At 63.4% G+C, this 57,671-nt stretch carries 44 protein-coding genes, 1 tRNA gene and 1 pseudogene; 17 read left to right on the top strand and 29 right to left on the bottom strand.

Features of this window, described 5'->3' with window-relative positions:
- Window positions 1–39: 39 nt before the first annotated feature.
- Together GV818_RS04135 and GV818_RS04130 are read left to right on the top strand one after the other, a co-directional pair.
- Window positions 40–341, top strand: a pseudogene (locus GV818_RS04135) (IS5/IS1182 family transposase); the annotation flags it as partial.
- A 408-nt stretch (window positions 342–749) separates the two neighbouring features.
- Window positions 750–2,315: an EAL domain-containing protein gene (locus GV818_RS04130; RefSeq protein WP_161755148.1), complete on the top strand. Its 1,566-nt coding sequence runs from the start codon at window positions 750–752 to the stop codon at window positions 2,313–2,315.
- A 72-nt stretch (window positions 2,316–2,387) separates the two neighbouring features.
- Here the strand turns inward: GV818_RS04130 and bla are convergent, their stop codons facing one another.
- On the bottom strand, window positions 2,388–3,290 hold the full coding sequence (gene bla / locus GV818_RS04125) for a class A beta-lactamase (protein ID WP_161755150.1): 903 nt from the start codon (window positions 3,288–3,290) through the stop codon (window positions 2,388–2,390).
- A 378-nt stretch (window positions 3,291–3,668) separates the two neighbouring features.
- Between bla and GV818_RS04120 the strand changes: the two genes are divergently transcribed.
- Window positions 3,669–3,905 (top strand): hypothetical protein, encoded by a 237-nt coding sequence (locus GV818_RS04120; RefSeq protein ID WP_161775848.1) that lies wholly within the window; start codon window positions 3,669–3,671, stop codon window positions 3,903–3,905.
- Between the two features lie 225 nt (window positions 3,906–4,130).
- Window positions 4,131–6,335 carry an OsmC domain/YcaO domain-containing protein gene (locus GV818_RS04115; protein ID WP_161755154.1) on the top strand — a complete coding sequence of 735 codons (2,205 nt, stop codon included), beginning with the start codon at window positions 4,131–4,133 and terminating at the stop codon, window positions 6,333–6,335.
- A 75-nt stretch (window positions 6,336–6,410) separates the two neighbouring features.
- On the opposite strand, the gene GV818_RS04110 is transcribed toward GV818_RS04115, so the two are convergent.
- Window positions 6,411–7,106, bottom strand: coding sequence for a tRNA (adenine(22)-N(1))-methyltransferase (locus GV818_RS04110; RefSeq protein WP_256679408.1), 696 nt, complete (start codon window positions 7,104–7,106; stop codon window positions 6,411–6,413).
- Between the two features lie 268 nt (window positions 7,107–7,374).
- Here GV818_RS04110 and GV818_RS04105 point away from each other — a divergent pair, with 268 nt between their 5' ends.
- On the top strand, window positions 7,375–7,920 hold the full coding sequence (locus GV818_RS04105; protein WP_161775847.1) for an AAA family ATPase: 546 nt from the start codon (window positions 7,375–7,377) through the stop codon (window positions 7,918–7,920).
- A 76-nt stretch (window positions 7,921–7,996) separates the two neighbouring features.
- Here the strand turns inward: GV818_RS04105 and GV818_RS04100 are convergent, their stop codons facing one another.
- The 6 genes from GV818_RS04100 to GV818_RS04075 form a co-directional block, all read right to left on the bottom strand.
- Window positions 7,997–8,497, bottom strand: coding sequence for a GNAT family N-acetyltransferase (locus GV818_RS04100; protein ID WP_161775846.1), 501 nt, complete (start codon window positions 8,495–8,497; stop codon window positions 7,997–7,999).
- An 86-nt stretch (window positions 8,498–8,583) separates the two neighbouring features.
- Window positions 8,584–9,372 (bottom strand): signal peptidase I, encoded by a 789-nt coding sequence (lepB, locus tag GV818_RS04095; RefSeq protein WP_161775845.1) that lies wholly within the window; start codon window positions 9,370–9,372, stop codon window positions 8,584–8,586.
- Between the two features lie 197 nt (window positions 9,373–9,569).
- Window positions 9,570–10,352 carry a hypothetical protein gene (locus GV818_RS04090; RefSeq protein WP_256679407.1) on the bottom strand — a complete coding sequence of 261 codons (783 nt, stop codon included), beginning with the start codon at window positions 10,350–10,352 and terminating at the stop codon, window positions 9,570–9,572.
- A 112-nt stretch (window positions 10,353–10,464) separates the two neighbouring features.
- On the bottom strand, window positions 10,465–10,911 hold the full coding sequence (locus GV818_RS04085) for an HIT family protein (protein ID WP_161755163.1): 447 nt from the start codon (window positions 10,909–10,911) through the stop codon (window positions 10,465–10,467).
- 9 nt (window positions 10,912–10,920) lie between these two features.
- Entirely contained in the window at window positions 10,921–11,493 is a 573-nt protein-coding gene (locus tag GV818_RS04080) for a nucleotidyltransferase family protein (RefSeq protein ID WP_161755165.1), read from the bottom strand.
- A gap of 122 nt (window positions 11,494–11,615) precedes the next feature.
- Entirely contained in the window at window positions 11,616–11,975 is a 360-nt protein-coding gene (locus tag GV818_RS04075; RefSeq protein ID WP_161755167.1) for a DUF7677 family protein, read from the bottom strand.
- Between the two features lie 202 nt (window positions 11,976–12,177).
- Here GV818_RS04075 and GV818_RS04070 point away from each other — a divergent pair, with 202 nt between their 5' ends.
- The 6 genes from GV818_RS04070 (at window position 12,178) to GV818_RS04045 (ending at window position 17,789) form a co-directional block, all read left to right on the top strand.
- Window positions 12,178–13,029: a suppressor of fused domain protein gene (locus tag GV818_RS04070; protein ID WP_161775844.1), complete on the top strand. Its 852-nt coding sequence runs from the start codon at window positions 12,178–12,180 to the stop codon at window positions 13,027–13,029.
- 68 nt (window positions 13,030–13,097) lie between these two features.
- Window positions 13,098–13,538 (top strand): hypothetical protein, encoded by a 441-nt coding sequence (locus GV818_RS04065; protein WP_161755171.1) that lies wholly within the window; start codon window positions 13,098–13,100, stop codon window positions 13,536–13,538.
- Window positions 13,535–14,413 carry a tetratricopeptide repeat protein gene (locus GV818_RS04060; RefSeq protein ID WP_161775843.1) on the top strand — a complete coding sequence of 293 codons (879 nt, stop codon included), beginning with the start codon at window positions 13,535–13,537 and terminating at the stop codon, window positions 14,411–14,413. The genes GV818_RS04065 and GV818_RS04060 overlap by 4 nt, the downstream gene beginning before the upstream one ends.
- A gap of 349 nt (window positions 14,414–14,762) precedes the next feature.
- A complete protein-coding gene (locus GV818_RS04055; protein WP_161775842.1) occupies window positions 14,763–16,475 on the top strand; it encodes an amidase in 1,713 nt (570 codons plus the stop codon).
- Window positions 16,476–16,619: 144 nt separating this feature from the next.
- Window positions 16,620–17,093: a hypothetical protein gene (locus tag GV818_RS04050; RefSeq protein ID WP_178124717.1), complete on the top strand. Its 474-nt coding sequence runs from the start codon at window positions 16,620–16,622 to the stop codon at window positions 17,091–17,093.
- Window positions 17,094–17,291: 198 nt separating this feature from the next.
- A complete protein-coding gene (locus tag GV818_RS04045) occupies window positions 17,292–17,789 on the top strand; it encodes a hypothetical protein (protein ID WP_161775841.1) in 498 nt (165 codons plus the stop codon).
- A gap of 71 nt (window positions 17,790–17,860) precedes the next feature.
- Here the strand turns inward: GV818_RS04045 and GV818_RS04040 are convergent, their stop codons facing one another.
- The 3 genes from GV818_RS04040 to GV818_RS04030 all read right to left on the bottom strand — a co-directional run bounded on the left by GV818_RS04040 (window position 17,861) and on the right by GV818_RS04030 (window position 21,470).
- Window positions 17,861–18,259: a hypothetical protein gene (locus GV818_RS04040; protein WP_161775840.1), complete on the bottom strand. Its 399-nt coding sequence runs from the start codon at window positions 18,257–18,259 to the stop codon at window positions 17,861–17,863.
- Window positions 18,260–18,267: 8 nt separating this feature from the next.
- Window positions 18,268–18,840, bottom strand: coding sequence for a hypothetical protein (locus GV818_RS04035; RefSeq protein WP_161755181.1), 573 nt, complete (start codon window positions 18,838–18,840; stop codon window positions 18,268–18,270).
- Between the two features lie 503 nt (window positions 18,841–19,343).
- Window positions 19,344–21,470: a TonB-dependent receptor family protein gene (locus GV818_RS04030; protein WP_161775839.1), complete on the bottom strand. Its 2,127-nt coding sequence runs from the start codon at window positions 21,468–21,470 to the stop codon at window positions 19,344–19,346.
- Between the two features lie 424 nt (window positions 21,471–21,894).
- Here GV818_RS04030 and GV818_RS04025 point away from each other — a divergent pair, with 424 nt between their 5' ends.
- On the top strand, window positions 21,895–22,275 hold the full coding sequence (locus GV818_RS04025; protein ID WP_161755185.1) for a hypothetical protein: 381 nt from the start codon (window positions 21,895–21,897) through the stop codon (window positions 22,273–22,275).
- A 223-nt stretch (window positions 22,276–22,498) separates the two neighbouring features.
- Here the strand turns inward: GV818_RS04025 and GV818_RS04020 are convergent, their stop codons facing one another.
- The 6 genes from GV818_RS04020 to GV818_RS03995 form a co-directional block, all read right to left on the bottom strand.
- Window positions 22,499–22,726 (bottom strand): DUF3079 domain-containing protein, encoded by a 228-nt coding sequence (locus GV818_RS04020; protein ID WP_161755187.1) that lies wholly within the window; start codon window positions 22,724–22,726, stop codon window positions 22,499–22,501.
- Between the two features lie 165 nt (window positions 22,727–22,891).
- Window positions 22,892–23,395: a hypothetical protein gene (locus GV818_RS04015; protein WP_256679406.1), complete on the bottom strand. Its 504-nt coding sequence runs from the start codon at window positions 23,393–23,395 to the stop codon at window positions 22,892–22,894.
- Window positions 23,396–23,517: 122 nt separating this feature from the next.
- Window positions 23,518–25,092 carry an FGGY-family carbohydrate kinase gene (locus GV818_RS04010; protein WP_161755191.1) on the bottom strand — a complete coding sequence of 525 codons (1,575 nt, stop codon included), beginning with the start codon at window positions 25,090–25,092 and terminating at the stop codon, window positions 23,518–23,520.
- 20 nt (window positions 25,093–25,112) lie between these two features.
- Entirely contained in the window at window positions 25,113–26,708 is a 1,596-nt protein-coding gene (locus tag GV818_RS04005; protein WP_161775838.1) for a glycerol-3-phosphate dehydrogenase/oxidase, read from the bottom strand.
- 4 nt (window positions 26,709–26,712) lie between these two features.
- Window positions 26,713–28,308 (bottom strand): FAD-binding oxidoreductase, encoded by a 1,596-nt coding sequence (locus tag GV818_RS04000; protein WP_161775837.1) that lies wholly within the window; start codon window positions 28,306–28,308, stop codon window positions 26,713–26,715.
- Window positions 28,309–28,465: 157 nt separating this feature from the next.
- Window positions 28,466–29,065, bottom strand: a complete 600-nt coding sequence (locus GV818_RS03995; protein ID WP_161775836.1) for an FMN-dependent NADH-azoreductase — start codon at window positions 29,063–29,065, stop codon at window positions 28,466–28,468.
- Window positions 29,066–29,173: 108 nt separating this feature from the next.
- Here GV818_RS03995 and GV818_RS03990 point away from each other — a divergent pair, with 108 nt between their 5' ends.
- From GV818_RS03990 to GV818_RS03980, 3 genes are all read left to right on the top strand, one after another.
- Window positions 29,174–30,106, top strand: a complete 933-nt coding sequence (locus GV818_RS03990; RefSeq protein WP_161775835.1) for a LysR family transcriptional regulator — start codon at window positions 29,174–29,176, stop codon at window positions 30,104–30,106.
- A 90-nt stretch (window positions 30,107–30,196) separates the two neighbouring features.
- Window positions 30,197–30,901, top strand: a complete 705-nt coding sequence (locus GV818_RS03985) for a hypothetical protein (protein ID WP_161775834.1) — start codon at window positions 30,197–30,199, stop codon at window positions 30,899–30,901.
- Between the two features lie 168 nt (window positions 30,902–31,069).
- A tRNA-Gln gene (locus GV818_RS03980) sits at window positions 31,070–31,144 on the top strand.
- Window positions 31,145–31,229: 85 nt separating this feature from the next.
- Here the strand turns inward: GV818_RS03980 and GV818_RS03975 are convergent.
- The gene (locus GV818_RS03975) at window positions 31,230–32,156 is read right to left on the bottom strand and encodes a LysR family transcriptional regulator (RefSeq protein ID WP_161775833.1); all 927 of its coding nucleotides are present in this window, start codon (window positions 32,154–32,156) and stop codon (window positions 31,230–31,232) included.
- Window positions 32,157–32,281: 125 nt separating this feature from the next.
- Here GV818_RS03975 and GV818_RS03970 point away from each other — a divergent pair, with 125 nt between their 5' ends.
- Entirely contained in the window at window positions 32,282–33,487 is a 1,206-nt protein-coding gene (locus tag GV818_RS03970; RefSeq protein WP_161775832.1) for an MFS transporter, read from the top strand.
- A 12-nt stretch (window positions 33,488–33,499) separates the two neighbouring features.
- On the opposite strand, the gene GV818_RS03965 is transcribed toward GV818_RS03970, so the two are convergent.
- From GV818_RS03965 to GV818_RS03955, 3 genes are read right to left on the bottom strand one after another with little or no spacing between them, the layout of a single operon-like run.
- On the bottom strand, window positions 33,500–33,796 hold the full coding sequence (locus GV818_RS03965; protein ID WP_161755205.1) for a hypothetical protein: 297 nt from the start codon (window positions 33,794–33,796) through the stop codon (window positions 33,500–33,502).
- A 43-nt stretch (window positions 33,797–33,839) separates the two neighbouring features.
- A complete protein-coding gene (locus tag GV818_RS03960) occupies window positions 33,840–34,259 on the bottom strand; it encodes a hypothetical protein (RefSeq protein WP_161755207.1) in 420 nt (139 codons plus the stop codon).
- 8 nt (window positions 34,260–34,267) lie between these two features.
- Window positions 34,268–34,840 (bottom strand): TetR/AcrR family transcriptional regulator, encoded by a 573-nt coding sequence (locus GV818_RS03955; RefSeq protein ID WP_161755209.1) that lies wholly within the window; start codon window positions 34,838–34,840, stop codon window positions 34,268–34,270.
- Between the two features lie 167 nt (window positions 34,841–35,007).
- Between GV818_RS03955 and GV818_RS03950 the strand changes: the two genes are divergently transcribed.
- Window positions 35,008–35,937: an alpha/beta hydrolase family protein gene (locus tag GV818_RS03950; RefSeq protein ID WP_161775831.1), complete on the top strand. Its 930-nt coding sequence runs from the start codon at window positions 35,008–35,010 to the stop codon at window positions 35,935–35,937.
- A 71-nt stretch (window positions 35,938–36,008) separates the two neighbouring features.
- On the opposite strand, the gene GV818_RS03945 is transcribed toward GV818_RS03950, so the two are convergent.
- The 8 genes from GV818_RS03945 to gspL form a co-directional block, all read right to left on the bottom strand.
- Window positions 36,009–48,380, bottom strand: a complete 12,372-nt coding sequence (locus GV818_RS03945; RefSeq protein ID WP_161775830.1) for a filamentous haemagglutinin family protein — start codon at window positions 48,378–48,380, stop codon at window positions 36,009–36,011.
- A gap of 193 nt (window positions 48,381–48,573) precedes the next feature.
- Window positions 48,574–49,752: a substrate-binding domain-containing protein gene (locus GV818_RS03940; protein ID WP_161755218.1), complete on the bottom strand. Its 1,179-nt coding sequence runs from the start codon at window positions 49,750–49,752 to the stop codon at window positions 48,574–48,576.
- Window positions 49,753–49,911: 159 nt separating this feature from the next.
- On the bottom strand, window positions 49,912–51,075 hold the full coding sequence (locus GV818_RS03935) for a substrate-binding domain-containing protein (protein ID WP_161755220.1): 1,164 nt from the start codon (window positions 51,073–51,075) through the stop codon (window positions 49,912–49,914).
- A gap of 527 nt (window positions 51,076–51,602) precedes the next feature.
- Window positions 51,603–52,814 (bottom strand): type II secretion system inner membrane protein GspF, encoded by a 1,212-nt coding sequence (gene gspF, locus GV818_RS03930; RefSeq protein ID WP_161775829.1) that lies wholly within the window; start codon window positions 52,812–52,814, stop codon window positions 51,603–51,605.
- Entirely contained in the window at window positions 52,814–54,232 is a 1,419-nt protein-coding gene (gene gspE, locus GV818_RS03925) for a type II secretion system ATPase GspE (RefSeq protein ID WP_161775828.1), read from the bottom strand. Before gspE ends, gspF begins: the two co-directional genes overlap by 1 nt.
- The gene (gspD, locus tag GV818_RS03920; protein ID WP_161755226.1) at window positions 54,229–56,631 is read right to left on the bottom strand and encodes a type II secretion system secretin GspD; all 2,403 of its coding nucleotides are present in this window, start codon (window positions 56,629–56,631) and stop codon (window positions 54,229–54,231) included. Before gspD ends, gspE begins: the two co-directional genes overlap by 4 nt.
- Entirely contained in the window at window positions 56,628–57,194 is a 567-nt protein-coding gene (gspM, locus tag GV818_RS03915; RefSeq protein ID WP_161775827.1) for a type II secretion system protein GspM, read from the bottom strand. Before gspM ends, gspD begins: the two co-directional genes overlap by 4 nt.
- A partial coding sequence (gspL, locus tag GV818_RS03910) for a type II secretion system protein GspL (protein WP_256679405.1) occupies window positions 57,187–57,671 on the bottom strand: 485 nt, incomplete at its 5' end. The genes gspL and gspM, both read right to left, overlap by 8 nt.

The following is a 57,671-nucleotide window of genomic DNA, read 5'->3' as shown; positions in this document are numbered from 1 at the left end:
ACCGGACGCCCGCCCCTGATTGGCGCAGAGCGGCAACCAATGCTCGTCAAGCTTGTACAGGCTCATCCTTTCTCCAGCCAAGCCGAATTAGCGGATGCATTCCACGCTGAAACGGGTATCACCGCTCATCACCACACATTTGCAGAAGCCTGAAGCTGGCGGGGATTACACGTATAAAACAACGCGCCACGGGCAGCGTTATGCCCCCCGAACCTCGCAACTCCCATGGCTACAACGCAACCCACCGACGCCAGTTGCCGGAGCAACGATACCCCAGCTGCTTGACTGATACTGAACGGGGGTGCTCATGGCGCATGCTGCCGCTCGAGTTTCCTCATTGGGGCCTGCGCATGGGTGTGGTTGGCCGAGGCACGTACACTCACACGTCGACTGACGGCTTGATTTTGTCTACACCCTCTTAGCGTGACCGTTTTTTTTCAACAGGGTCGGCCAGAAGCAGCCATTGCACTTCTACAAAAGCAGCAGTGATTCATTGACTACTCAGGCCCTATCTGTGAGTGTTTTACCCACCGGTCAGTAACAGGCCCAGCTAGAGGCCATGGAATGTTAGGCAGAAGATTATGAGCAGCTGGACGCCAGTAACAGCAGATATGAAGTGCTTTCCAACAAGCATGTTTCCAGAGGGCTACCTACCATGGCCCTCATGCAAACCGGCCTTTGAACCGCCTTTACAAGCACTGCGATTATTTGACACGCACGTTCGTCGTTGCTTGTAAAAGGTTGCGTCGATGCCACTGAATCTTAACTCCCTGCAAAAACGCCAGCATCGCTATTGGGTCGTGTTAGTTTCCGGTCTTCTACCCATCCTGCTGGGCAGCGTGATTTTGTATATGCAGGCCGAGCTGACGCTTGAGAAAATTACCGACAAGACGACGCAAGAGGCCGTGCGTGAGCTGGACCTCATGCTGGATAACGCCGCCCATGTCGCCCACCAGATCCTGCCGCTGGCAGGTCATGCATGCGATGCCCCCACCCGGCTGATATTGCGCGAACTGGTAACTCGCCAGCCCTTCGTGCGCTCGAGCAATCTGGTATGGCGCAACAGCAACTACTGCAGCTCGCTGTTTGGCAGCGATCGCGTGGTAGAACTCAATCCCTCCAATTACGTTGATGGCCAACTGTGGTTACTCAACAGCAAACAGGCGACAACTGACAGATCGGTGTTGATCTATCGGGTCAGCCTCGGCGAGCAGAGTGCACTGACCAGAGTCAACGGCTACCACCTGACCAATGCGTTGCGCCTGATAAGCCGCGATAGACCCCTGATACTGCAGGTAGGGCGTAACTGGCTGTCGGTAGACGGCCAAGTCCAGCAAACCGCTGTACCGGCGCCGGCCGTCGCCCCCAATCGTCGGGCGTCCACCCGCTACCCCTATAGCATCCAGGCCAGCATGCCCGAGGGCGAAGTATGGCGTTACATGATCTCGCACTACCCCGCTCTGTTCTGCCTGCTGGTATTTTTCGGCTTACTGGCAGCCGGCATCGGGCACCGGTTGCAAAAGCGTTCATCAGCGCCGACTCACGAGTTGCAGCGGGCCCTCGAGGCCAACGAGTTCATCCCTTACTTGCAACCGGTGGTGCGCAGCGACAACGCTGAGTGGGCTGGCGCCGAGGTGCTCATGCGCTGGCAGCATCCAAAGGAAGGCCTGGTGCGCCCGGACTTGTTCATTCCCCTGGCGGAGGACTGTGGGCTGATTGTGCTTATGACCCGCTCGCTACTGCGCCAGACCGCTTCGCTGCTGGCTTCTCACACTCGGTTGCTCAAACCGGGGTTTCATATCGCAGTGAACATCACGGCGCGCCATTGCCAGGACATGGATTTGCTACAGGACTGCCGAGAGTTCCTCGGGGCCTTTCCCCCGGGGCATGTAACGCTGGTGCTGGAGCTGACTGAACGCGAGCTGATCGAGCCCACCGAGGTGACCCACAAGCTGTTCCAGGAACTGCATGAACTGGGTGTGATGATCGCCATTGACGACTTCGGCACCGGTCACTCCAGCCTCAGCTACTTGCGTAACCTCAACGTTGACTACTTGAAGATCGATAAAAGCTTCGTGGCGATGATCGGTGTCGATGCCCTGTCCCGGCACATACTCGACAGCATCATCGAACTATCGGCCAAGCTGGATTTGCGCGTGGTTGCCGAAGGCGTCGAAACCAAACAGCAACGAGACTATTTGGCCGAACATGGCGTGGAGTTTCTTCAGGGCTATTTGTTTGGACGCCCGGTGTCAGGGGATGCTTTCGTTAGCATTTTACGTGGAGATGAGCGTGATAGAGCTGCTTCCAAATAACTGCCATCGGCTTCGGAAAGTCTCGGATTATTCACCGCGATTTAGCCACGTGCTTTCGCAAGCCCCCCGTCCTCAATGCTTGGTCGGGTTACCCGTGAATTCAGCCAAGACCATTTTGCTGACTGAAGCCAGAACATCCCGACGCGCCTGCGCCTTTTGCTCCCGCTGGGTAAAATAAATGGCCAGCACCAGCGGCTGCCCTGTAGGTGGCCAGATTATTGCCAGGTCATTGGTGGTTCCGTATTCACCTGCGCCGGTCTTGTCGCCGACTGGCCACCCCCCTGGAACCCCAGCCCGGATACTTTGTGCGCCGGTCTTGCTGTCTTTCAACCAGCTGACCAACAACTGCTGCTGCTCTTTCGGCAGCCCATCTGCGACGGTCAACTTCAGCAGGTTCCGAGCCATCGAGAGTGGTGTCGATGTATCACGCTCATCACCAGGAATCGCAGAATTCAACTCCGGCTCCCATCGATCAAGGCGTGTTTTGTCGTCGCCCAGCGACATGGCCAGTTGGGTCACGCTCGCGGGGCCACCCAGCTCCTTCAGCAGCAGATTGGCCGCTGAGTTATCACTCCACTCAACCGCTGCCTTGCACAGCTCGCTGACCGTCATGCCCTCCTCCAGGTGCTGTTCGGTAACCGGGGAGTAGACGACTAAAGATGCTTTATCGTAAGTGACTCGCTTGCTCAAGAGACCTGGCTGCCCGACGCTTTTTTGCAACACTGCGCCAGCCAGCAGTGCCTTGAAAGTACTGGCCATGGCGAAGCGCTCATCCCCTCGATAGGTCAGCATTCTTTGGCTGCCCGACTCGATCAGCGCCATGCCAATACGGCCATTGGCACGCTTTTCCAGTGCAGAGAGTTTTTGCTCCAATGACTCGGATCCGGCAAATGCTGAATGGCAGGCAAATAGCGAAGACAGGGGTAAGACAAGGGTCAGGATTAGCTTTCGAGCGGAAAGCGACAAACGCTTCATCAGTGATTTCCAAATGGGTATTGATAGGTCAGCAGTACGTCACTGCAATGAAGAAAAACAGGGTTCAAAACGCGAACTGCAACCGGTGCTCCAGGCCTCAGTACCGGGCCAACTTAAATTAATGGCCTGCAATCAACAAACCACGATTTTTTAGAGCAGCCATTAGAAAAACTTGGATCTGGAGCGCGGCTTGAGTGGGCTTTCCACCCCGCATGCTGAAATTCCCCCAAGTGCCCACCTGCCTCAAGTAACTCGCCCCAAATGAAAAAAGCCCTCCTGGATCTTCTGGCCACTGCAAACCATGGACGAAGTTCACTTCACCGCCGAGCAACTGGCGACTAGAAGCGGTACGACCCAGCGAGACAAACAAGCACGCCAATGGCTTTTGACTTTGGCGAGCATGGAGAAATCAACGGGGCAAACCTGTCGCGACTGGCCGGCATTGCTGGGGTCAGTCTCATGGAGTACGGCTTTGCAGACCAGGATGAGCTTAAGTCGTGCGTTGATGGTGAAGTAGCATTTGGCACCCTGGTGTATTCGGGCTACACCCGCACTTGCTCCAAAGAGAACTCAATGATCATTGCCGGCGAGACCTACCGCTGTAAAAAGCCATAAAGCTCGACAGCACCGAGGGCAACGGAGCAGAAGTCATCCCGGCACGGCTTCGAGCCCCCATCGCCTGAAACCTGCCTGAACACTGGGCTCGCTACAAAAAAGCGACTTCCTGCGTCGCGGCAACCCAGGACCGATCAGCAGCCCTCACCGAAAACCACAACACATCCTGGTCAAAAACCCGGATAATGCCCACCATTTTTTTGCCTCGTCGCACCGGTGCCCCCCATGGAAATCAAGGTCAACTTTCTCGACAACCTTCGACTTGAAGCCAAGTTCGACGACTTCACGGTGGTGGCCGACCAACCCATTCGCTACAAGGGCGACGGCTCGGCTCCCGGTCCGTTCGACTACTTCCTGGCCTCCTCGGCCTTGTGCGCGGCGTACTTCGTCAAGCTGTACTGCCAGACCCGCGATATCCCCACCGACAATATCCGCCTCTCCCAGAACAACATTGTCGATCCGGAAAACCGCTACAACCAAATCTTCAAGATCCAGGTCGAGCTGCCGGCGGATATCTCCGACAAGGATCGCCAGGGCATCCTGCGTTCCATCGACCGTTGCACGGTAAAGAAAGTGGTGCAGGCCGGGCCTGAGTTTGTGATTGAAGAGGTGGAAAACCTCGACGCCGATGCCCAGGCGTTGTTGATGCCTCATTCGACCTCGGCAGCCGGCACCTACATCGCCGGCAAAGACCTGCCGCTGGAGCAGACCATCGCCAATATGTCCGGGATTCTCGCCGGCCTGGGCATGAAGATTGAAATCGCCTCGTGGCGCAATATCGTGCCCAACGTCTGGTCGTTGCATATCCGCGATGCGCATTCGCCGATGTGCTTCACCAACGGCAAGGGCGCGACCAAAGAAGGCGCACTGGCCTCGGCCCTGGGCGAGTTTATCGAGCGCCTCAACTGCAACTTCTTCTACAACGATCAGTTCTGGGGCGAAGAAATCGCCAACGCGGCATTCGTGCACTACCCGGATGAGCGCTGGTTCCAGCCTGGCCGCAAAGATGAGCTGCCGACGGAAATCCTCGACGCCTACTGCCTGAAAATCTACAACCGTGAGGGCGAGCTGCGCGGCTCGCACCTGTTCGACACCAACTCGGGCAATGAAGCGCGCGGTATCGTGTCGCTGCCGTTCGTACGCCAGTCAGACGGCGAGGTGGTGTATTTCCCCTCCAACCTGATCGAAAACCTGTACCTGAGCAACGGCATGAGTGCCGGCAATACCTTGGCCGAAGCCCAGGTGCAGTGCCTGTCGGAGATCTTCGAGCGCGCGGTCAAGCGCGAAATCATCGAAGGCGAATTCGCCCTGCCGGATGTACCGGCCGAAGTGCTGGCCAAGTACCCGGGAATTCTCGCGGGGATTCAGGGCCTGGAGGCCCAGGGCTTCCCGGTGCTGGTCAAGGATGCGTCCCTGGGCGGTGAATTCCCGGTGATGTGCGTGACCTTGATGAACCCACGCACTGGCGGCGTGTTCGCCTCGTTTGGCGCGCACCCAAGCCTGGAAGTGGCGCTGGAACGCAGCCTCACGGAATTGCTCCAAGGCCGCAGTTTCGAAGGCTTGAACGATTTGCCGCAGCCGACTTTTGAAGGCCACGCGGTCACCGAGCCGAACAACTTCGTCGAGCACTTTATCGACTCCAGCGGCGTGGTGTCATGGCGCTTCTTCAGTGCCCAGTCGGACTACGAGTTCGTCGAGTGGGACTTCTCCGGCCAGGGTGAAGACTCCAACGCCCAGGAAGCCGCAACGCTGTTCGGCATTCTCGAAGCCATGGGCAAAGAGTCCTACATGGCAGTGTACGAGCACCTCGGCGCCACCGCCTGCCGCATCCTGGTGCCGGACTACTCGGAAATCTACCCGGTGGACGACCTGATCTGGGACAACACCAACAAGGCGCTGTTTTTCCGAGCCGACATCCTCAACCTGCATCGCCTGGATGAGGCCGAGTTGAAGGCGTTGGTTGAGCGCCTGGTAGAAAGCGAGCTGGATGACTACACCGATATCACCACCCTGATCGGCATCGAATTCGACGACAACACCGCATGGGGCCAGTTGACCATCCTGGAGTTGAAGCTGCTGATCTACCTGGCCCTGCAGCAATACGAAGAAGCCAAGGAACTGGTGGAAATGTTCCTGCAGTACAACGACAACACCGTCGAGCGTGGCTTGTTCTACCAGGCGGTGAACGCGGTGCTGGAGATGGAGCTGGACGAAGATCTGGAGTTGGCGGACTACGAGGCCAACTTCCGGCGGATGTTCGGTAACGAGCGGATGGATGCGGTGATTGGTTCGGTGAACGCCAGCGTGCGCTTCTACGGCCTGACCCCGACCAGCATGCAGCTGGAAGGCCTCGACCGGCACCAGCGGCTGATCGACAGCTACCAGAAGCTGCATGCGGCGCGGGCCAAGGTGGCGGGCTTGTCCAACTAATCGCGCCGACAAAACAGCGCCATCGGTTGATCTTGCTCGGCCAACGAGCAAGCCAGAACTCGCCTCTCGCTGAGGTCAAGCCAGCAGTTCGGTGATCCAGCGAGCCTGCCGGGCGACGTCCTCGACCTTGTCTTCGGGCACTGCCTGCCGCGCCTTGGCGAAGTGGGCCAGGGTCTTGTGCTTCACCCGCAGCAGGCGCTGCCACTTGGCCAGGAACGCCGGGCTGCGGGCCTGCATCTGCAGCGGGCCGAAGTACAGCTCCTCGGCGCTGTAGGTCACCGGGCCGGCGCGCTCGGCGACAATGATTTCATAGTCGAACCGGTTCTCTCGCAGCAGTTCCTCGCAGAGGATGCGGTAGTCATTTTCCATCAGCCATTGGCGCAGCGGCTGCTCGCCACCATTGGGCTGCAGGATCAAGCGCTCCTGGCCGCTCAGGTGGGCCTTGCCACTGTCGAGGATGTCGCGGATGGTCTCGCCGCCCATGCCGCAGATGCTGATGGCGGTGATTCTGTCTGCCGCTTCGATCGCCGCCAGGCCATTGGCCAAGCGCACCGTGATCCGCTGCTCCAGGCTGTTCTCGCGCACCGTGCGCTCGGCTGCGTGGAACGGCGTCAATGCCACCTCCCCCGCCACCGCCGTGGCGATGGCGCCACGACGCATCAACGCCACCGGCAGGTAGCCGTGATCCGAGCCGATATCGGCCAGGCGTGCACCTGCGGGTACGTGCGCTGCCACGCGCTCCAGGCGCATGGACAATGTCTGTTGGTTCAACTGCTGCCCCTTTTCACCACGAACGCCCGGCACCTTTGGCCGGAACGGGGGCGATTCTGTCGATCAACGCGGTGCATTTCAACTTTATGCGACCGGGGTCATGGCTCGCTCCTTAGCTATTCCTTGTCACCTGCTCATTTTGCCTGCGTGGGATTGCGGCAGAGCATGGGCGAAAAGAGTCGCTGGCCAAGGTATTCAAGTCTCTTGGGTGAACACCAAGACAACCATGCGGATGATAAACTTGGCCGTTTACAGCAGGGATTTGCTCATGCAGCGCATCGTGATATTAGGCAACGCGGGAAGTGGTAAATCGACGCTGGCACGTGAAATAGGCAGCCGCCTCGGCTTACCGGTGGTGCACCTCGACAGGCTGTTCTGGGAGCCCGGCTGGATCGAAGCCGACAACCCAGTTTTCCGCTCCCGGGTCCTGCATGCCATCGGCGGGGATGAATGGATCTGTGAGGGTAACTATGCTCGGCGAACCTTCGATCTGCGCCTGCCCCGCGCAGACCTGGTCATCTGGCTCGACACGCCCCGTGCCACATGCTTGAGGCGAGTGATGCTGCGCAGCGCACTGAAACGACCACGCGCTGATCTTCCGGCAGGTTGCGCAGAGAAGCTGAATAAGGAGTTCTTGAAGTTCTTGCACTTCATCTGGAATTTTGACCGAGTGAACCGTCCCGGTATCGAGGCCGTTCGCTCGGCCATCGGGCCGCTGGTTCCGGTGATCCATCTGCGAAGTGCGCGGCAGATCTCCGAGTTTTTGGATGGCCTGCACGCGCAGACTCAGGCCTGTCTCAATCTGCAAGGCTGATGCGTGGCAAAGAGCCTCCAAGACCGCCCCTCAAGCCTTTGTCCAGGGGCGGTGGTACATCCCTGGCGGGCGACCGCTAGAGCGCAAGAACGAAACGGCACTCCCCTCCTACTGCTGCGTTTTCAGCGGGTTGTTCAAGCACGAACCCGCAGCGCCCCAGCACCTTCCGAGAGCCCATGTTTTCCTTGAAGACATAGGCGACCAGTTGCCTCAGTTGCCAACGCGCCTGTGCCTGTTGAATCAGATGCCTCAGCGCCAGTGTCGCCAACCCTTGCCCGCAAAGGTGCTGATCAATCCGATAGCCGACTTGCGCCTCGCCCTCCGGCGCATGGATGCTTTTCAGATTTGCTCGCCCGACGATGCGCTCAGTGGCGTCCTCGATAACCAACGGGTGCCAGGTGCCATCCGCAAAGTCGGACAAGTAGCCATCAATGTGCTCGGTAACACCCTGCACTGAGTAGAAAGCCGGATCGCGCGCATCAATATGGGACTCGAACCATTCACGGTTGTGGATTTCGAATGCCAGCAGCGCATCGATGTCGGTGTGTCTCAGCTCGCGAACCTTGAATGCTTCCATCAATTCCCTCCTATGCACCTCTGCGAAAACCGGAACTCATGATGGGCCACAGTCGGAAGTAACCCGCGCGTCATCGATGGTGGCGCTCACTCAAAAGTGCTCCCGATCCTTGCCGCGTCCTTGGAGAGCCATATCCCGGTCACCTTGCCCGTAATGTCGCCGCGTGCGACCTGGCCCATGAAACGGCTGTCGTTACTGACGTCGCGGTTGTCGCCTAACAGGTACACATGATCCGCTTCGACCTTGAGCGGCGCCAGGTTCAGCGAATACGCCTGTTTAACCTGGGTTGCGGGTGCAAAGAACAGCCCGAGATTCTGCCCATTGACGATCAGGTCACCGTTGACGATTTGCAGAGTGTCGCCACCTACTGCAGCAACACGCTTGGTAGCCTCCGAACCGTTGAACCGGTACACCACGATATCTCCGACCTTCGGCTTGCTGTAGCGGGTGTCTGTGACGATGTAATCGTCGATTGCCAAGGTCGGCACCATAGAGCCGCTAGGGACGTGATAAAGCTGATAACCGAACACTGTCGATCTGAGCGGATAGAGCAATACCAGGGTAACGACGATGAGAGCGGCGACATAAAAGCAATGGAACCGGACACTGGGCAGCGTCATTGCATCATCATGTCGGCAACTGAGTACTGCGGCGGCGATGGCCGAGACCAGCTTGACCAGCATAACGAATATGAAGAATGCATAGATGCCCTTGGGGCTGGCAATCCAGCCCAGGGCGCCAGCCAACACCAACCCGCCATACGACAGCCCTGCGACACGCAGCGCCCATTTGACACGACCGACATACACCAGGCCCCAACCGGCTATCAGGCAGGACATGACAAAGGCAATTAACGGTGATCTACGAGAGGACATGCACCTTCACTTTATTTGATGGATGTTTAACCACGGATGCGCTGGCAAGAGAGCCTGATGTTTCGGTTCGGGCGGGCTTGGCTCGCCGCACCTGGTCGTCACCCACTGCTGCTTGCCACAGCTAGCAACCGCCCCACAGCAGGCGTCGAGGGTCGTAGTCATTTACCGCTCCCCTCGGCACCGCCTTTCCCTGAGCCTCACTCCACGTAGCGCAGCCACAGATGTGTCCGAGCGGCAATAGCCTTTGTAACGACTGAAACCAATGTTTCCCGGTGCTCTTCAAGGGTGTTGTAGAGCGCACAGAAGTCTGTCGCCACCGCGTTGGCTACGGATAGGCCAGGAGGTTCTGCACGTAGAAAACCGAGATAGGACGCGCCTACCCCCATCAACTCATAGCCATGGCTGAGAGCAAAATGGCGCGCAACCGCAAAGTTTTGTGCCGGGCCGAGGTCGCTGGTGAAATAGCCGTTGGGAAAAGCCGCGAGTGCCTCACAGCTATGCTCGACCGGAACCAGCAGCGCCGAGAGCGGCTGATCGAGCAGCGAAACGGGATTGTCCTGGTAATCAATCCACTCTTGCAGGGCATGTTCATCGAGCGTCAGGCCATGAGCGCAAGCGTCGGCGAACGAGGTGGCTGCCGCCTGCTCGACGAAGTTGCGATAAAGGATCGCGAACTCGGCTTTCGTGGTTGGATAGCCCAGGTACTCGCCGTCCTCGAAACATTCTGCCGGTAACCCGGCGATCTCCTGCTCCGAGGCATCGTCCAGCCCCAGGTTATTGCGTGCATGCCCCGAGGTGTAGCGGGCCTGCGGCAGATCATCGAGCGACAGCAGCGGCCTGAAACCAGGGTGGTTGGCGGCGATCGTGCGGTAGGCTTCAAGCAGATCCTCCAGGCTGGAGATGGCGCTCACGCGGTACTCGTCACAGGTGCCTACCGCTGGGTTATCAAGCATTGCGTTACCGCGAAATTGGATGTCCATCGAATACTGCCTACTCCATGTTGATGTTGAGACGAATGAGTGAATCTCAGGGCTACGGGACCATTCATGAACAGGCCCGCTGCGCTCAATAGCAAGCGCTAGCCCGCGGCATTCAAGGGTTGGGGTTCGCTGCTTGCAGTAGTTGGGCAATGCGCTTGCGCAATTGCCCATGGGTTTCCTCGGCATAGGCAATCGCGGTTTTCCAGTCATAGAACCATGCGGGCATCTTGCGCTTTTGCTCTGGCTCGCTGGCGTAGCGAGGAAAGATGTGGCAATGCAGTTCAGGCTCTGTATTGCCGAGGATTTCATAGTTCATGCGCAGGGCCCCGGTGGCCTGCAGAACCGCGTCCCCGATGCGGGCCATGTCCAGTAGATAAACGGCTCTGGCCTGGCTATCGAGATCATTCAGGCTCGCAACCACAGGGTCGGGCAGCAACAGGCAATACCCCTCGAGAAACTGTACGTCGCCCATGACTGCCCAACCGGAGGCCATCCGGCAAATGACTTTATCGTTGGCGCCGTTGCGGGCCTGCGCTACTCGTTGCGCAATCAGTGACATGCATTGTCCTTAATCATCAATGTTGGCTTCCACGATCCTCAGCCAAGGCCAGCGAGCTTGATAACTTTTTGCCTTCTGAGCAAACAAATCCGGCTGGGGATTTTCTGGATTGATCCGAAGCACGCCTAGCTCTAGGTCGGCCAAGCCATACGGCGCATACACCTCACCCGTTTGCACATCCAGTCCAATGCAGGTCGCCGCTATCAGGTAACGGTCAATGCCTTCTTTCGCCGACTGTAGCCGAGGACAAGGTCGGCCAAACCGCTGGCTGTACCAGAGATGGACGCGAGCCTGATTCTTGAGTTCAACGTTAACCTCAAGGTCCTGGAAAAGTCCCTGGGCCGAATGGATGACCTCATCTTCGGCCTCCCAGGACAGATCATTGTCGAAGTAAAAGACATCGTAATCCTTTACTCCCCAAGCGGCGGGCAAGTTCGATTGATCATTCCACACGGCTTGGAACAGGCAGCCGGCCGTGAGCAGGCATTGATCCAATCCGAGTGCAGGCAAGCGTGAAGTGATCTCGGCGTTTATTGGATTGGCCATCGCGATGGCGACCAATCGTTCGACAGTCAATGTCATGTTCATTCCTTGGATGATCGATCCGTGCCTGGCGTAGCGCGCCACGCAGCGTCGCGTTGAGGACAGCGCCCGCTTAGCGGTTCAGCGCCCAACGCCGACGCCTGCCAAGCACCTTCCGCAACCTAGACCACAGCCAGCGGCCATGGCTTGGAATCATCCCTGTCCGGTGGCTCGTGCAACGCCTGCTCCCACGCCTCAAACCCCGGCACCGCGCTGTACCCCGGGTCACAATACTGGCGAATGTATTGCGCCGCCCGGTGCTCTGCGTACTTGGCGTTCACCGGTACACCCTGCTCATCCAGTTCCAGCACATTGGCAAAGATTGCATAGGCCATCTCCAGCATGCTCGGCTCCTGGCCCAGGCAGGCTCGATAGTCGACACCTTCCAGCAATGGATAACCAAGGGTGCCGTTGGCGACCCAGAAACTGAAGGTTCTCAGTGCCCCGGAAAACTCCGAGCTCAGTTTTTTCGGGTAGAGCATGTTGAGTGTCTTTCCTTGATATTCGGTGGGTGCGAATTCTCCGGTGTCTGGCGCTGGAAAGGCAAGGCACCCGTCCTTCGATTCGCCCTTCCCTCGAGTAAAAACAACCTTGCGGTTTCCGCTTCCTTGCCAACCCGGCACAATGCTTGCCCTGTCACTCGCCGTACCCCAGCACAACACCGCCCCACTGCAAGGACCGCCCATGGACTTCTTCAAAAAGCTGCTCAACGCCGTCAAAAAGCCCGAGCCCCAAAGCGCCGAGTCAATCCTCTGCGCCACTCCCGCGAGCGAAGCCATTGATCAATCCACCGATCCTTTGCACTTGAGCAAGGCCGAACAGGCCAACCTCGCCGCCCGCGAAGCTTCCGCCGCCTGCCTCGACCGTCACTGGCAAAGCCTCGGCACCTGCGAGTCCGACGTGCTTGGCTACATGATCAGCCCCAGTCTGATGGGCGGCCCCGATTGGCCTTCGACCCGCCAGGCGTTTCGCATCGTGCGCCGGCCCAATACCCTGCTGCTCACCACTGAAGGCCTTAGCGACCCGTTCGATGGCGTCGAAGGCGACGACCTGGGCAACGGCTTTGAAATGGAACTGTTCATCGAAACCGCGGACATTCCCGCCCACGCCCAAGGTCCCTTGGGCGACGTCTCGCCGTTCGCCAAGAGCTGGGCCTTCGAACTACTGCGCCATGTGGCCAATACCGTGGCCGAGGCCGGCGGCATCACCCACCAGTTGCAACAGCACGGTGTGCTGTCCCTGGAGCTGCCCGGTTTCAGCGAGTCGCATTTCATCAGCGACCAGTTGCCTGCGCACTTCGCCACTGAAGACGATTGCGTCGGCGTGCTGATCGGCGGCCCCGCCCCCGACTTCCCGACCCGCCTGGAAGACATGCCCCTGTCCCCGGTCAGCCTGGTGCCGGTGGTGCTGATCAGCGCCGCCGAGCTGGAATATGTACGCAACGGTGGCCGGGCTGCCCGTGAAGACCTGGTAACTCGCCTGAACAACGCCGGACTCGGCCATGTCGTCCGCCTGGAGCGCACCAGCCTGGTATGAACCGAGTTCCACCGGGCAACCCCTCTAGTGCTGGAGCACATTCAGGATCAAACGGGACCAATCACTCAATGCCAGAGCACAACACCTACTACGCCTTCCACCTGTTCGCAGGCAGATTTGCCGACAACACCGAGGCCGAACGCTTCGCCTTCGAACAGTGGGAAGCAGAACCTGCGCCCGACAGCGGTGCCGCCGACTACCAGGCCTGGGAAGACCGCAACCCCAGTTGGCGCCTGAAGCAGGAGCTGGGCTTCTACATGGACTCCGACTTCGTCGAGCTGGTTTCGAGCCAGGAATGCCCGCAGTACCTGGAGTCACTGATCCACAGCGACGCTGAGCAACAGCAGCTTCGCTGCCGGGCGCAGACGGGTTACAGCCATTTCATCCTCGTCGCCAGCGAGTCAATCTATGGCGACCAGCGATCGGACTCTTCAGGCCCGAATCAGCGCAAACCTTCCAGCACTCCCTCACTCGACTACCTGGGCGAATTCAACGGATGCCCCGCATGAACAAGGTTGTGGTTTTACTGCTGCTCAGTACTTTCATGGCCGGCTGCCACAGCACCGGCGTCGATCAGGAGCAGCAAGACACCTTCGCCAGCTTGCGCTGCTGGCAATTTCGCGATCAGAGCTCCATCACCCGGGAGCAGGTCAACTACATCCGTAACCGCAGCGACAACGGCGACCTGCAGTGCAAGACCCTGCTCGGCGACCTGTATGAACGTGGCCACGGTGTGGCGCAAGACGTACCTAAGGCCAAAGCCCTCTATCAGTCTGTAGCCGAGGTGAACGCCTCGGCCTACTACCAGCTCGGGCGCATGGAGGAAGAAGGTATTGGCGGCCCACCCGACTACGTCAAGGCCAGAGCGTTTTATCAGCGTGCCACTGCCAAGCCCGGGAATTCGGAGAGTACGACCCGTCTGGCCAGGCTGATGGAGGAAGGCAAAGGCGGCCCTGAGGATCTTCAGGGCGCGCTGCAGCTTTACCTCAGCGCTCTTGCCAGCAGTGTTGGCGATGCGTGGAAGGGCATAGACAGGTTGCGTGGAAAAGGGCTGGTGCTGAGCGCCGAACAGGAACAGCGCTACAACAAGGTCTGGGTCGACACCACGACGTACAGGCTGCGCAGCAAGATGCGCAGCCTGCAGATGAGCGTGTCGAGCAAGCTCGAACCCGGGTCTGTGGGCAAGCCGCTCAAACTCCAGCTTGAATGTATCCCAGGCTCCAATGTGCCCTCGATCTCGCTGCTGGAGGGGTCGGGCGACAGCGCTATCGACCAGGCCGTGCTGCAAGCCATGAGCACCTACCGCTTCTCCGGTGAGCCGATCTTCCCCAAGGGGCAGGCGAGTTGGAAAGTGATTGCCAGCTTCTACCCCGGCTCGAAGTGATTCGCACCTTGGGGATGGCTCGCCGTGGTCCTGCTAATCACGCCATCGTTATTGCGATCAATCCCCAGGAAACCACTGTTCTTACCGGCCCAGCCCGTAGCCAGCGGATCCTGGTCGCCGTCATAGCCAAAGGAAATGCCGGGGCTTTTTAGCCGCAGCCAACGTGCACAAACGCCAGCAACGATTCCTCTGCCTCGCGCTAAATGCTAAAAAGGCCCACCTGTTTCCCATGCACCCCTTGTCGTACCCAGCCGTACCACGAGAAACCCAATGCACACCCTCGACAACAACAGCAGTGCCCTGGGCGCCCTCTGCACCCAGTCACTCACCAGCCAGCGGCGATAGCAGCATGATCGAAGTCACCGAAGTCTCCATTGCGCAATTGCGCGCGGCCCTCGAATCCGGCCAGACCACCTCGGTGGAGCTGGTCCAGGCCTACCTGGCGCGAATCGACGCCTATGACCGCCCGGGCACTGCCACGGCCCTCAACGCGGTGGTGGTGCCCAACCCCGAGGCGCTCAAGGAAGCCCAGGCCGCAGATGCCCGTCGCGCCAAGGGCCAGGCCCTAGGGCCGCTGGACGGTATCCCCTACACCGCCAAGGACAGTTACCTGGTCAAGGGCCTGAGCGCCGCTTCCGGCAGCCCGGCCTTCGCCGAGCTGGTGGCCTACCGTGACGCCTTCACCATTGAGCGCCTGCGCGGCGCCGGGGCTATCTGCCTGGGCAAGACCAATATGCCGCCCATGGCCAACGGCGGCATGCAGCGCGGGGTCTATGGCCGCGCCGAAAGCCCTTACAACGCCGACTACCTGACTGCGCCCTTCGCCTCGGGCTCGTCCAACGGTGCCGGCACGGCCACCGCCGCCAGCTTCGCCGCCTTCGGCCTGGCCGAGGAAACCTGGTCCAGCGGCCGTGGCCCGGCCTCCAACAATGGCCTGTGCGCCTACACCCCGTCGCGCGGAGTGATCTCGGTGCGCGGCAACTGGCCGCTGACCCCGACCATGGACGTGGTCGTGCCTTTCGCCCGGACCATGGCCGACCTGCTGGAAGTGCTCGACGTGGTGGTAGCCGAAGACCCGGACACCCGCGGCGACCTGTGGCGCCTGCAGCCCTGGGTGCCAATCCCCAGCGTGGCCTCGGTGCGCCCGGCGTCCTACCCGCAATTGGCAGCAACCCCGGCCGCCCTGGCCGGCAAGCGCTTGGGGGTGCCGCGCATGTACATCAACGCCGACCCCGAAGCCGGCACCAGCGAGAACCCGGGCATCGGCGGCCCCACTGGCCAGCGGATCAACACCCGGCCTTCGGTGATCGCTCTCTGGGAACAGGCGCGCAAAGCCCTGGAAGCGGCCGGCGCAGAAGTACTGGAAGTGGATTTCCCCCTGGTATCGAACTGCGAGGGCGATCGTCCCGGCGCGCCGACCGTGTACAGCCGCGGCCTGGTCAGCAAGGAGTTCCTCCATGACGAGCTGTGGGAGCTGTCGGGCTGGGCCTTCGACGACTTCCTGCGGGCCAACGACGATCCCAAGCTCAACCGCCTGGCCGATGTCGACGGACCGCAGATCTTCCCCCACGACCCGGGCACCCTGCCCAACCGCGAAGATGACCTGGCCGCCGGCATGGATGAATACGTGAACATGGCCAAGCGCGGGCTCAAGACCTGGGACCAGATCACCACCCTGCCCGACGGCCTGCGCGGGCTCGAGCAGACCCGGCGCATCGACCTCGAAGAGTGGATGGATCGACTGGGGCTGGACGCGGTGCTGTTTCCTACCGTGGCCGATGTCGGCCCGGCGAATGCCGATGTCGATCCGGCGTCGGCGGACATTGCCTGGAGCAACGGCGTGTGGGTGGCCAATGGCAACCTGGCGATCCGCCATTTGGGCGTACCGACGGTGACCGTGCCCATGGGCGTGATGGCGGACATCGGCATGCCGGTGGGCCTGACCTTTGCCGGCCGTGCCTATGACGATTCGCGCCTGCTGCGGTTGGCTTCGGCGTTCGAGTCGACCGGGAGCAAACGCCTGATTCCACCGCGTACGCCGGCGTTGCTGAGCGGTCAGTGACAGGTGTGGGATGGGGCCGTAACGGCCCCGTTCTTCAACACCTGGAGCAAAGCTACAAGGCCAAGAGACGCCTGGCGCTGCACCACTGAATCCCGCACTGCTCGCCGTGTGTAAGCCGCCCACCCAGCTTTTAACGTGAGCCACATGAACTCGATCAACGCCGTCATGCATCAATCGAAGTACAGCAAGGCCCCCCACCCGGTTTTCACCATCGACGGTGTAGCCCTCGACCAGTGGATCAAGGGCGTGATCTACACCCAATCAGGTGAAGACGATACCGAGGGGCTGGTGCCGGCCCAAGGCTGGCTCATCGATGACGAGCAGCAAAAACATGCCTGGCAGTTACTGGCGCCGCTGTCCGAGGACTGCTCGACCGTTGTCCCTCTGCTGATCTGCCCCGACGACATGGACCTGAGCTGCACGGTTGCCGTAGTCGAGCAAGTAGTGCGGGGAGAGAAGCTGATCTGGGAGAGATTTGGCCGGGCCGTCGACCTGATCAATGGCGTTGTCACTGCGGTCGCCTGGAACCTCCATGTTCAACGCGCCGAGTTCTCAAGGCTGCAGTTTGAAGAAGCCTGCGCCGAGTTCAAAAGGCTGACCGAGCATGAATGGGCTTGATGCCAAACCCGCGAACGCAATCGGCCCCTGACAAGCAGCAGGCTTATAACAAGACTGAGGATGTTTGCGACCCATCCATCAAGGTTGCAGCCACGAAAAAACCGCCGCGCACGAAATCCTCTTGCTGGCCAACACTGCTACTCAACGGATTGGCAGTACCCTGGCACGATTTCCAATACACCACGATCAGGACTGCTGATGAGTAGCCACCACATCTCCCTCGCCAACGGCTGGACCGCCGAATTCACCAACCAGGGCGAATTCCGCATGGGCGCCGAAGCTTGGAACCTGCTCTTGCTGGGGCCGGAGCAGCAGTCGATCCAGTACTTCACCCAGCAGATTGTCCTGGTCAACGATGACGATGGCAGCCAGGCCCGGTCCTGCATCAGCCTCTCCGAAGACGGCGCCTACGGTTACTTGAGCGCAGGAGTGGAGCACGGCTGGGTGCTCGATTTTGTCCACTGCAGGATTGCCCCGCACCGCGTGCGGATTTCCCATCACCATGAGGGTTATGACGAAAGCGTCTCGCTGTTCGAACAGCCAGCCTTCAAGCGGGTGCGCGAGTACATCAGGGTGACTGGCAGGTTTATCTACCTGACCTTCCCGCTCACCCCAGATGAGGATTTTCCCGGAGTCTGGGAGGAGTACCAGCAGATTCGCCGGCGGCAGCTGGATGAGTTGTACTTCAGCAACTGAAGCGCTGATACCCGCGCGCACAATCACCAGGGCCTGTCAGTTGCGCAGTGCTTGCTTCGATCAAGCCCTCATCACGACGGCCCTAATTCCACTGAGTAACAACGCCCGCGGACACCAAAGTCGACCACTCGCTTGGCCTTGTCGACGGTGATCGACACCACGCAAGAACCCGGATGCTCCACGTCATCCATGTAGTTGGTATGGACCATGACATTGCCCTGCATCTGCGAGCCCTGGGCCACCACTTCCTGGCGCACATAGGTGGTGTCGTGGTACCAGCTCATCACCACTTGCTGGCCGTCGGCAGTGGGCACCATCCGCCCCGGCGGCCCGAAGAAGTCCAGCGCATCCTGGGCGCTGCGCTGCTGCCACTGGCTGCGGGCGCGCAGCTCCGGCAGCGAAGGCACGTGCATGCAGCCAGCGAACAGCGTCACCAGCAACAGCATCGCCAAGCTGCGGCTGCTCTGCATGGCCGGCCTCATTGGGCCTTGGGCCGATTGCCCAGCATTACGTCCAGGTCATCCATGACTTCGCCCTTCTCCTGGATCCCCATCAGTTCCTGGAACATCGCCTGGGTGGTGCTGATCATCTGTATCGCCGGCATCTGGCCCAGGTGCAGCATCTGGTTGTTCTCGCGGTTGCCTGGTGCACAGACAAAGGCAAAGCTGCGCTGTACCCAGTAATCCTTCAGGTCCTGCCACTCGTGGGACACCTTGAGTTCCTTGACTGCATTGTCCGGCCGGCGCATGGCCTTGGCGTCGGCAAAGCGCACCTTGCGCGCGCCACACTGGAACTCCAGGGTGTACGCCACCAGCACCGGCATGCTGCGCTCCTCGAACACCTGGAACAGCAGCAGCGACTGGGCCCCCTTGGGCTTGGCCAGCGGCGCAATGGATTGGGCATCGGCAACGAACATCTGGTTCTTGTAGCGCTCACCCCGGCCATAAACCGCCCAGAAGTCACCGGCGGCTTCTTGCGCCCAGGTGGCCCCGGCGCCGGTAAGCGTGGCAAGAAGGACCAGGGATAGGGTGAACCTGAAGGACAAGCGCATGGTGTTCCTTTCCTTGGACAGCCGGTGAAACCGTGACGCCGGCTAGGGCCTGATGCTGATACGTCGGGGAATATATCGCCGTGATACAGCAGCGTCGATTAGCTCAAATGTGCTAATGGCGCGGTGCTCTGAGCCATCGCCAAGATCACCCGGGTCATTGGCAATCGCTCAAGCTTGCACTTGTCCGGCCATCTGCGATCATCCGCGGCGCCAATGGAATTTCTCTGATCCGGCAGGAACCGCACACCCTGCTTAGCGCAAGAACACACTGGCTGGCCCTGACGCTGATGCCCGGCGTGGCCCTGCACTCGGCCACGCTGCACGGCGGCGCAGCCAACCGCAGCGAACAACCGCGGGATGTGCTTGTCATGCAGTTTGGCTTGCGCTCATCGACACTTCGTTGCCAAGCGCAGGAGACCTTGGCGCTCGCCACTCGAGAGCAACTCCTGGCCTGCTATCGGAGCACGCTGGACAGCTCGCGCCAGCCACCTAACCAACCCGCCTCAGAGCAGGCTCCACGACACCCCGAGATACACCCCCAGCCCTTCTCCCGGCGTCGACCGTGCCAAGTCCACTCCCTTGTCGTCATAGCCCGGAGTGACGGTGGCGGCGTAGCGCTTGTCGGTCAGGTTGCGCAGGTCAATCCAGGTCTGCCAGTCGTGCTTCGGCGCGTTGTAGCCCAGGGTCGCGCCGAACAGTGCGTAAGGATCGGCGTAGAAGCTGTTGGCGTAATCCACCGCGACCTTGGACACCAGTTGCGTGTTGACTGCGGCGAAGAAACCCTGGGGCCAGTCATAGCGCAGTTCGCCCTGGTAGTAATGCATCGGCAGGCCCGGCAGGCGGTTGTCAGCGAAGCGCGGGTCGTCGCGGTAGTGGAAGTCGCTGAAGGTGTAGGCCTGGCGCAAGCTCAGTTGGCCACCGCCCTCCGGCGACCACAGGTTGCTCTGCAGGCTGGCTTCCACGCCCTGGTGCACAGTGGGGCTGGCGTTGAGTTCATAGTGCATGGTGGCGTTGGCGTCCGGCAGCACCGAAAGCAACTCGTGGCGCACCTGGGCGTAGTACCAGGCCAGGCTCCATTGCCCAAGGGCGCTGTCACCGCGACCGCCAAGTTCCAGGGTGGTCGCGGTCTGGTTGCGCAACTTGATCGGGGCGCGCTGGGCACCCGTGGCGACACCGCTGCCGGTCGGGAAGCGCTGGTTGGCGCTGTAGATCAGCGACCAGGGATGGGGCGCTTCCACCGAGCGACTGAGGTTGCCGAACAGCTGCACATCCGGCGTCAGCTGGTAGCGCAGGCCCAGGCGTGGCGCGTAGTCCCAGTCACCGAGGCTGGTCTTGCCGCCGCCTGCGGGGTAGGTTACGGCGCTCTCGCGGCGGGTGTAGATGGCCGCCAGGCCGGTGGTCAGCCACAGGTCGTCGGCGATCTCCAGGTCATTGCCCACGTGCAGGACCGTGTCCGAACCCTGGTAGGTGAAGTTGCGGATTCGCGTACCCGGCGCGTAGCCAGCGGTGTTGTCGGTAGGGATACGCACAAACTCGCTGGCGCCGTCATTGGGCAGGTGTTTAGTCACCCGTAGTCCCACGGTGCTATGGCTTTCCAGGCCCCAGAGGGTGTCGCGACGCTTGTAGTCGAAGGTGCCGCTGACATCGCTGTAGGCCACCTTCAGGCGGTTCGGGCCCTCGCGCAGGTCCATCGGGTAGTCGTGGTAGACCAGGCCGGTCTGGATGCTTGAGTCGTCATCGATGTAGTAGGTGGTCTTGTTGCCGACAAAGGTACTGCCCGGCTGCTTGCGGCGATCGTCCCGGGACAGGTAGGCGGGGTTGGCCGCCCGTGGGCTGTGCTCGATGGAGTGCTTGGTCACTCGCCCGGCGAGGTCGTTGTCGGTCTCGCGGTAGCGCAGATAGAAACGTGTTTCCAGGTTCGGATTGAAGCGATAACCGAAATTGCCAATCACCCCCTGGCTGTCGCTGGCGGTGTGGTCCTGGTAACCGTCGGCGCGGGCGTCGGTCAGGGCCACGTAGTAGTCGAAATTGCCCAGCACCTGCCCGGAGCTGACCTGACGCTGGCGATAGCCATGGCTGCCGGTGGCGTAGCGCACCTGCAGCAGCGGCGAGTCGTAGCCGGTATGGCTGACGTAGTCGATGGCGCCGCCCAGGGCCAGGGCGCCGCGATCGAAACCGTTGGCGCCGCGCAGCACTTCAACGTGGTCGAGCCACAGCGGCTCCAACAGTTCATAAGGGGTGCCGCCGGGGCCGGTCAGCGGCAGGCCATCGAGTTGGCTGTACAGCCCCGAGGCATGGGCGCCCGGGGCGCGGTTGATGCCCGAACCGCGGATCGAGAGCTTGACCCCTTCATTGCCCGAAGACTGGGCATAGACCCCGGGCTGATAGGCCAGGACGTCCTGGTTGCTGGCCACACGGCCCTGCAACGGGCCGCGCATGTCCACCCCATTAGTGCCGCCCGGCACCTGGGCCAATCGGGCCGCGGCCTCTTCCATCCGCTGCCCTTCGCCAACCGGCCCCTGCCCCTGGATCAGCGCCGGGGCCAGCTCCACGCCCTGAGTCTCGGCCAGCGCCGGACAGGCAAAGGCCAGGCCCAACAGGGCTGTGGGCAAGGATTTGGGCAAGGGCATCTGAAAAACTCCAACGCAGAGAAACGGGCAGTGCAAGCTGCGACGTATCAAGGAACGAAGGAAACACATGGCAATTTGGCTTTTTTCTCAAGGGGACAGCTGTCGATGCACATACGCCGGCTTGCGCAGAGCAGAACCGCAACAAGCAGCCCGTCAGACTCGTACAGGAAAGCCAGCGCCACTCGGTTGCCCAAGGTAATGAGTAGCCACCAGACTTGCGCTATCACGCACTGCATCCAGCCAGGTCTGCATCACCGCCATGACCTCTGGATCGATTGTTGTGCAATAGCTGGCGACGACCATCAGCCTTCGCCGCAGTGCTTGAAAAACCGTGGACAGGATAATGGCCAACCAGTAGTTTGCCCCCCGGCCAGCACGCTACACATGTGCCGTGCCGTTACGTTCACCAGGGATAGATGAAACCATGGAAAGACCTGTAGAAGTTTCAAAAGCGATTTACTGTGTTTTAGCGAGTTTTGCACTGGGTGTGGTGAAAACCCTGTTGAACCTCTCGTATATCAAGGAGCAAGGGATTCCCGTATTGACGGCCATTGTTGTGATTGTGCTGATCACCGCCTTCGCCAGCTTTCTGCTTTACAAGATCCACACAGGAAAAAATTGGGCACGAATTGTTTTCATGGTGATGGTGGTGGTTGGATTCCTGCCATTTTTCCCAGAGATCATGGCGGAGTTCGGGCGCTCTCCTCTCATCGGTTCGCTCAGCGTGATTCAAGCACTGCTGCAAGTGATTGCGGTGTGGTTGCTGTTTTTCACGCCAGGAAAAACCTGGTTCAAGCCGGCCTAGATCTCATCCATTAGCCGCTGCCCGCAGACCGTTCAGGGCAGCGGTTCTCCAGGCGCTTACTCTTCTGCAAGCAGCAAACAGTCGCTTCACACAAGCAAAGGGCCGGGCCTGTTGTTGCAGCCTTCTCGTTGCAATGACAAACGCTACTTCAGGCTGAATGCCCGGCATCTCCCGAATGCCTGTTACAGCGGCTTGGGTGAGTCATGAATCGACACTGCGGCGCTCAAGGCGTATCCGCTCCAACCCGCGCAGCCGTGACGCCGTCCTGCTCCTGGGGGGATTCGAGCCCCCAGTCGCGCTGTTGATTCCAGTCCTCGCCAAACATCTCCGCGGGGTGCATGGTGCGGTCCGCACCATTGCCACAGGCCAGGGCGCTTGCCGCGCAGTAGCGGTCGCAGCCCCAGCAGATCCGCTCGGGGTGCTTGGGGTTGGCGGGAAATGGCTTGGCCATGGAGGCTCCGGGGTTAGCACTGGCGAGGCAGGTAAGCTACCGCGTCGTCGCCAGGGCGCGGTTGATCCCGATCAAGCGCCATGGGCAACCACTAGCGCCCTGCCCGCCTTGCCGACGGCACAGCCCCTCTGGCCTCCTGGAAGTTCTCAAGCGGTCGCCCGAGGTTCACTCCCCGGCCTTTTTCCCGCCCTTGATGTTGTCGATGAGATCGACCACATAGTTCTGGTTGAAACCCGCCACGAACGACCAGAACAGCAGCTTGGCGTAGGAGGCATAACCTGCGGCATGCTGACAGAAAATCTTATAGAAGTTGTTCTCGGTGAAGCGGCAGTTCTCATCACTGACGATCAGCGGAAAAAGCTCCCCCTGCACCACCCCGGAGAGAAACAGGATGTACAGCAGGCCCGCGAGAATTCCGCCGATGAACGAAGGCAGCAACACGCCGAACCAGGAGCTGCACAGGCCTACCAGTTCATCGTCACTGAGGCTCGACAGTTGCCGGTGAAACCCCACATAACCGCCAATATTGCCGGCGATGAACACGATCGAAGGGATGGTGTAGCCCTCCGCTTTGGAGACCGCCAACAGGGACAACAGCAACAGCAGCACAAAGATGATGAACAGTCGCTTCCATAGGGTGTTCAGCGCGTCCTGACGATTCATGTTCATCTCGCCGCTTCAGGTGGTTGGAGAGGTCGGCCTGCCTTTATCAAGATAGATGAGCCTTGGCGCCCGAGATGTTTTTTTCCGCCGGAAAAACCCACGCCTTCAGGCAAGCAGGCAGCGCCCTCTCATGCCGGATACCCGGTGATCTCGCGAATGCTCTGGTACAGCGGCTTGAGCTGGCGATACATGCGCAGGTACACCTCGCTGTACAGCCGCTGGTACATCTGCTGCGCCTCGGGCTGTGGCTCGAACACCGCGCCCACCCGAGTCATCGCGCTGATTGCCGTGGGGAAATCCGGGTACAGCCCCAGCCCCACGGCACAGGCAATCACCGCTCCCAGGCCCGATGCTTCATACACATGGGGCCGCTCGACCCGCAGGCCGAAGATGTCCGCCGTGAGTTGCATCGCCGCATCACTCTGGGAACCGCCACCGGCCACCCGCAAGCGGGTGATCTTCAGCTTCGAGCGTTGCTCGATGCGCTCCATGCCCTGGCGCAGGGCATAGGCCAGGCCCTCGAGAATCGCCCGGTAGATATGCGCCCGGGTGTGCACGTCGCCAAAACCGATCATCGCGCCCTTGGCTTCCATCCCCGGCTCGCGGATGCCCGGCGACCAGTACGGCTGCAGGGTCAAACCCATGGACCCGGGCGGCACGGCCTGGACCAGGGCGTCGAACAATTGCTCCGGCTCCAGCCCCTGCTCTGCCGCCTGCTGCACTTCCCGCAGGCCGAACTGCTGCTTGAACCAGCTGACCATCCAGTAGCCACGAAAGATCATCACCTCGCAGTTGTAGTGATCCGGCACCGCCGCCGGGTACGGCGGAATCAGCGGCACCACTTCCAGGTAGCGCGAGCGGGTGGTGGTGATGGTCGCCGTGGTGCCGTAGGACAGGCAGGCCGTGGTGGCGTCCTGGACCCCGGAACCGAGCACTTCACAGGCTTTATCGGCACCCGCGGCGATCAGCGGCAGGCCCTCGGGAATGCCGGTGTGGCGGCTGGCCTCGGCGCTGATCCGGCCCAAGGTCTCGCCGGGCTTGAGCAGGGTCGGCAATTGCTCCTGGCGCACTGCCAGCGCCTGCCATTTCCAGTCGCTGGGAGCGGCCCAGCGCAGGCGCTTGTAGTCGAACGGCAGGTAGGCCACGCAGCAGCCCACCGAGTCGACGAAGTTACCGGTCAGGCGATGGGTGAGAAACCCCGACAACAGCAGGAACTTGTCGGTGGCGGCCCAGACCTCCGGCTGCTCCTGGGCCACCCAGTTGGCCTCGGCCTGGGCACGGAAGTAATCCACCGTGGCCTCGGCGCCGATCAGCTTGAACAACCAGCCCCAAGGGCCCTTGATGCGGCCTTCGATTTCACTCTGGCGCTGGTCGAGCCAGAGGATCGCCGGGCGCAGGGCCTGACCCTGGGCGTCGACATTGATCAGGGTGCCGCGCTGGGTGGTCAGCGACACGCCGCGGATCTGCGAGCGGTCGATGCCGGTCTGCTGCCACAGGAGCTGACAGGCTTCGCCGAGCTTGGCCCAGTAGTAGTCCGGATCCTGCTCGGCCCAGCCGGGCTGGGTCGAGTAGTAGGCTTGCAGCTCGACCTTGCCTTTGCCCAGCAGGTTGCCCTGCAGGTCGAACAACAGTGCACGTACGCTCTGGGTACCGTTGTCGATGGCCAGCAGGTAGGCCTGCTTATTGTTGTTGTGGTTATCCATGAGGCTCTCTGGGTTGGGCATCAATGCAAGGCTGAGGGCAGGCTGTGATGGCGTTGCCACAAGGTCAGGTAGCGCTGTTCTTCGGCTTGCCAGCGGCTGTCGTCCCAGCCCAGCCGCGGCTGGCACAGGCGGCGGATGGCCGGCAGGTAATCCGCCGCGCCCCTGGCCAGCAGCAGGCCGAGACGAGTGCGGCGCAACAGCAGGTCGTCCAGGTGCAGGACCATTTCCGCCTCGGCGGCAAAGGCCAGCTCCGCCCACAGGGTGTCACTGGCGCCGACGCAGTCAGCGCCCAAGGCTGCGACCAATTGCGCCAGGCGCGGCAAATCGCGGCCGTGGCGCCCGGCCAGGCGCCGCAGCTGGGCGCCGCTGAGCCCGGGAATGTCCAGCGGCGCTACCGGCGCGAACACCGCCGAACCGTCATCGCTGACGCTACGGCCAAGCATCGCGGCGCAGGCTTGCAGCACTTCGATAGCCTGAGGCCGGAAGGTGGTGAGCTTGCCGCCGGCCAAGGTCACGCAGCCGGGCTCCTGCCACAGCACGTGCTCGCGGGTTGCATTGGAAGGTTTGCCCTGCTGCTCGGCCCCCGCGGCGGCCACCACTGGGCGCACACCGGCCCAGGTCGAGAGCACGTCGCCAGCCTCGACCCGGGCCTGGGGAAACTGCTGGGCGCAGGCGGCCAGCAGGTAGTCAAGTTCTTCCTGGCTGATACTGGCGCTCTGGTCCAGGTCCTCGCGGTGGTCGAGATCGGTGGTGCCGACCACCGTGGCGCCTTCCCAAGGGAAGACAAACACCGGCCGACCGTCCTCGGCGTGCATGAAGCTGAAGGCCTGGGCCACCGGCAAGCGCCAGCCCGGCAGCAACAGATGGCTGCCTCGCAGCGGTCGCAACTGCCGGCCATTGTCCGTCGCACGCAGGCGTTCGGCCCAGGCACCGGTGGCCACTGCCAGGGCCTGGCAACGCAACTGTTGCGGCGCGCCACCCTCGCTGTCCTCGATCTCGACGCCACACACTCGCCCGTCCTCGCGCAGCAACTGCGTGACCCGCAAGCCATTGAGGGCCAGTGCGCCGTCGGCCCGGGCCTCGGCCAGCACCCGCATCACCAGTCGTGCATCGTCGGTCAGGGCATCGAGAAAGCTGGTACCGCCCAGCAGTCCCGGCGCCTTCACCCCCGGCGCCAGGTAGCGCAGTTGCTGGGCATCGTGGAAGCGATGAGTGCGCCGCCCGGCCAGGGCGTCATAGACACTCAACAGACCGCCAAACACCTTGGGCCCGGGAAACTTGCCGCGGTAATGCGGCATCAGGAAACTCATCGGTTCCACCAATCCGGGCGCCTCCTGCAACAGCCGCTGGCGCTCGCGCACCGAGTCCCGGGTCAGGCGCCACTGGCCCTTGGCGATGTAGCGCAAGCCGCCATGGACCATCTTCGACGAGCGGCTGGAAGTGCCCCAGGCAAAGTCCCGTTGCTCCAGCAGCAGGCAGCGCCAGCCACGCCGGGCCGCTTCCCGCAGGATGCCGGCACCGCTGATGCCGCCGCCGATCACGATCAGGTCCCAGGTCTGTGCCGCCAACCCGGGCAGCGCCTGTTGCCGCCATCGGTCGTTCCACTCCTGGCTCATGGCGTCACTGCTCCAGCAAGGTGCCGGGGTTGAGGCGCCCGGCAGGATCGAAATGGCGGCTCAGGGCCTGCAAGGTGTCGATCGCCAATGCGCCCTTTTCTCGCAGCAGGTAAGGCGCGTGGTCCTTGCCCACGCCATGCTGGTGGCTGATGGTGCCGTGGTGGTTGACGATGGTCTGGCTGGCCGCATGCTTGAGCGCCTGCCAGCGCGCCAGGGTCGCCGGGTAGCCGGCCGCCGGGCGGAACACGTAGGTGGTGTAGATGCTCGAACCTTCGCCGTAGACGTGGGACAGGTGAGTGAACACGTGCACCTGCTCGCCCTCGGTAGCCAGGCCGTCGCGCAGGCTGCCTTCAATGCGCTGCAGCAGGCCGTCGACATGGCGCCAGTCGGTGGCCGTCTCCAGGGTGTCCACCAGGTAGCCGGCGTTCCACAGGCTTTCCCGCAGGTAGGGAAAACGAAAGCGGTTCTGCGCCCATTTCTTGCCGAGCAAGGTCCCGGTGAACACCCCGCCAAAGGCCTTGAGGTGCTTTCGCGCCTGGCGCAGGGACAAGGCATTCTGCTGCCGATTGCCGGTCACGCCGAAGGTCAGCAGGCACTTGCCCGGCCCCGCGCCGCGCAGCGCCAGGTACTTTTCCAGCCAGGCGATCTGGGTCGGGTGGCCTGCCAGGGCCAGTTGGGTTTCGGTCTCCAGGGCATTCGACAGGCGCAACATCGACAGCGGCACCCGGGCCTGGGCCAGGGCACGCACGGCCTGCAGCGCCTGCGTCCAGTCCGGCAAGAACACCCCGTAGAAACCCTCGGCGGCGGGCAAGCGGCTGACCCGCACCTTGACCTCGGAAATGATCCCGAAGCGCCCTTCGCTGCCCAGCACCACTTCGCGCAGGTCCGGCCCGGCGGCGGAGGCTGGAAAAGTGGCGATCGGCATCGGTCCGGCAAAAGTCTCCAGGGTGCCGCCGGCGAACAATTGCTCGATGCGCCCGTAGCGCAACGACTGCTGGCCACTGGAGCGACTGGCCACCCATCCACCGAGGGTCGACAGTTCCCAGGACTGCGGAAAGTGCCCCAGGGTGTAACCCCGGGCCCGCAGTTGGCTTTCCACTTGCGGGCCGCTGGCACCCGGGCCGAAGGTCGCCAGCAGGCTGTCTTCGTCCAGCTCCAGCAAGCGGTTCATGCGCGCCAGGGACAGCGTCAGCACCGGGCGTTCGGAGCGCGCCGGGTTGATGTGCCCGGCCACCGAGGTGCCGCCGCCATAGGCAATCAGGCACAGGTCGCGGTCCTCCACCAGGGCCAGCAACTGGCGGATCTGCTCGGCGGTTTCCGGGAACGCCACCGCGTCCGGATAAACCCCCAGCTCGCCTTCGCGCAGCGCCAGCCAGTCGGGCAGGCTCTGGCCACGGGCATGCAGCAGGCGCTCATGAGGGTCGATGCTGTACAGCGAGTGGGCTTGCAGGCGTGACGCCGGCACCCTGGACAGCGCCTGCTCCAGGGTCGCCTCCGGCAACCGCTGTCCCGGCCCCAGCCGCTCGGCGAGAAACCCCGCGCCCTGGGCCGGCAATTCGACCACCGTGGTTGCTTCCCCCCAGCCATTCCAGCGTCGCATGCGTGTGTCCTTGTGCTGTTGTTATAGGTCTTGCTTCAGGTTCCCTATAGTAGTTCGAGGCTGGTTGCTGTCACGGTCACACTGCGCCAGTTGGTGTAGCCAATTGAGTCAACGCGGTGCCTTGCCGGTGCCACTGCGCGACTTGTCAGCGGCCGCCTCAGTCCACCAGCGCGACAATCTGCTCTCGCGCCTGTTTCAATCCATGCGCCAACCCCAGGGGCCGCACATCCAGGCCTTCGGCATAGACGAACTGCACTTCACCAATCCCGATCAAACCCAGTACCGAGCGCAGATAAGGCGTCAGTGCATCTGTTTCCTGTCCCAGATGTACGCCCCCGCGAGAACTGACCACCACCGCCCTCACCCCTTCCACCAGCCCCTGCGGGTAACTCTCGGTGTATTTAAAGGTGACCTGTGCCCGGACCACCAGGTCGAACCAGTTCTTCAACGCCGTGGGCACGTTGTGGTTGTACATTGGCGCACCGATCAACAACACATCACAGGCCTGCAACTCGGCGATCAACTGGTCGGACAAGGCCACCGCACGCTGGGCACGCTGACTAGGGTTGTGCCCCCCGCGCAACGCCTGGAACAGTTCCAGATCCAGCACCGGCAGCTCCAGGGCGGCCAGATCGCGCACCACCACGTGGTCCTCGCAGCCTTTGGCCTGACGCTCGGCGAGCAGGTTGTCGAGCAGTGCACTGGTGGTGGACTGGTTGCCCATGATGCTGGACTTGAGGACGAGGACACGCGACATGAAAGGAACTCCGAAACCCTGGATGAATGAGCGAAATCCTAACATCGCCTTTTTGTCCTCAGTGGCGATAAGATCTCCCGGTATTGGCGACTTTTTGGCAACAACATCATGACCGACAAACTCAATGGCCTCGACATCTTCGTCTGCGTGGTCGAAGCCGGCAGCTTTGCCCAGGCGGCGGACAAACTGCACCTCACCCGCTCCGCCGTGGGCAAACGCATCGCCCGGCTGGAACAACGCCTGGGCGTGCAGCTGTTCCACCGCACCACCCGCAGCCAGAGCCTGACCCTGGAAGGCGGCCTGTTCCATGCACACTGCCTGCGGGCCCTGGAAGAAGTCCGCGCCGGCGAAGCGCTGCTGGAGAGCGGCAAATGGCAGGTCAGCGGACGCCTGCGAGTGTCGATGCCGGTACTCTTCGGCCACCTGTGCATCGCGCCGATCCTCATCGACATGGCTCGTCAGCACCCCGAGCTGATCCTGGAAATGTCCTTCAGCGACCGCAAGGTAGACCTGATGGAAGAAGGCTTCGACCTGGCCATCCGCAACGGCGCGTTGCCGGACAGCAGCCAACTGGTTGCGCGTCGCTTGGGCGAACACCAAATGGCCTTGTGCGCCTCCCCGGCCTACCTGCAACGCTGCGGCGTTCCTCGCACCCTCGAAGCCCTGCAACAACACGAGGCCGTGGCCTACATGCGCTTTGGCCAGGTGCTGCCCTGGCAATTGCAGGTCGATGGCCAGGCCGTGGCCGTCAAACCCAGGGCCCGCTTGCTGATGGACGACCTGCGTGCAGTGGCCGACGCAACCCTTGCTCATCAGGGCATCGCCTGGCTGCCGTACTGGCTGGCCCGAGACTACTTGCAACGAGGTCAATTGCAGGAAGTGCTGCCGGAACACTCAGGCATCCGCTTCGAGATCAATGCGCTGCGTCCCCATGCACCACACCTGCCGTTGAAAACCCGGGTGGCGGTGGATGCTTTGCTGGAGAAACTGCCGGAGCGCTTGGCGCTGGTCGAGGCACGGCCTGAACCAGGCAAGGCATGAGTGCCTGATCCCCTGTTCACCCGCAAAGAGCGTGACAAATCACACCTGCTGCCGAAGAATCCACTGCTCCCATGCCAGGGTCACTCCCCCATGCCTGCAACGCTGAAAACCTGCGCCCCGCTGTTCTGGTCCACGGACCTGGGCATCGACTACGGCGCACCGACCTTGCACCTGCGCGACTTGCTGCCGGTGGTGGGCGAGGAAAGCTCGGCCTTCTTCCAGCACCAGGACGGCATCGCAATTGGCGAAACCCTGCAACTGATCTGGTGCCCGCCGGTCTCCGACCTCAATGGCTGGAGTGAACAGCCTTCGGAGATTGCCCTGAGCCAGCTGTTGCGCGTCAAGATCAGCGGCCCGGCCCAGGCACCGGCAGCACCGCTGCATGCCATCCACCATGGCATGCAGCGGTACGCATTCGACGTCCTGTCCTGCAAGCCGTTGCTAGCCGCCCTGCAAGCACAACCGCTCGACCCCGCCGCGTGGCAACTGGCAAAAATCGGCAGCGCAGCAGGCACCTGCCTGAGCTGGGATGAACTGACCTGGTGTGGGCGCGCCGAGGCCGCAGGGCTGACCTACCTGGTAGCCACTCGCCCTTGCGAAACCTATCTGGAGATGATCGTTGAGGTGAACGAGCAGCAGATTGTCGGGTTGTTGTCGGTCTACCTGAGCCCGGGCGGCGACGATTATGACTTTGGCCGACGGGTGCTTTCAGGGGATGAATTGCGCGCCATCAAACGCGTACTGCAGGTCGCCCAGCCACTGCAGGATTGCCAGGAGGCGTACCTGGCAATCTGAGCTGGCAAGGGGGAAAAATATCCCTGATCAGTACTAACCAGCTGTTTTCACACTTATTTTTTTATTCAGGGGCTTCCCAGAGCGCGCAAAAATTGTTAAATTTGCGCCCGTTCTTGCAGCGGTCCTCCCAAGACCGGTTATCAGCGCAAGTAACGTCGCAATAGCTACAGGGGCGTCGCCAAGCGGTAAGGCAGCAGGTTTTGATCCTGCCATGCGTTGGTTCGAATCCAGCCGCCCCTGCCATTTTCCTTATGTTGGTAAACACACAACTCAGCCGATTGTCATGGCCCGAGTGCCGAACCGTCGCCCTGTTTCAGCCCCACCTTGCTCATGCATTGCTCGATTGAGCCGGCGTCAGGCTGTCTGCAAGCACCTCCAGCAATGCAGCGACCTTGGGCAGGCCTTGTCGGCTTTTCAGCCAGAGCAGGTTGATCACCTGCCCGCGGGTTGCCAGTTGCGGCAGTACTTCAACCAGGGTCCCCTCTGCAAGCTGACGCTTGACCAGCCATGAAGGCATTTGCGCGATGCCATACCCCGCCAACACCGCCATCAACAAACCCTCACCGTCGCCGATGATGCAACTGGCAGGCATTACCCGGCGCTCGATCTCGCCCGGACGGCCAGTGGCGAAGCTCCAGGGGCTGACCCGGCCATCCACCCAGCCGTAGGTGATGCACTGATGCTGCTGCAAGTCGCCAGCTGTCAATGGCGTGCCATGCCTGCGCAAATAATCGGCGGAGGCACAGAACAGATGCCACTCACTGCCCAGCTGGCGCTGCCCCAGTGCCTGCGGCCAAAAGTCCGGGCCGCCGAGCCGCACGGCAATATCGACACCGGCCGCTAGCGGCTCGACCCAATGATCGGAGAACGTCACCTGCGGCTGCAGCAGTGGGTGCGCCTGGGCAAAGCGCAGAATCACCGCCAGCGCCTGGGAACGACCAAAAGCCCCCGGAAGGTCGATGCACACCTTGCCCCGCAGCTCGGTGCTCTGCGCCTGCAACCCCCACTCGGCCTCCTCCAGGTCCGCCAGCACGCCCGTGCAGGTGCGATGGAACGCAGCCCCCGCATCCGTCAGCGACAGGCGCCGGGTCGTACGGTGGAACAGCCGGACCTGCAGCCGGCTTTCCAGTCGGGCAATGGCTTTGCTGATCGCCGACGCCGTCAGGTTCAGCCGTTCGGCAGCACCCTTGAAGCTGCCGGAGTCAGCGACACAGACAAATACATCGATGCCCTTCAAGCGCTCCGAGGAAAACATGGCGGCTCCTTATTCATGAATTCAGTTCCATCCATTCGATAGAAATCATCATAAAACAGAACAGGATTCCCCAGTAAGCTGGATCGCAGCCCGCCGCTCAATCGGCAGAATTTACAGAGGCACGGATGCTGCGCACCCTGAAAAACTACCCGACCACGATCAATCTGTTGCTCTCAGGCGCCCTGATCCTGACCCTGGCGCGGGCGATCACCCTGCCCTATCTGGTCATCTACCTGGCCAGCCGCTTCCACCTGGACGTGGCCGATATCGGCCTGGTGATTGGCAGCAGCCTGATCCTCGGCTCGGTGCTGAGTCTCTACGGCGGTTTCCTGGTCGACCGAATCGCCATCTACCGGCTGATCCTGGGTTGCTGCGCAGTATTCAGCCTGGGTTTTATCGGCACCTTTGCCGCCCGCGAGCTGTGGCTGTTCTACCTGTGCCTGGTGTTGATCAACCTGGCTTACGCAGTGCTGGATATCGCGGTCAAGGCCGGGTTTGCCCGGCAGTTGCCGGTGGCTGAACGCAGCGAAGCGTTCTCGATCAAATACACCTTGAGCAATATCGGCTATGCCGTCGGCCCCTTTCTCGGGGCCGGGCTGGCCACGCTGGACATCAGCCTGCCGTTCCTGTTGTCCAGCGGGCTGGGCGCGGGGTTCTTCTGCCTCTACCTGGCGCTGGGCGACAGGCACCTGAACAGCCGCGATGCGACGCACCCGCCTATGGCCTTCCTGGCGCTGGGAAAACAGCTGCTGCGCGATTACCGCCTCGTCTGCTTCACCCTGGGCGGCTTGCTCAGCGCCGTGGTCTTTGGCCAGTTTTCGGCTTATCTCTCGCAGTACCTGATGGTCACCACCTCACCCGAAGCCACCTACAGAATCATCAGCAACCTGGTAGCGACCAACGCACTGCTGGTGATAACCCTGCAATACAGCATTGGCCGAAGGATTTCCCAGCGGCACCTGGGGCGCTGGCTGGCGGCCGGCTTGAGCCTGTTCATGCTGGGGGTCGGCGGCTTCGCCCTGGCTACCAGCCTGCCGCTGTGGATGCTGTCCATGGCCCTGTTCACCCTCGGCGAAATCATCGTGTTTCCGGCCGAATACATGTTCATCGACAGCATTGCTCCCGAGCCTCTGCGGGGGCTGTATTACGCCGCGCAAAATCTCTCGAGCCTCGGCGGGGCCCTGGGCCCGATCCTCTGCGGCATGCTCCTGGCGACCCAGCCACCCCACGCGATCTTCTACATGCTAGCGCTGTTTATCATCGCCGGTGGACTGTTCTACTGCCTGGGGGCCGCCAACCCGGGCCAGGCCGGGGCCAGGGCCGCGGGTTGACGCTCGCCAGCGTCAGGCAAGCGCCCTGCCCAGGTGCCTGGCAATGCGCGCCAGGACGTTCATGCAGTGTGCCGAAACCACCAGGGGCGGCTCGTTGATCATGTACAGCAGGTGGTCGAACGCGATGCCGGCCTCGTTATGCTCGAGGTAGTCCAGGACGATAGCGTGCCCCTGCTCCAGCCCCGCCTGAGCCAGCACATGCTCTTGCGGCACCGGGCCGAGTTGCTCGTAGGCACGCCGCATCAGACTGGATACTTCAGCCAGTGCCTCGATGAAATCGGCGCGCAAGTCGTCTGTTGATGCAGGCACGTGCAGATACTCCTTATTGGCCTGGAGACCCTCCAGCCGTCGATCAGTTGTCATCGGCCAGTCCAAGCAGCTCGCGCCGGACTTGCCGGGCAATCGCCGCAAAACCCCGGCCCGTACCGCGGTTGCGCGTCGAGTGGTTGAGGCTGCTGGTGACGTCCTGCCAACACTCCACCGTTTCAACCTGCTGGTGTGCAGCATCGGTATCCATTTCAAAATCGATGAAGCGCTCGTCCTGAGTCAGCAACCGGCCAAACAGACTGCACATCCCGGGAAAGTCGATATCCAGCGCGAGGACCACGGTTGCCGCCCAGTCCACCCCCTGGGCCTCGGCGTAACGGCGTAACGCCATGGGAACCCCTTCATCCCGCCAGGCCCGGGCCGTGCACTCAAGCGCATGGGCGCTGAGGGCATTCTGTTGCTGGACATTAAGCTGACGCTTTTTCAGCAAGCGTTGAATATCCATATCGATCCTTATTGCTCCAACTCCTGATCCAGGGCCTTCAGGGCCCGTTGCGTGACCTGCTCGATATAGCCCGGGTCAGCATAAATACGCGCGAGCAGGATCGCGCCTTCGTAATCCGCCACCGCTTGACGTCCCATGGCCAGGGCCTGGGCCGGGTCGAAACGGCTCTGGTACAGGTGCGCGAGAGTCCTCGCCCACTCATCGAGAAAGTTGCGAATGGGCACCATGAGTTCGGCCTTGCCATAGGTTGCGTCGACCGCGATCACGCCCATCAGGCAGCCCGTGGCCTCCCCCTGAAACAGGCGCAGGGCCTTGCGCCCCATCTTTTCCAGGCGCTGCGCCGGGCTCAGCGTTGCGTCGAACGCCACGGCGAACAAGGTCTGGCTGATGGCCTGATGGGTCCACTCCAGTACATCCCGGAGCAACGATTCCTTGTTCGGGTAGTGATGATAGAAAGACGCCTTGGTCAAGCCACAGGCGCTGGCCAGGGTGTCCATGGTGGTGCCGTGATACCCCAGGCGCCTGAAGGCAGTGGCACATCGCTGGAGCAATTCATCACGAGAGATTTTGGGCGGTCGCACGGGGGGTTCCTGCTGTCGATCACGGCCAGTGATTCTAGGCCATAAGCCAGCCCGCCTCAATTTGACGGTTACCGAATGTTTGTTTAGTTTACTCAAAGCAAACACTTGGTCAGTAACTTCCGGGCATTGCAGCGGCTTTCCAGAGCGGCCATTGAGGAGCACAACCATTGAAAACCACAACCGGCACTCCGCCCCCGTCGATCCCTTGCGAAAGCCTGGTCCTCGTTGCCCGTGACGGCTACCGCCTGGCTGCCCTGCGCTACCTCGCCGCAGGCCAGGTCAAGGGCAACCTGCTGGTGGCCAGCGCCACCGGCGTACCACAGCGCTTCTACCGACGCTTCGCCGAGCACGCGGCGCGCCAGGGCTTCAATGTCCTGACCCTGGACTACCGCGGGATTGCCCAGTCCAAGCCAGACAGCCTCAAGGGGTTTGCCATGGCCTACCTGGACTGGGCCCACCTTGACCTGGCAGCGGCCGTCGACCTGCTAAGCCAGGAGGCGCTGCCGCTGTATTGGGTCGGTCACTCTTTTGGCGGCCACGCCATTGGCCTGCTGCCCAACCATCAGGCACTCACCGCCTGCTACAACCTGGGCACCGGTGCCGGGTGGAGCGGCTGGATGCCGAGGACCGAAGCCCTCAAGGTGCGCCTGTTCTGGAACCTGATCATGCCGCCGATCGTTGCCTGGAAAGGCTACATGGCCTGGAGCCTGCTGGGCATGGGCGTTGATCTGCCGCTGGGGGTCTACCGGGACTGGAAGCACTGGTGCACCTACCCGAACTACTTCTTCGACGACCCCGCGATGCCTCATCTGCCAGCGCTTTACGCCAGCGTCCGCACGCCCTGCGTGTTTGCCAGCGCCGTGGACGACCTGTGGGCTCCGCCCCGTTCCCGCGACGCCTTCGTCAAGCACTACCGCAACGCACCGCAAATCCACCTCGACCTGCAACCACGGGCCGGGGCCAGGCCTATCGGCCACATGGGCTACTTTCGCGACGACTCGATGCCGCTCTGGGATGAAATCCTCGACTGGCTGCAGGGCCACCGCACCCTCCCCTCCGAGGCCCGCGCGGATGCCACGGCTCCCGCCTGCTCCTGAGATCGCCACGCAAGAATAAAAAAAGGGGGCGATCAGTGATCGCCCCCCAAGCCTTGCAACCACGAGAGAACCTATAGCGTCAGTTGCCCGCGCTCCTCATCGGTCAGGCGCGCCCGCGCCTGCTCGCTCAAGGGCCCAGCGCCCAGCACCTGCACCGGGCTGTCCGGGTTGTAGCCCGGGGCACGGCTGGCTTCCTCACGGTTGCGCTGCACCGGCTCGCTGCCAAAGCCCAGCACTTCTACGGTGACGATCGACGCCCGGCCCTGCTTGGCCGCGGCCTGCTGGTTGCGTGCCGCGTCTTCCGCCGCCTGGGACGCCGCCGAGCCCGCGGCACTGGCCGAGGTCATGGCGCCGGTATTGATCGCCGCGCTGATCGGCACCCCGGAGGACTTGCCCTGGGTCTGGATGTTCGCCGCGTTGACCACCCGCAAAGCGGCGATGTTGATGTTGCCCGAAACCCGGATGCCCGCCTCACCGGCATCGATGGTGCCCAGAGGCGCGATCAGGTCGATGTCCCCGGCCGGCACTTCGGGGATCGGGTTGAGGGTGGCGATCCCGGCCCCGGTGCTCGGCACCGACGGCGACAGGCTGACGTTGCCCCAGTTGTCGTAGACCCGCTTGGGCGGGGTGTAGACCACGGTGGTCTTGGAACCGCGACCGGCGTTGATGTCGCCCTGGGCCGACCAGCCCATGATCGAACCGCCGAACGTAGTCATGATCCGGCTCTGGCCCAGCAGGATGCTGCCCAGGGAGAACAACTGGATGTCGCCGGAACCCTGGGTGATGATCCCCGCCGTTGCCGGTGGCGCCGTGCCTTCAATGCCGAAGGTCTGGTTGCCGCCGGGGGTCAGCATCTGGATATTGCCACCGAAATCGGTGTGCACCCCGGCGCCCCCGAACAGGGTGATGTCACCCTTGTAGGTGATCGGGTTGCCGGCCACATCGGTGCTCGGGAACAGCCCGGCGATCGCCGCACGGCCCCGGGCATAGCTGCTCTGGCGCACGCCTCCCTCCTCGTTGTACTCACGGCCGGCGGCCTTGAGCTCGGCAAAATACACATTGCGCGCAAACACTCGCTGCTGCTCGGCCGGCAAGGCCATGTAGTAAGCCTGGGCCTGGGTGCTGTCACCGACAAAACCGAAGCGCTCAGCCAGCCAGGCCAGCAGTTCGTTGTCGTAGATCTTCGCCACCTTGCTGCCTGACAGGGTCTCGCCAGGCTGGGCGAGGTTGAGCGGATTGAGGTAAGCCGCGACGAAGCGCCGGTAGTCCGGGCCGTGGGCGCCGAACCCGGCCTGCATCACGATGTTCGCCCCGGGGCGGCTGTCCCCCGGTGCCACGGCGCCGATGCTGGTGACGCTGACCCGGTCCTCCATGAGGATGCTGCGCCCCGCCGTCAGCTCCAGGGTGCCGGGGCCGGCGACGTTGAAGCTGCTGTAGAGGATGTCGCGGCCGGCGCTGACAACGGAGATATCGTTGGGGTTGTTGTGCACGAACAAGTTGCCGGCAAAGCTGTAGCCGCCGAACTCCTTCTCGCCGCCCGTGGCACCGCCCAGAGGCGTGCCGCTGCTGACGATATCGCGCCCGGCCAGCATCCACACCGGCCCTGCGCCGGCATGGTAGGTCTGGCCATAACGCGGATCATCCGAGGTGGTGATGGTCAACCTGCGCCCACTGTTGACCCCCAGCAGGTCCCCGCTCAATGCGTAGAAGCGTGCCGGATCCTGGGTATTGCTCCACAGCAGGCTGGCGCTGTCGGGGCCGAAGGCAAACAACGGCGAAACCCCAATCTTGGCCCGGTTGCCATCGCTGGACAGGTTGCCACTACCCAGTACCTGGGCACCGTTGAGGAAGCCCACGAACGCCGGATTCCAGATCGTCGCCAGGCTGTCTGGCGCCGCGCTGGAACGGCTGATGCTCAGGTCACCGCCATAGATCGAATCCCCCGCCAGCAGTTGCAACTGCCCCTGGTTCGAGGGCGCCAGCACCAGGGCCCGGAGCGGCCCCAGGTTGCCCACGTCCATGACCGACGCTCGACCGTAATACAGGCTGCCGCTGGCGGCGACGGCACGCAGTGTCGCGGGATAGACCGCCGCCATATCGGTTTCCATGGTCTGGGTCAGTGGTGTGAGGTTGCCCCCGGCGGAGAACAGGTCCACCGCCGTGCGTTCGCTCCACAGGCTGAACCAGCTCTGTCCGACCCCGTTGACCGCGCCGCTTTTGAACGCCTGGGCATTCATCTGCGGGGCACGCCCCGGGTCGGCCACATCCTGCAGCACCAGGTCGCCGCGGGTGGCCAGGCTGAAGGTGGCGTCCCCCGGCAACAGGCTCAAGCCCCCGGCCGCCAGGGCCGAAGTGGCGCGTAGCGGATCATAGGCGCGGACCTCGCTCGGGCTCTGATCCACCCGCTGGTTGCCATAGCGCAGGGTCAGGCTGCCCAGGGCACCACCGCTCAGCTGCGCATGCCCGCGCACATCCACCAGGACGCCATTGAGATGGCCCTGGGTGACCTGGCTACCCGGGTTGAGCACCCCACCAACCCGCAGGTTGAGGTCGCCGCCGCCGGTCAGTTGCAGGCTGCCATCGGCCGCGACCCGCCCGGTGCTGCCCACCGCCAGCACCAGCCCCTGGCTGCGGGGGCTGATGTTTTGCGCTGTGGAGTCTGCCGCCAGCGGCCGGAGGATCCCGCCATCCCCGCCGACCTCGACATTCAGGTTGCCGCCGCCCAGGGTGCCGAAGCCAGTGAACCCCACTAGCTGGTCGGCAGCCCCCTGGTTCATGTTGGGGGCGTAGGAACCGAAGTTGATCCACCAGGCGGTGGCTAGCGCCTGGTTGCCGCTCAAACCGTTGCCCTGGCGCCACAACCAGTTGCCGACGTTGGTCGAATCCTGCCCCAGGTCGCCCACCACCGGGCGCCCCTGTTTGCTCTGCGCCAGGCTGGTGATGTTGCCGGTCAGGTTGCCCCCCACCTTCAACAGCAGGTTGCCGCCACCGTCCGGGTACCAGGCACGGTACAGGCTGTCGGTACCGCCATTGACCCGTTTCTCGTTGCCCCCGGCGGCGTTGCCCAGCACCTTGTCATTGCTACCCAGGGCCCGCGGGCGGTTGTAAGGATCGTTGGCCGCAGTGCCGGTGGAGGAACTGCCGGCGGTGTAGACGCCAAACAGCGACTCCATGTTCAGGTTGCCTGCGGCCAGCAGGTCGAGGTCTGCCGCGCCGGTACGGATCACGCTGAAGCGAGTGCTGCCCCCTGCCAACAGGGTGTACTCATCGCCTCCCGAGGCGCAGTACCCGAGATAGTCCTCACAGATTCCGGCATAGGCTTCGTTGAAATCGATCGGCTGGCCCGTCCGGCTGTCGTCACCGAACCATCCCAGGGAGCCCTCCTCGGTCCAGACCAGTGCGCCCTCGCCGAACATCCCGTAGTGGCTGTCGGCCAGACGCAAGTGGCCGCTCAACGGCGCGGGCTGCAGCAGGCGGCTGTCGGCCGCCTGGGTGTCGGCCCCCGCCACCAGGCGTATCGACCAGGACTGGGAACCTTCGGCGAGCATCGGCGCCAGCGCCCAGTTCTTGCCCTGGCGGCCGGATTCCTGGGCCCGCAGCTGTACCGAGGTCGCGCCCCCCGGCAACTTGACGTCGGTACCCGCCGGCAACAGCGCGCCACGCAGCAACGGCTTGCTGCCCCTGAGGGTGACCATCTCTCTGCTGCCCAGGCGTCCGGGCAGTGGCACGCCCTTGGGCCAGGTCAGAGGCGCGACACTGGCGTCGCTGCCCAGCAGGTGACCGGCATCCAGGGTGCTGCCGACAGCCAGGGTCTGGCTCTGGCTCAACAGCGTCCCCGCGGCGAACAGCACATTGCCCGAAGCGTCGCGCACCGCTGCCGCCAGCACGCTACCCGCAGGCAACACCAGTGGCTGACTGAGGGTCGCCGCCACCGGCAGGCGGGTGCCAGCCGGCAAGGTCTGGGCCTTGATCGGCAGATCGAAATTGAGGATCGAGCCGGCCGGGAAGCGGCTGCCATCGGCCAGGGTCACGCCGCTGCCCGGCACCACCTGGACGCCGCCGGTGTAGTCGATACCGGCCAACAGCACCCAACCGTTGTCATCATCGGTCGGCGGCGGTGGCGCAAAGCCGTCGTTGATGCTGCCGTAGATATTCAGGTCGCCACCGGCGCGCAGGGTCAGGCTGCCCACCTCGCCAGAACCGTAGACGTTGTCGTCCTTGCGGGTGTGGGGATTGAGACTGGTGTAGCGATAACCGGACAAATCCAGATCGCCCTGCACCACCAGATCGCCATCCGCGGTTTTGCTGACGATTTCCACCCCGGGCCGCAGGTGGAAGGCATCAGCATAGGTCGGGTTGTTCAGGCCGGCGAGCTTGTTCTGCAGCAGGTCGTTGTTCCGCAGGGCGGCGTTGATGAACGCCGTGCTCAAGTCATGCTTCTTTTTCAGATAGTCCTGGGTGATTTCCTGGTAAGGACGACCGCTGACGGCGTCGTTCTTCTGCGGCGCGTCGTCATAACTGACCATGCCGTTGACCGCGATCGAACGCGCGCCCTGGATATCCAGCCGGCCACGGGCATCAATGTCGATGTCGTTGCTGCTACCGTCCGGCTTGAACAGCCGCGGCGCGTTCAGCTCCAGGGTGCCGCGGCTGCGACCGTCGTTCTGCCCCGCGGCGCTGCCCACGGCCACGTCGGTGCCATGGCGCAGGTCGATGCGCGCGCCATCGGCCAGGGTCAGCCGGCCCAGGCCGGAGCCGAGCACCACAGTGGCACGGTTGGGCGAGTCGATGATCTTGCCGTAGCTGTCCACCCGCAGCTGGCTGCCATGGGCATCGAGCACCGCCCCGGTGTCCAGGGTCAGGCCGTTCCTGGCCGCCAGGTTGATGCTGCCGACCCGCTCGCCACTGGCGTCGATCAGGCCATTGACCCGCAGGCTGCCGTGGTCCACCGAGACGTTGACGCTGCTGGCCTTGACCCCGTTGCCGATGCTCAGGTCGCCCTGCTTGAGCTGGAAGCTGCGTGCGCCAAAGACCTGGCCCTGGTTCAGGCGCTGGTTGAGCGCGGCGAACTGTTCGTCCAGGGTGCCGCTGCCGCCCAGGCGCTGGGCCTGGATTTCCACCGCGCCGCCCAGGTAAGGCACCCAGGTGCCACCGGCATCGTAAGAGCCGCTGCTGCTGCCGAGGATCTTGCCGGCCAGGTCCACCTGCCCGGCAGCATCATTGACGGCCACTGCCCGCAGCTTGCCGGCCTGGTTGTTGCTGGCCGAGAGATCGATGGTCGCGCCAGCCGCCTGCAGTACATTGCCGGCGCGGCTTTCCAGCAGCACGTCGCCACCGGCGCCGTAGCGGGTCAGATCGTTGAAGGCAATAGCCCGGCCCGCCACGTCGATCAGCGAGCCGTCGGTCAGGCTGACATCACCCCGGGCCCCCAGGGTCACCTTGCCGCTGGGCAGCACCACGGCGCTGGCCAGACGAATGCTGTCGCCCTGCAGCGACAGTTCCGCGCCCTGGCCATTGGCGGTGCCGCGGGGCCCCGCCGAGGCGCTGATATCGATGGCGCCACCGGCCGTGATGCGGTTCACCGAACCGGCCTCGCCGGTCATCAGCGGGGTGAGGATATTCAGGTTGCCGCCGCTGTAGGCAAAGCCCTTGAGCGGGTCGTAGGCGCCTTGAGCCTGGTACACCGCAAGGCTGCCCTTGTGGTTGGCGGTAATACGCTGGCTGGCCTTCAGGTCGACGTTGGCAAAACCCAGGGCCAGGCGCTCGAACGCCTTGGTGGTACTGGGCTGGGCAAAGGCGCCATAACCGAACTCGATGCGTTCGGCATTGATCTCCAGGCGCCCGCTGCCGGTCCCGGCGCCACCGGCCACCACCGCTCCGGCGGGGCTCTGGGCGCCCTGCCAGATCAGGTTGGCCGTGTGGATGCGGGCCACGTCACTGGCATCACCGGCGCCGTAGATCGCCGGGGTCGAGAGCATCAGGTTGCTCAGCAGCGACTTGCCGGTCAGCGGGTCGTAGGTGTCCAGGGTGGTGCTGCCGTAGAAGTTGAACGCATCGCGAGCCGAAAGCTGCAGGGTTTCCAGGGCCGGCGCGCCGAAGCGGGTGTCGCCTCGCAGCAGGCGGTCGAGCACTTGCTGGGTCAGGGTCATGCCGCTGGGCAGACGGTTTGCCGCCGCCGCAGCCGCCAGGGCCTCGGGGCTGCCGACATTGATCGTGTTCAAGCCCAGGTTCAGATGCCGGGTGCCGTAGCTCACCTGATCCCCCAGCTCGAAGCTGCCGTCGGTCAAGGCGACGATGCTGCCCTCGGAGTACAGCGCAGTCTGCCCGCCGCAGGGTGGGCTGGCGCAACTGCCCAGCTGGATGCCGCCACTGGTGCCGGCGGTCTGGCCCTTGTTGATCACATTCAGCAGGCCATTGGACACCGCCAGCACGTTGGCCATCTGGTAGGTGAAACCGTCACGCGCGTCGTAGCTGGCCTTGCCGCGGCCGATGCTGTTGATCGAGGCGCCCTGCTCCAGGACGATGGCCCCGGTATTGCTCACCAGGAACACCTCGGGGGCGGCCAGGGTCGCGCCTTCACGCAGGGTGATCGAGCCCTTGGCGGCATTCAGGCCCTCGGCCAGGGTGATGAAATTGCCGGGCTGGCCATATTTGATCAGGGTCATGCCGCCGAGCATCAAGCGCGCGGCGCCCAGGGCATTGAGGCTGTCCGCCTCCAGGGTGACTCCGGCGTAACCGCTGGTGGCCGACTTGCCGGCCGCCACCACCTCGATGTCGCCGTTGCCCATGTTCAGCACCGCCACGGTGCCGCCGTAGCCACCGGCCGCGGCATCGAAGCGACCGATGCCCTGGAAGGAAAACGCCTCCGTGCCAGCGCCCGGCAGCAACGCCAGCTTCAGGGTCTTGGCGTCCACCGGCAGCATCGGCCGTGGCACCCCGAGCTTGGCCGCATCGGCCAGGGCGAACTGGGCGTAGCCGGTTTCGTTGTACTGCGAATAGCGCCGCAGGGTATCGGCCGAGGTCAGGATCAACTGGCTGGCCACGCTGTTGCTGATCCCGGTATGGGCGATCGACAGACGCCCGGCGGTGGACCAGGAGCCATTGCGCAGTTGCTGGGTCGCGCCTTCGGTACCGAGCCCGGCCAGGCCGTTGATCTCCACCCGGAAGGCCCCCGGCATCAGCGCATAGGTGGACGGCATCAGGGTGTAGGTGCCCGCCGCCAGCCCCGGCACCCCGGCGCCGATGCTGATCTGCTGGCCAATCAGCGGGTCCACCGCGCCGCCCTCCGGCGCTACCGGGGCATAGCCCGGCTGCACCCCGGGAACGATGGCGTAGATCGGGTTGCTGCCCAGGCCCGGGAGGATAAAGCTGCCGTTGGCGCCGATCTGCACCAGCGGGCTGTAGCGCGCATCGGTGGAACCGCCGCGCCCGGAGACGAACCCGGCCCCCAGCAGCTCGCCACCCCCGGACAGGTCCACGGTGGCGTCGGGCAGTACCTTCACCGAGCGGCCACCGAGGATCACCCCGACGTGCAGGTCGCTGTTTTCATTCACCAGGGAACCCTGGCCGAGGAAGCTCACGGTCTTGCCGTTGTACTTGTAGATCTGCCCGTCGACGGTGCCGCCGTAGGGCAGTACCAGGCCCTTGCCGCTGACCGAGGTCAGGCTGCCGGGCAGCAGCTCGACCTTGCTCGAGCCCATGTTGCCGATCTCGATCAGGCCCAGCGGCGCGCGCACCACCCCGCCCTGGCGGATGGTTGCAGCGCCCAGTTGCAGGCGCCCGAAAGCCGAATAGGGCACCGCCGCCTGGTCGTTGCCGGTGCGGCCGATGGTCAGGGTCCGCGAGGGATCGAAGTTGACGCTGACGCCGGAGACTTCGTTCAGGTAGCCGGCCAGCACCCGGGCCCCGACCTCGGTGGCCGGGTACAGCTGCGCCGCCCGCAGGGTCATGTCGCCCTGGGTCAGCAACTGGGTGCTGATGCCCGTGGCGATGACGTCCGCGCCGGCACCGGCAAGGAAACGCAAGTCCCCCTGGCTGGTCAGTTGCACATCATCGAAACCCCGACGCTCGACGCCAACCAGGCTGTTGTCGGCCTGGATCAGGTTGCCCTTGCTGCCGAACACCACATTGCCACGCACATCGATCAGATTGCCGCTGGCATTGAACTGCGCCTGGGTAGCCCGTTGCGACGGCGTGCCGGTGGCCACCGGGCGCAGGTACTGGTCCTTGGCCTCCAGCGGCGCCAGGATGCCCGCCAGCAGCAGGTACGGCGCCGACAGGTTGACCCGGGAATTGGCCGCGGCGCTATCGCTCAGGTTCAGCGCCCCGCTGTACAGGCGCAGGCTCTGGCCCATGTTCAGCGACACATCGCCGTCAAAACTCAACAGCCCATTGCTCAGCAGGGCCAGATTGTCGAAACCGCCGGCCGTGACCTGATCCACCCCCAAACGAGCGTGGCCGTATTCCAGGCTGGCGGCTGCGGCATCGGCGCTGCCCGGCAAGACGCTGCCCTGGTGGACCTGGCTGAGCAGCAGTTCCCGGGCCTTGAGCACCCGGTCGTTGACCGCGTTCTTGATGTAGTACGGGCTTTCCAGGGCCAGGGACAAGCTGCCCCCCGCCGCACCCGCACCACCGGCCCGGGCGACGAAGCTGCCATCCAGGTACAGGCCGTTGTTGGAGGCAAAACTGATGCTGCCGCCATTGCTGGCCACCTGCACCCGGCTCTGGCCGGGGAGGTCCAGGGCGGCCTGGGTGCCGGAGGCATCCAGGCGCGCGCCGTCGCGTACCACCACGAACAGGTCGCTGGCCTTGGCGATGCCAGTGGCCAGGTCGATCTCGCCGCCGATGGCGATCTTGCCGCCATTGCGCACCTGGCCATAGCGGCGGCCACGGTTGTCCACCGCGGTCACGGCACGGCCCGCCACATCGATCAGCGCTTGCTCGCCGATCCAGATCGAACGGCCGTGACCGGCGGCATTGGCCGCCTCGGAACTGGCCACGGTCAAGCCGCCAAGGCTGACACTGCCGCCCCAGGCATTGAGGGTGCCGTTCATGGTCAACTGGCCGACGCTGCGCAGGTTGATGCCCTGCCCCGGGTCGACATTGATCACCGCGCCCTGGCCCACGGTCAACGCCGTGGTGGCCAACTGGGCGACGGTGGAATACTGGTTGCCTGCGGTCAGGCTCAGCCCGGCGCCACGGCGTTGGCTCAGCACGCTCTTGACCGGGTCCTGCTGGTACAGCTCCGGCAGCCAGCGCTCCAGCACACTGGACGGATCGCTGCCGCTGACACTGCTGCTGGCCTGGGAGCCGAAGCGGTAGACCGGCATATTGACGTCCACCTGGGCGCCGTCAGCGACGCTCAGGCCCTCGTTGCCGGTGATGTCATAAGCCGAGAAGCCCTTGTTGAAGAAGTCCCCGGCCAGTTGCAGGGTGCCGTCCTCGGGCGCGGTATCCTTGGCGCCAATCAGCACCTTGTGCGCCTGCAGAGCCAGGGTGCCGCCACCGTTAAGCCCATAGCCACGCAGTTGGCCATTCAGGTCGAGCTTGCCATCGGCCGCCAGGGTTACATCACCGCCCTTGCCGCCGGTGGTCTTGCCGTCATAGCCGATGCTCGCCCCGGACGCGGTGTCCACCAGGGAGCCACTGGCCAGGTTCAGCTCACCAGTACTGCGCAGCGATACCTTGCCACCGTTGTGGAAGGCCACCGTGGAGTTTTCGACGGGGTTGAGCGCCAGGTTGCTCCAGCGCCCGCTGGCGTCAAGCTTGACCCCGCTGGCCAGATCGACCCGCGGCTGAACCGCGCCAGTGGGGGCCAGGATCACGTCGCCGACCACAAAGTTGCGGTTCAAGTCCACCTGATTGAGCACGTTGCCGGCGTTGATGCTGCCACCGTGAGCGGTGAGGTTGGCGTTGATCCTGACCTGCGGCCCGAACAGGGTGATGTCGCCACCGTCGGCCACCTGCAGCGCGCTGTTGACCTGGATCTGCTGCTTGGCGCCAACCTTGATCGCCCCCAGCTGCATGCCATTGAGCAGGTCGCTGTCGAGCACCAGTTGGCCCTGGCGATTGGCCGGCAAGGCCGTATTCAGGTCCAGGCCGTCAGCGATCTTCTGCTGATTGCCCTCAATCAGCACCTGGTCCACCGTCGGGCTCAAGGCATAGCGCAGGGTGCCAGTGGTTTTATTGAAGATCGGCGTGTAGTTGCCAATGATCAGCTGCGCGCGCTGGGCCGCGGCCTTGTAGGACTGCTGGTAGCCATCGAGATTGACGTTGGGGGCCTGGGTCTGGCGATCGCTCTTGAACACTTCGCTGATCAACTGGCCTTCAAGCACCGCATTGCTGGTGCCGATCACCAGTTTGCCGGCGTCGCGGCCGACGGTATAGCCGGCCTCATAGCGACGCTGCTGGGCGATCAGCGGGTTGTAGTAGTAATCGGTGCGACCCCAGCGCGGGCTGTTGTCGACATACCCCTTGTAGATCCCGGTGTAGAGCAAATCGCCCGGAGCCCGGGACAATTCATACAAGCGTCCGTCGACGCCGCGCAGCCAGCTCTGCTGGATATAGCCGCCTTGCACGTCCACCGTGCCGCCGGAAAGGTTCAACTGGGCGCCGGACTGGGTCACCACGTCCTTGCCGGTGAACGTCAGGGTGCCGCCCTGGGCCATCCACTCGCCGACGTTGTGGCCCTGGGTGCCCAGGTAACCACCGACTTCCAGCAAGCCGCCGGCGGTGTACCAGCGATCGGTGGCGTAGCCATTAGTGCCCGCCGGGACGAACACCAGCTCGCGCAGGTCGACCCAGACGTCGTTATTGATCAACTGGCCGCTGTCGCGGTTGCCCGCCGAGTCGCGCTGCTCGTTGCCCTGGACGTTGATCTTGATGTTGTTGGACTCCATCGCCACCTTGACCCCGACGGCGCCGGCGACATCGATCACCGCGCCATCGCGCACCAGGCTGCGCTGCCCGGCGCTGACCGCCACCTGGCCACCGGTGGCCAGGGTGATCGAGCCGTTCTGGAAGTCCACGGTGCCGCCGCTGACGATCTCCACCCGCGATTGGTCGGTACGATCGGCCACGCTGCTCAAGTTGTTGAACTGGCCGCTGATCAGGTTGGTCGGGGTGCCGTCGAGGTTGATCAGGCCATTGTTGCGCTGGCTGTCCAGGGCGCTGCTGCCACTGCTGTCCAGCAGGATCGCGGTGGTGCTGCCCTGCCCCAGGGTCACGCTGCCGGTGCGGTCGCTGGCGGAGTTGAGCAGATGGATGGTGCCGCGGGTGTCCACCGAGGTGCTGGCCAGGGCCACGCCGTTCTGCGCCACCTGGTGCCCGGTCAGGGTGATGTCGCCGGTGGCGGCCATGATCAGGCCGCTGTTGCTGACCTGGCCGGCGCTGCTGCCGGCCTTCAGCGAGGTGGCGACTTCATTGCCGCGGGTGGTGGAATGCGGGTTGCCGCTGGTGCCGACCCCGCGGCGGATGTAGAAACTGTCGCCGGCGGCCAGGGTGGTCTGGCCCTTGGCGGTGACGATGGTGCCGGCGTTCTCCACTTCCGAGCCCAGCAGCAAGGCATAGCCGCCAGACTCGGTGGAACTGGCCGGGGCGTGGGTCTGGATCAGCGCCCCGCGCTGTACCTCGACCTTGCCCAGGGCATCGCTGAAGGTCGGCAGAGTGCCATTGGCGTCGACATACAGCCCGCGCTGGGTGAACTGATCGTCGGTGATAGTGGCTGCCGCCGCCACCAGGTTGCGCACGTTGACTTGGCTGCTGCCGCTGAAGATCACCCCGTTGCGGTTCATGATCATCACCGTGCCCGCGCCCTTGATCTGGCCCTGGATCTCACTGGGCCGGCCATTGGGGTCGTTGACCTTGTTCAAAAGCGCCCAGGTGGACTGCTGCTGGAAGTCCACCGTCGTATTGCGCCCGACGTTGAAGGTTTCCCAATTGAGGATGGCTTTATCGGCGGTCTGTTCGATGGTCACCGTGGTCTTGCCACCGGATTGGCTCTGCACCGGCCCTTTGGCGTTGCTCCAGCCCTGGCTCAGACTGGTGTCGACCTGCAACCCGCCTTTGCCAAGGCCATCGGGAATGCTCGAGCCCGAGGCCAGTGCCGCCTGGCGTGCAGCAGCCTGGGCCGCTTGCTGGGCGGCAATCGCCGCGACACTGGCGTTGAGGTTGCCCAGGGAACGCTGCATCTGCTGGTTGGCCCGGGTCCGCTGGGACAGCGGCGGCGGCATGCCCGGCACCTGGCCATTGGTGCGCGCAGCGGTGGCGGCCTGGGACGCGCCCTTGTCGGCAAACCAGGCGGAACTGAAGGCCGTGGCGCCATGGGCACTGCCGGCCATCATCAGCAAGGCGATGGCATGGGCCAGGGGCTTGAGCCGCAGGCTCGGCAGCTCGCCGTCATGGCGTAGGGCTGGGGATTTGACCGGTGGTTTGCAGCGAACCATTACTACTCATCCTTTGTTATGACGCCCACGGGAGCGCGACGCTTGTAGGGCCCAGGGCGCGCGTCACTGCTATAGGGGATAGGCCGTTGGCGCGGGGCGCGACCGAACGGATGTCACGGAAAATTCATCTTCCGGGTGCAGGGTGTTGCCCCTGCCCGCCACGGGGCAGACAGGGGCAGGCGGCAAAGGGCGGTTAAAAGGCTCGGCCGATAGCGTTGCAGACGTTGGGGTTGCCGATGCTGCGCGGGCTGGTGGCCGTCACGAAGGCGTTGCGCACGGCCGTCTTCCAGATGGCCGGCAAGGGCTGCAGGTTGTTGTTCATGAGCGCCGCATCGTTATTGGCCAGCAGACCGTACTGACGGGCAAAGAACGCCCGCACCTGAGCGGTTTGCGCCGCATCGGCGTAGCACTGGCTGAAAATCACCGTGGTGAAGCCCAGGATCGGATAGCCGACGTTGGGAAATGGCACCACCGTGGGGTCATTGGAATCGAACGAAGCGGCGAACACCGGCACCCACCTGGCGGGGTCGCGGTACGGGTTGGTCGATGGATTCCCCGTCGGCGGGTTGATGGTGCTGATGGCGTTAGCGATGTTCGCCGGTGTCGGGGCCATCCCCTCTACCCGCGCCACCTTGCTGCCATCTTCCAGCCCGGCAAGGCTGCTGGCCGCATGGCTCGGACCAATAAAGGTCACGCTTCCCGGGGTCGCGTTCAGCAGTTCCATGATCTGTGGGCTGCCCTGAGCACTCTTGGCCGTGAGTGGCACCGAAGCCGGATAGGCGGAGACGAAGAACCGGGTGACCGAAAAAGGCCCGCCAGGTTCAGAGCACTTGGCGTTGAGAAAGCGCGTAAACAGTTCGGTGGTGCCACTGGGTCCTTGCGGATAGACCACCGTCAGGGGGCCGCTACGACCTCCGCTGTTCGTCAGGTACTGCCATTGGTCCAGCCTGCCCGAGAAAATCCCGCACACCTCATTGATGCTCAGGTTCAGGTTGCCCCCGCCCGGCTTGTTGAAGCGGATCGCCACCGAAGTCGCTGCGGCGGGCACCTGGATCAACGGGCCCCAGGCCTGCCCGTGAGCGTTGGCGTAGCCGTCGAGCTCGATGCTCCTCAACTTCGATTCAGTGCCCACCCAATGCACGTTATTGCTGGGAGCGCCCGGAATCAGGCGGTTGTAATCGTTGTTCAGAAAGGCTTCCTTGTCGCCCAGGTCAGAGCCGATGTAGGGCGCAAAGCCCGCTGTCAGCACCCCTGAGGTCTGGTAGTACGGCTGGGGCAGCGTCGAGCCGCCGCCGTTGATATCTGCCAGGGCCAACTGCGCGCACAAGGCGCTGCCCATCAGTGACGTGACTAACCAATGCGTTTTGAACATGACAAGACTCCTGTCGGATCAGGCTGTGCTCAAATCGACCCGGCGACCTGTGCACAGAGACGGGCCAAGGCTCGGACTGATCAGCAGCGCCGAGCAAAAAAAATCAGCAACGGCCGAAACCGTTGCTGATCGGGTGTTGCCTCTCGGTGGGGTTCGCAGTTACAGCGGACGACCGATGTTGTTGCAGACGTTGCTGTTGCCGATGCTCAGAGCGTTGCTGGCGGTCAGGAAGGTGTTGCGAACAACGCCTTTCCAGGACGCTGGCAGCGGCACGAAGCGGTTGGCCTGGATGGCCTCGTCGTTGTTCGGCGAAGTGCTCTGGCCGTAGTGACGAGCGAAGAAATCACGCACTTGGCTGGTCTGGTTGGCGTCGGCGTAGCACTGGCTGAAGATCAGGTTGGTGAAGCCCAGGATCGGATAGCCGCTGTCTGGATAAGGCACGGTGCCAGCAGCGCCGGCCTTGCCGAATACAGGTACCCATTTGTCCGGGTTGCCACGGTCAGTCAGGGCTGGAATCGCGACACCGCCGATGGCAGCGGAAACGTTGTCTGGAGCAGGCGAGACACCGGCGATGCGGGCAACCTTGGTGGCGTCGTCCAGACCGGCCAGAGTTGGCGCGGCGTAGTCCGGGCTCATGTAGGTGATGCGGCTGTCAGCGGCGTTCAGAGCGGTCATCACGCCCTGGCTGCCGGTCGCGGCCACAGCACCGGCAGGCAGGCCGCCGGTGTAGCTGGAAGCGAAGGAGGTGGTCACGCCGAAGGTGCCGGTTTCAGCGCACTTGGCGTTGAGGAAACGGGTGAACAGCTCGGTGGTGCCGCTGCTTTCGCTACGGTAAACCACGGTGATGGTGCCAGTACGGCCTGAAGTCGGGATCTGCTCCCACTTCGACACGCGACCCGAGAACACGCCACACAGCTCGTTGACGCTCAGGTCAACTGCAGTGCTACCAGCCTTGTTGAATGGAATGGCCACCGAAGTCGCCACCGAAGGCACCTGGATCAGCTTGCCCCAGGCGGTTTGGTGATTGTCTTCATAACCCTTGAGCTCTAAGGCGGTGAGCTTGGAATCGCTGCCGGCCCAGTGCACGTTCTTGCCGGTGGTGCCGGCCACGAACTTGGTGTAGTCGTTGTTCAGGAAGGCAGCCTTGCCGTTGCCGCTGCCTACGCCGATGTAGGGAGCGAAGCCGGCGGTCAGCACGCCAGCGGTCTGGTACAGCGGTTGTGGCAGGGTGGCGCCACCGCCGTTGATATCAGCCATGGCAGCTTGTGCCGAGCACAGGGCTGCCAGGGTCAGGGATGCCGCGAGAACGTTGCGCTTAAACATGAAGAATCTCCTTTCGTCGTGTTCGTACGTTGGGTGAATAGCTCTTGCATGACGCCATGGCACTCGGGCCAGAAGCCTTGATCCAGACGGCTTGATGGGTGAGGCCATGGGGAGAGAAGTTCGCAGCTTCCGGTGACAGATAAAGGAAAAAACCTCGGGAGAAACCCACTGTTTTTGCAAAAGATTCTCGGGTGTTCGTCGCGGATTTACCGGCCTGTTCCGCGAAGGTGACAGCCAGGTTTCCGGGGCTGGAACCGGCATCGCCCGGCAAGCACCGAGGGTGCTGCAGACGGCGTTGGAACATGACAGAACGAGGAACCCGAGCTTGGCCGATTGCCGGGTCGGGAGTGACGCTCGCGGGGTGAAGTTTTATCGCTGCCCTGCCCTTCGAACCACAGCTTCACTCTCGTAGGAGCCGGCTTGCCGGCGAAGGGGCCCGCGAGGCCTGCATCGCCGGCGCCGACGCATTCGCTGGCAAGCCAGCGCCTACGGATCGGATTGAATCAGGTCGAGTTGGGTTGGACGGCTCAGGTCACCAGCTGGTTGATCTCGATGATCGGCAGCAGCACCGCCAGGACGATCACCAGCACCACGCCGCCCATGACCACGATCATCAGCGGCTCCAGCAAGGCGGTCATGCCCATGGCCCGACGCTCGATATCCCGGGACAGGGTCTGCGCCGCCCGTTCGAGCATCGGCGGCAGGGTCCCGGTCTTTTCGCCGCTGGCAATCAGGTGGATCAATACCGGCGGAAAGACTTTCTCCACCCGCAGCGCCGCCGCCAGGTTGGCGCCCTCGCGGACCTTGGCCGTGGCCTCGCTGACGCTCTGGCTCAGGCGGTCGTTGGACAGGGTCTGGCGCGCCGCCTCCAGGGCCCGCAGCAGCGGCACCCCGGCACTGCCGAGGATCGCCAGGGTCGAGGCAAAGCGCGCGGTATTGAGCCCGAGGACGAAACGCCCGATCAATGGCAGGCGCAAAATCCGGCTGTGCCAGTTCAAGCGCGCCTGGGGGTTGCGCAAATACACCCGCCAGCCCCAGAACCCGCCCACCATCGCGGCAAAGCACAGGCCGCCCCAGGCGCGAATGAAATCACTGGCATTGAGCATCGCCAGGGTTAGCCCCGGCAGATCCTGGCGCGCCTGGGAAAAGGCGCTGACCACCTGGGGGACCACGTAGCTCAAGAGAAAGATCACGATGCCAATGGACACCAGCCCCACCACCCCCGGGTAGATGAAGGCGGTGAGGATCTTGCCGCGCAGGCCGTTGCGCTCTTCGATGTAGTCCGCCAGGCGCTCCATGACCTGGGCCAGGTCGCCGGACTCCTCGCCAGCGGCGATCAGCGCCCGATAGATTTCCGGAAAATCCCGCGGCCGGGCCGCCAGGGCTTCCGCCAGGCGCATGCCGCTGCGCACATCGGCGCGCACCGCGCTCAGGGTCTGGGCGATGTGCTTGCGCTCGGCCTGCTCCACCGTGGCGCTCAGCGCCGCCTCCAGTGGCAGGCTGGCTCCCAGCAGGCTCGCCAACTGGCGGGTGGCCCAGGCCAGGTCATTGTCCGAGAGCTTGGGACTGAACAGCCCCCCTGCTGCGCCGGCGCCATTATTGCTCTCAAGCTGCACCTGCAAGGCCGTCAGGCCGCGACTGCGCAGGGTCGCGAACGCGGCTCCCTGGCTGTCCGCCTCCAGGTGCCCGGATTCGATCTTGCCGAGGCTGTCGGCGGCTTCGTAGCGATAGCGATTCATCAGGCATCCCGTGTCACACGAAGGATTTCTTCCGGCGCGGTGGCACCGCTGCGCACCCAACGCTCACCGTCCTCGCGCATGCTGAACATCCCGGCCTGGCGCGCGGCGGCCCTCAAGGCCTGCTCGTCGGCCCCTTGGTGGATCAGGCTGCGGATAGCGTCATCGATACAGAACAACTCATGAATCCCGGTGCGCCCGCTGTAGCCAATGTGATTGCAGGCCGGGCAGCCCACCGGGCGCCAAGTGCCGGGGCTGGCCGGGTCCTGCTCCTTGCACTGGTTGCACAGGCGCCGCACCAGGCGCTGGGCCAGCACCCCAAGCATCGACGAAGCCAGCAGGAACGGCTCGACCCCCATGTCGATCAAGCGGTTGACCGCCGACACCGCGTCATTGGTGTGCAGGGTCGCCAGTACCAGGTGCCCGGTGAGCGAGGCCTGCACCGCGATCTGCGCAGTTTCCAGGTCGCGGATCTCGCCGATCATGATGATGTCCGGGTCCTGGCGCAGGATCGCCCGCAAGGCCAAGGCAAACGTCATGTCGATCTTGGCGTTGACCTGAATCTGGCTGATGCCTGGCAGGTCGTATTCCACCGGGTCCTCGACGGTGAGGATATTGCTGGTGCTGGCGTCCAGCCGCGCCAGGGCCGCGTAGAGGCTGGTGGTCTTGCCGCTGCCGGTGGGTCCGGTGACCAGGACGATGCCGTGGGGTTGACGGATCAAGGTGTCGAGGCGGGCCAGCAGCTCCGGATCCATGCCCAGGGTTTCCAGTTGCAGGCGCCCGGCCTGTTTGTCCAGGAGCCGCATCACCACCCGTTCGCCGTGGCCGGTGGGCACCGTGGACACGCGAATGTCGATGGGCCGCCCGGCCACCCGCAAGGCGATGCGGCCGTCCTGGGGCAGGCGTTTTTCGGCGATGTCCAACTGCGCCATGATCTTGATCCGCGACACCAGGGCCGCGTGCAACGCCTTGCGCGGCGAAACCACGTCACGCAGGGTGCCATCGACCCGGTAGCGCACCACTGAATGGGTTTCATAGGGTTCGATGTGGATGTCGCTGGCCTCGTCCCGCGCGGCCTGGGTGAGCAAGGCGTTGATCATGCGGATTACCGGGGCGCCGTCCTGGGTGTCCAGCAGGTCGGTGATTTCCGGCATGTCTTGCATCAGGCGGTCCAGGTCGACTTCGTTTTCGGCGGCGCCGACTACTGCGGCGGCACTGCCGGTGTCGGCATAGGCGCTGGCCAGCAGGCCGTCGAGTTGATCGTCGCGGATGCGCTCCAGGCGGGCCGGGCCGAACTGGCGGCGGGCTTCACTGATGGACCAGCCGGGGGTTGAGGGGCAGACCAGTAACACTGCGCCTTCTTCGCCGTGGCGCAGGAGGATGCGTTGGGATTTGGCCCAGGCGTAGGGGAGCTGGCTCATTGCACCGGTACCGCCCGAATCGTCGCCCGCGGCGCCTGCCCGCCACCCTGCGGCACAACCTGCAACGACACCGGCTGCGCCTCAGGCACCCCCTTCGCCGCCGAAGGCAACTGCGGCGCCTGCATGTCCGGCATGGCCCAACTGTGCTCCGGCTGCAACCCACCCTGGGCCCGGCGCATAAAGTCATAGCGATTCAAGGTAATGCTGCGACCTGCCCCGCTGTCGCGAATGATGTAAGGCCGCAGGAACACCATCAGATTGGTCTTGCTCACGCTGCGCTTCTCATTGCGAAACAACGCGCCGATTCCGGGAATGCTCGACAACCATGGCACCGCATCATTGCTCTGGCTGTAACCATCCTGCAGCAACCCGCCAAGCACCATGATCTGCCCGTCATCCAGCAGAATGCTGGTATCGATCGCCCGCTTGTTGGTCACCGTCCCCGCATCCACCGAGGCCCGAAGGTCGACACTGCTGACCTCCTGGTAAATGTCCAGCTTGACCGTGCCGCCCTCGGAAATCTGCGGCCGTACGTTCAGTTTCAAGCCCACTTCCTCGCGCTGCACGGTCTGGAACGGGTTGTTGCTGGTGCCACCGCCACCGGTTACATAGCTGCCAGTGACAAAGGGAATGGTCTGGCCGACAAAGATGCTCGCCGCCTCGTTGTCCAGGGTCAAAAGGTTCGGCGTCGACAGTACGTTGCTCCCGCCCTTGCTCTTCAACGCCCGGGCCAGGACCTTGAGGTCCAGCACCTTGCCAATCCCCGGGATGTCCACGCTGCCGTTGACCAGGCCAACGTTGAGGCCCTTGGGCAGCACATCGATGCTGGTCTTGCTGGTCGGCGTGCCCACCAGCCCGCTGCCGCCGAAATTGACTCCGCCAAAGCCACCGCGGCCAGCAAGGTTGCCCGCCTGCCATTGCACGCCAAACTCGCTGGCATCGTCCTCGCTCACCTCGACGATCAGGCTTTCGATCACCACTTGGGCCCGGCGCTGATCAAGCTGGTCGATGACTTCGCGCAAATTGCGGTACAGCGGGTCCGGTGCGGAAATCAGCAAGGTGTTGGTGGTGGCATCGGCCTGGATGGTCACGCCACCGGCGCTGAATGCGTTGCTCTGATCGTTCTGCTGGGCATTGGCGTTGGCCCCGCTGCTGGCACTGCCACCCTGGCCATAGGCACCGCCACCGCTACTGCTGCTGTTGAGGGCGCCACTGCCGGTGGGCGTACCGCTGCTGTTCTGGGTGCTGCTCTGGCCATTCTGGGTACCGCCACCCATGCCGCTGAGCATGGCCCGGGCGCCGTCGCTGCTGGCGCTGTCGCTTTCACCGGTGAGCAGCCCGCGCAAGGCCTGGGCCAGTTTGCCGGCTTGGGCGTTGCGCAGGTAGACCACGTGCAGGTTGCTGGGGTTGCTCTGGGCATTGTCCAGTTTGTAGATCAGGTTGCGTGCCAACTCGGTCCGCTCCGGGCTGCCGGCACGGATGATGATGGAGTTGGAGCGCGGGTCGCCGATCACGCTGATTTTCTGGGTCGGGTCGGCGCCCTGGGTGTCCAGCAGCTCGGCGACCATGGTCGCGATGTCCACGGCGATGCCGTTCTGCACCGCCACCACATCGGTGTCGATGGCGCTTGGGGTGTCGATGCCGTCGATGATCTGTGCCACCCGCTGCAGGTTTTCGGCGTAGTCGGTGACCACGATGCTGTTGTTGCCCGGGTAGGCGTTGATCGGATTGTTCGGCGAGACAATCGGGCGCAACACCGGAATCAGGTTCACCGCGTTTTCATATTGCAGGCGGAAGGTCCGGGTCAGCATGCCGTTGCCCGCCGGCTTGCTCGCGCTATAGACCGGCCCGCCCAACAGTTTGGCATCGGCCTCGGGCACCACTTGGGCCACGCCACCCACGTCCACTACGCTGAAACCTTGCATGCGCAGGGCCGCCAGCAACATGTCGTAGGCCTGGTGGGCCGGCACCGGGCCTTCGCTGACCAGGGTCAGGTTGCCCTTGACCCGCGGGTCCACCAGAAATTGCTGGCCGGTGGAGCGGGACAAGGCGCGCACCACCGCCTGGATATCGCTGTCGACGAAGTTCAACTGCACCGGCTGATCCCCCAGGGGATTGCGCGCCACGCTGGTACTGCCTGGCGTGCTGTGAGTGCGCCTGCTGTTGGTCAGCGGATGCACGACTTTCGGCCGCTGGGCCTGCTGCGCCTGCAGGCGCTGGCGGTCCACCAGGACATCGCCGCTGCGTCGAGTGTCGGCCAGGGGCTGGCCCAGCTCACTGTCCACCTGCAACGGTGCGGGGGTGGTGGACTGGGTGTTGCTGCAGGCCCCCAATGCCAGCAGCAGAAAAGGTGCGGCCTTGCGACACTGGCGCACGTAATTGCAACCTGACCACTTCATGAAGCTTCCTTAGCGCCCTGCGCCTGATCCATGCGAACGGTCCCGGACAGTGTGCCTGCCGAGTCTTGGGCGGCGGCCGGGCCTGCGCGTTGCAGACGAGCCTCCACCACCTGCAGTGAAAACTGCCGGGGCATCCCCAGCAGCCAGCCGACCACGGCATCCGCCGGGGCCTGCTCAAAGGTCAACCGCCAGCTCTCGGGGCCGGCTTCATCAGGCTGTTGCAACTGGTAATGGTCTTTCAGCCCGGCGCCGTCCAGGGCTTCGCGCAGGGATTGCTCAAGGCTCTGGCCCTGGCTGTTGCGGCTGCCCGCCGGCACCTCGTGCAGCAGCACTTCCAGGGCTTCGGCCTGGGCACGCAGCTTCGGGGTCTCGGCTTGCCAGTAATCGATTTTCTTCAGCGGCGGCTGGATCAGCAGCAGCCATAGCAATAGCCCCAACAGCCCCAGCGTGGTGGCGCCCAACAGGCGTTTTTCCCGCAGTGCCAGGCCGTTCCAATGGCCCTGGGCTTGGCCTCGCAGGCGCGACCAGCGCGCCTGATACTGCGCCAGCATGGCCTTATTCATTGTCGTCTCCCGAGGCGTTATCGACGGTGTTGGCAGGCTGCCCGGCGGCCGGGCCGAGAACCCAGCCATTGCCCTCGCGCAGGACGCTGTAGCCGGCCTGGGTCAAGGTGCCCTGCCAGCCGCTGTCGGCGCTGTTTGGGGTGTCCGCCAGCAGTTCCAGCTGCAAGCGCTCCTGGGCAAACGTCAGGCTTTGCACACTGCCCACCATGAACGGCATGGCCGTGCCGGCCTGTGCCAGCAGGCTGGCAAAACCCTGGCTCGGGTCCGCTGCCGCACCGGCCTGGCGCGCCGCCAGTTGCTGGCGGGCCTGTTGCAGGGGATTGAGCACCACCGGCAACTCGGGAAACACCTGCTTGACCCGCTGGCTCATCTGCGCCTTGAGCCGTTGGCCCTGCTCGGCCTCACGGGCCGCATACAGGTTCAGGCCGAGTACCCAGACCGCCACCGCCAGGGCGCAACACCCCAGCGCCCGCCCCC

The sequence above is a fragment of the Pseudomonas sp. Fl4BN1 genome (assembly GCF_009908285.1).
In the GTDB taxonomy this organism is placed as follows: Bacteria; Pseudomonadota; Gammaproteobacteria; order Pseudomonadales; family Pseudomonadaceae; genus Aquipseudomonas.
The sequence above is the reverse complement of the archived record's forward strand: the minus strand, read 5'-3'. Positions and strand labels throughout refer to the sequence as shown.

Bases quoted from the DNA above. Each gene is read 5' to 3' on its own strand.
- GV818_RS04020 (WP_161755187.1), bottom strand. From the start codon at position 22,726: ATGGCCAAGCCATTTCCCGCCAACCCCAAGCACCCCGAGCGGATCTGC.
- GV818_RS04045 (WP_161775841.1), top strand. From the start codon at position 17,292: ATGAGTAGCCACCACATCTCCCTCGCCAACGGCTGGACCGCCGAATTC.
- GV818_RS03935 (WP_161755220.1), bottom strand. From the start codon at position 51,075: ATGTTTAAGCGCAACGTTCTCGCGGCATCCCTGACCCTGGCAGCCCTG.
- GV818_RS04015 (WP_256679406.1), bottom strand. From the start codon at position 23,395: ATGAACATGAATCGTCAGGACGCGCTGAACACCCTATGGAAGCGACTG.
- GV818_RS03970 (WP_161775832.1), top strand. From the start codon at position 32,282: ATGCTGCGCACCCTGAAAAACTACCCGACCACGATCAATCTGTTGCTC.
- GV818_RS04120 (WP_161775848.1), top strand. From the start codon at position 3,669: ATGGCTTTTGACTTTGGCGAGCATGGAGAAATCAACGGGGCAAACCTG.
- GV818_RS04050 (WP_178124717.1), top strand. From the start codon at position 16,620: ATGAACTCGATCAACGCCGTCATGCATCAATCGAAGTACAGCAAGGCC.
- bla (WP_161755150.1), bottom strand. From the start codon at position 3,290: ATGAAGCGTTTGTCGCTTTCCGCTCGAAAGCTAATCCTGACCCTTGTC.
- GV818_RS04090 (WP_256679407.1), bottom strand. From the start codon at position 10,352: ATGGACATCCAATTTCGCGGTAACGCAATGCTTGATAACCCAGCGGTA.
- GV818_RS03995 (WP_161775836.1), bottom strand. From the start codon at position 29,065: ATGTCGCGTGTCCTCGTCCTCAAGTCCAGCATCATGGGCAACCAGTCC.
- GV818_RS04030 (WP_161775839.1), bottom strand. From the start codon at position 21,470: ATGCCCTTGCCCAAATCCTTGCCCACAGCCCTGTTGGGCCTGGCCTTT.
- GV818_RS04085 (WP_161755163.1), bottom strand. From the start codon at position 10,911: ATGTCACTGATTGCGCAACGAGTAGCGCAGGCCCGCAACGGCGCCAAC.
- GV818_RS04115 (WP_161755154.1), top strand. From the start codon at position 4,131: ATGGAAATCAAGGTCAACTTTCTCGACAACCTTCGACTTGAAGCCAAG.
- GV818_RS04100 (WP_161775846.1), bottom strand. From the start codon at position 8,497: ATGGAAGCATTCAAGGTTCGCGAGCTGAGACACACCGACATCGATGCG.
- GV818_RS04005 (WP_161775838.1), bottom strand. From the start codon at position 26,708: ATGAGCCAGGAGTGGAACGACCGATGGCGGCAACAGGCGCTGCCCGGG.
- GV818_RS04025 (WP_161755185.1), top strand. From the start codon at position 21,895: ATGGAAAGACCTGTAGAAGTTTCAAAAGCGATTTACTGTGTTTTAGCG.
- gspD (WP_161755226.1), bottom strand. From the start codon at position 56,631: ATGAAGTGGTCAGGTTGCAATTACGTGCGCCAGTGTCGCAAGGCCGCA.
- GV818_RS04060 (WP_161775843.1), top strand. From the start codon at position 13,535: ATGAACAAGGTTGTGGTTTTACTGCTGCTCAGTACTTTCATGGCCGGC.
- GV818_RS04010 (WP_161755191.1), bottom strand. From the start codon at position 25,092: ATGGATAACCACAACAACAATAAGCAGGCCTACCTGCTGGCCATCGAC.
- GV818_RS04040 (WP_161775840.1), bottom strand. From the start codon at position 18,259: ATGCAGAGCAGCCGCAGCTTGGCGATGCTGTTGCTGGTGACGCTGTTC.
- GV818_RS03990 (WP_161775835.1), top strand. From the start codon at position 29,174: ATGACCGACAAACTCAATGGCCTCGACATCTTCGTCTGCGTGGTCGAA.
- GV818_RS03985 (WP_161775834.1), top strand. From the start codon at position 30,197: ATGCCTGCAACGCTGAAAACCTGCGCCCCGCTGTTCTGGTCCACGGAC.
- GV818_RS03975 (WP_161775833.1), bottom strand. From the start codon at position 32,156: ATGTTTTCCTCGGAGCGCTTGAAGGGCATCGATGTATTTGTCTGTGTC.
- GV818_RS03960 (WP_161755207.1), bottom strand. From the start codon at position 34,259: ATGGATATTCAACGCTTGCTGAAAAAGCGTCAGCTTAATGTCCAGCAA.
- GV818_RS04075 (WP_161755167.1), bottom strand. From the start codon at position 11,975: ATGCTCTACCCGAAAAAACTGAGCTCGGAGTTTTCCGGGGCACTGAGA.
- GV818_RS04105 (WP_161775847.1), top strand. From the start codon at position 7,375: ATGCAGCGCATCGTGATATTAGGCAACGCGGGAAGTGGTAAATCGACG.
- GV818_RS04055 (WP_161775842.1), top strand. From the start codon at position 14,763: ATGATCGAAGTCACCGAAGTCTCCATTGCGCAATTGCGCGCGGCCCTC.
- GV818_RS04035 (WP_161755181.1), bottom strand. From the start codon at position 18,840: ATGCGCTTGTCCTTCAGGTTCACCCTATCCCTGGTCCTTCTTGCCACG.
- GV818_RS03945 (WP_161775830.1), bottom strand. From the start codon at position 48,380: ATGGTTCGCTGCAAACCACCGGTCAAATCCCCAGCCCTACGCCATGAC.
- gspE (WP_161775828.1), bottom strand. From the start codon at position 54,232: ATGAGCCAGCTCCCCTACGCCTGGGCCAAATCCCAACGCATCCTCCTG.
- GV818_RS04065 (WP_161755171.1), top strand. From the start codon at position 13,098: ATGCCAGAGCACAACACCTACTACGCCTTCCACCTGTTCGCAGGCAGA.
- gspF (WP_161775829.1), bottom strand. From the start codon at position 52,814: ATGAATCGCTATCGCTACGAAGCCGCCGACAGCCTCGGCAAGATCGAA.
- GV818_RS04080 (WP_161755165.1), bottom strand. From the start codon at position 11,493: ATGACATTGACTGTCGAACGATTGGTCGCCATCGCGATGGCCAATCCA.
- lepB (WP_161775845.1), bottom strand. From the start codon at position 9,372: ATGTCCTCTCGTAGATCACCGTTAATTGCCTTTGTCATGTCCTGCCTG.
- GV818_RS04000 (WP_161775837.1), bottom strand. From the start codon at position 28,308: ATGCGACGCTGGAATGGCTGGGGGGAAGCAACCACGGTGGTCGAATTG.
- GV818_RS04070 (WP_161775844.1), top strand. From the start codon at position 12,178: ATGGACTTCTTCAAAAAGCTGCTCAACGCCGTCAAAAAGCCCGAGCCC.
- GV818_RS04130 (WP_161755148.1), top strand. From the start codon at position 750: ATGCCACTGAATCTTAACTCCCTGCAAAAACGCCAGCATCGCTATTGG.
- GV818_RS03940 (WP_161755218.1), bottom strand. From the start codon at position 49,752: ATGTTCAAAACGCATTGGTTAGTCACGTCACTGATGGGCAGCGCCTTG.
- gspM (WP_161775827.1), bottom strand. From the start codon at position 57,194: ATGAATAAGGCCATGCTGGCGCAGTATCAGGCGCGCTGGTCGCGCCTG.